Annotated in this window: 38 protein-coding genes and 3 tRNA genes; 24 read left to right on the plus strand and 17 right to left on the minus strand. The window is 72.7% G+C overall.

The window, feature by feature from the left end; translation table 11 throughout:
- The first annotated feature begins 261 nt into the window (after nucleotides 1–261).
- A complete protein-coding gene (locus D3A59_RS02300; protein WP_119153321.1) occupies nucleotides 262–3,825 on the plus strand; it encodes a PAS domain-containing hybrid sensor histidine kinase/response regulator in 3,564 nt (1,187 codons plus the stop codon).
- 13 nt (nucleotides 3,826–3,838) lie between these two features.
- On the opposite strand, the gene D3A59_RS02305 is transcribed toward D3A59_RS02300, so the two are convergent.
- Nucleotides 3,839–4,765, minus strand: a complete 927-nt coding sequence (locus D3A59_RS02305) for a GGDEF domain-containing protein (RefSeq protein WP_119153322.1) — start codon at nucleotides 4,763–4,765, stop codon at nucleotides 3,839–3,841.
- Between the two features lie 184 nt (nucleotides 4,766–4,949).
- Nucleotides 4,950–7,967 (minus strand): bifunctional diguanylate cyclase/phosphodiesterase, encoded by a 3,018-nt coding sequence (locus D3A59_RS02310; protein WP_119153323.1) that lies wholly within the window; start codon nucleotides 7,965–7,967, stop codon nucleotides 4,950–4,952.
- Between the two features lie 374 nt (nucleotides 7,968–8,341).
- On the opposite strand from D3A59_RS02310, the gene D3A59_RS02315 reads away from it, so the two are divergent.
- The 6 genes from D3A59_RS02315 (at nucleotide 8,342) to D3A59_RS02340 (ending at nucleotide 14,049) form a co-directional block, all read left to right on the plus strand.
- The gene (locus D3A59_RS02315) at nucleotides 8,342–9,223 is read left to right on the plus strand and encodes an IclR family transcriptional regulator (RefSeq protein ID WP_119153324.1); all 882 of its coding nucleotides are present in this window, start codon (nucleotides 8,342–8,344) and stop codon (nucleotides 9,221–9,223) included.
- Nucleotides 9,220–9,996, plus strand: coding sequence for an ABC transporter ATP-binding protein (locus D3A59_RS02320; RefSeq protein ID WP_119153325.1), 777 nt, complete (start codon nucleotides 9,220–9,222; stop codon nucleotides 9,994–9,996). Before D3A59_RS02315 ends, D3A59_RS02320 begins: the two co-directional genes overlap by 4 nt.
- Nucleotide 9,997: 1 nt before the next feature.
- Nucleotides 9,998–10,702: an ABC transporter ATP-binding protein gene (locus tag D3A59_RS02325; protein WP_119153326.1), complete on the plus strand. Its 705-nt coding sequence runs from the start codon at nucleotides 9,998–10,000 to the stop codon at nucleotides 10,700–10,702.
- A gap of 58 nt (nucleotides 10,703–10,760) precedes the next feature.
- On the plus strand, nucleotides 10,761–11,981 hold the full coding sequence (locus D3A59_RS02330; protein ID WP_119153327.1) for an ABC transporter substrate-binding protein: 1,221 nt from the start codon (nucleotides 10,761–10,763) through the stop codon (nucleotides 11,979–11,981).
- A 117-nt stretch (nucleotides 11,982–12,098) separates the two neighbouring features.
- Nucleotides 12,099–12,986 carry a branched-chain amino acid ABC transporter permease gene (locus tag D3A59_RS02335; RefSeq protein ID WP_119153328.1) on the plus strand — a complete coding sequence of 296 codons (888 nt, stop codon included), beginning with the start codon at nucleotides 12,099–12,101 and terminating at the stop codon, nucleotides 12,984–12,986.
- A 1-nt stretch (nucleotide 12,987) separates the two neighbouring features.
- On the plus strand, nucleotides 12,988–14,049 hold the full coding sequence (locus D3A59_RS02340) for a branched-chain amino acid ABC transporter permease (protein WP_119153329.1): 1,062 nt from the start codon (nucleotides 12,988–12,990) through the stop codon (nucleotides 14,047–14,049).
- Here D3A59_RS02340 and pobA read toward each other — a convergent pair.
- Entirely contained in the window at nucleotides 14,022–15,200 is a 1,179-nt protein-coding gene (gene pobA, locus D3A59_RS02345; protein ID WP_119153330.1) for a 4-hydroxybenzoate 3-monooxygenase, read from the minus strand. The genes D3A59_RS02340 and pobA overlap by 28 nt on opposite strands.
- A 157-nt stretch (nucleotides 15,201–15,357) precedes the next feature.
- Between pobA and D3A59_RS02350 the strand changes: the two genes are divergently transcribed.
- On the plus strand, nucleotides 15,358–16,323 hold the full coding sequence (locus D3A59_RS02350; RefSeq protein ID WP_170162279.1) for a helix-turn-helix domain-containing protein: 966 nt from the start codon (nucleotides 15,358–15,360) through the stop codon (nucleotides 16,321–16,323).
- A 52-nt stretch (nucleotides 16,324–16,375) separates the two neighbouring features.
- A complete protein-coding gene (locus D3A59_RS02355; RefSeq protein ID WP_119153332.1) occupies nucleotides 16,376–17,095 on the plus strand; it encodes a DUF1045 domain-containing protein in 720 nt (239 codons plus the stop codon).
- A gap of 533 nt (nucleotides 17,096–17,628) precedes the next feature.
- Here the strand turns inward: D3A59_RS02355 and D3A59_RS02360 are convergent.
- From D3A59_RS02360 to bcsP, 8 genes are all read right to left on the minus strand, one after another.
- Entirely contained in the window at nucleotides 17,629–21,201 is a 3,573-nt protein-coding gene (locus D3A59_RS02360; protein WP_119153333.1) for an indolepyruvate ferredoxin oxidoreductase family protein, read from the minus strand.
- 255 nt (nucleotides 21,202–21,456) lie between these two features.
- On the minus strand, nucleotides 21,457–21,912 hold the full coding sequence (bcsD, locus tag D3A59_RS02365; RefSeq protein WP_119153334.1) for a cellulose biosynthesis protein BcsD: 456 nt from the start codon (nucleotides 21,910–21,912) through the stop codon (nucleotides 21,457–21,459).
- A gap of 53 nt (nucleotides 21,913–21,965) precedes the next feature.
- Nucleotides 21,966–26,078: a cellulose biosynthesis protein BcsC gene (locus tag D3A59_RS26615; RefSeq protein ID WP_119153335.1), complete on the minus strand. Its 4,113-nt coding sequence runs from the start codon at nucleotides 26,076–26,078 to the stop codon at nucleotides 21,966–21,968.
- A 45-nt stretch (nucleotides 26,079–26,123) separates the two neighbouring features.
- Nucleotides 26,124–27,287: a cellulose synthase complex periplasmic endoglucanase BcsZ gene (bcsZ, locus tag D3A59_RS02375; protein WP_119153336.1), complete on the minus strand. Its 1,164-nt coding sequence runs from the start codon at nucleotides 27,285–27,287 to the stop codon at nucleotides 26,124–26,126.
- A gap of 20 nt (nucleotides 27,288–27,307) precedes the next feature.
- Nucleotides 27,308–29,602 (minus strand): cellulose biosynthesis cyclic di-GMP-binding regulatory protein BcsB, encoded by a 2,295-nt coding sequence (gene bcsB, locus D3A59_RS02380; RefSeq protein ID WP_119153337.1) that lies wholly within the window; start codon nucleotides 29,600–29,602, stop codon nucleotides 27,308–27,310.
- A gap of 5 nt (nucleotides 29,603–29,607) precedes the next feature.
- On the minus strand, nucleotides 29,608–31,722 hold the full coding sequence (bcsA, locus tag D3A59_RS02385) for a UDP-forming cellulose synthase catalytic subunit (RefSeq protein WP_240635901.1): 2,115 nt from the start codon (nucleotides 31,720–31,722) through the stop codon (nucleotides 29,608–29,610).
- A 70-nt stretch (nucleotides 31,723–31,792) separates the two neighbouring features.
- On the minus strand, nucleotides 31,793–32,638 hold the full coding sequence (gene bcsQ, locus D3A59_RS02390) for a cellulose biosynthesis protein BcsQ (RefSeq protein WP_119153339.1): 846 nt from the start codon (nucleotides 32,636–32,638) through the stop codon (nucleotides 31,793–31,795).
- Nucleotides 32,635–33,123: a cellulose biosynthesis protein BcsP gene (gene bcsP / locus D3A59_RS02395; RefSeq protein WP_119153340.1), complete on the minus strand. Its 489-nt coding sequence runs from the start codon at nucleotides 33,121–33,123 to the stop codon at nucleotides 32,635–32,637. The genes bcsQ and bcsP overlap by 4 nt, the downstream gene beginning before the upstream one ends.
- Before the next feature lie 457 nt (nucleotides 33,124–33,580).
- Here bcsP and D3A59_RS02400 point away from each other — a divergent pair, with 457 nt between their 5' ends.
- Nucleotides 33,581–34,117: an Lrp/AsnC family transcriptional regulator gene (locus D3A59_RS02400; RefSeq protein ID WP_119153341.1), complete on the plus strand. Its 537-nt coding sequence runs from the start codon at nucleotides 33,581–33,583 to the stop codon at nucleotides 34,115–34,117.
- 7 nt (nucleotides 34,118–34,124) lie between these two features.
- Here the strand turns inward: D3A59_RS02400 and D3A59_RS02405 are convergent, their stop codons facing one another.
- On the minus strand, nucleotides 34,125–35,000 hold the full coding sequence (locus D3A59_RS02405) for a DUF6515 family protein (protein ID WP_119153342.1): 876 nt from the start codon (nucleotides 34,998–35,000) through the stop codon (nucleotides 34,125–34,127).
- A gap of 128 nt (nucleotides 35,001–35,128) precedes the next feature.
- On the opposite strand from D3A59_RS02405, the gene D3A59_RS02410 reads away from it, so the two are divergent.
- Nucleotides 35,129–35,755: a hypothetical protein gene (locus tag D3A59_RS02410; RefSeq protein ID WP_157991366.1), complete on the plus strand. Its 627-nt coding sequence runs from the start codon at nucleotides 35,129–35,131 to the stop codon at nucleotides 35,753–35,755.
- 57 nt (nucleotides 35,756–35,812) lie between these two features.
- On the opposite strand, the gene D3A59_RS02415 is transcribed toward D3A59_RS02410, so the two are convergent.
- Complete coding sequence (locus D3A59_RS02415; protein WP_240635902.1) at nucleotides 35,813–37,078, minus strand: DUF445 domain-containing protein; 1,266 nt, start codon at nucleotides 37,076–37,078, stop codon at nucleotides 35,813–35,815.
- A 218-nt stretch (nucleotides 37,079–37,296) separates the two neighbouring features.
- Here D3A59_RS02415 and D3A59_RS02420 point away from each other — a divergent pair, with 218 nt between their 5' ends.
- Nucleotides 37,297–38,481: an acetyl-CoA C-acyltransferase family protein gene (locus D3A59_RS02420; RefSeq protein ID WP_119153344.1), complete on the plus strand. Its 1,185-nt coding sequence runs from the start codon at nucleotides 37,297–37,299 to the stop codon at nucleotides 38,479–38,481.
- An 89-nt stretch (nucleotides 38,482–38,570) separates the two neighbouring features.
- Here D3A59_RS02420 and mltA read toward each other — a convergent pair whose 3' ends face one another.
- Nucleotides 38,571–39,650 carry a murein transglycosylase A gene (gene mltA / locus D3A59_RS02425; RefSeq protein WP_240635903.1) on the minus strand — a complete coding sequence of 360 codons (1,080 nt, stop codon included), beginning with the start codon at nucleotides 39,648–39,650 and terminating at the stop codon, nucleotides 38,571–38,573.
- 37 nt (nucleotides 39,651–39,687) lie between these two features.
- Between mltA and D3A59_RS26150 the strand changes: the two genes are divergently transcribed.
- A complete protein-coding gene (locus D3A59_RS26150) occupies nucleotides 39,688–39,918 on the plus strand; it encodes a hypothetical protein (RefSeq protein WP_240635905.1) in 231 nt (76 codons plus the stop codon).
- Nucleotides 39,919–39,932: 14 nt separating this feature from the next.
- On the opposite strand, the gene D3A59_RS02430 is transcribed toward D3A59_RS26150, so the two are convergent.
- Together D3A59_RS02430 and apaG are read right to left on the minus strand one after the other, a co-directional pair.
- A complete protein-coding gene (locus D3A59_RS02430) occupies nucleotides 39,933–42,017 on the minus strand; it encodes a site-specific recombinase (protein ID WP_119153346.1) in 2,085 nt (694 codons plus the stop codon).
- Nucleotides 42,018–42,021: 4 nt separating this feature from the next.
- Nucleotides 42,022–42,396 (minus strand): Co2+/Mg2+ efflux protein ApaG, encoded by a 375-nt coding sequence (gene apaG / locus D3A59_RS02435; RefSeq protein ID WP_119153347.1) that lies wholly within the window; start codon nucleotides 42,394–42,396, stop codon nucleotides 42,022–42,024.
- 57 nt (nucleotides 42,397–42,453) lie between these two features.
- On the opposite strand from apaG, the gene rpe reads away from it, so the two are divergent.
- Both rpe and gph read left to right on the plus strand, forming a co-directional pair.
- Nucleotides 42,454–43,134 carry a ribulose-phosphate 3-epimerase gene (gene rpe / locus D3A59_RS02440; RefSeq protein ID WP_119153348.1) on the plus strand — a complete coding sequence of 227 codons (681 nt, stop codon included), beginning with the start codon at nucleotides 42,454–42,456 and terminating at the stop codon, nucleotides 43,132–43,134.
- Nucleotides 43,135–43,139: 5 nt separating this feature from the next.
- Nucleotides 43,140–43,814 (plus strand): phosphoglycolate phosphatase, encoded by a 675-nt coding sequence (gene gph, locus D3A59_RS02445; protein ID WP_119153349.1) that lies wholly within the window; start codon nucleotides 43,140–43,142, stop codon nucleotides 43,812–43,814.
- A 31-nt stretch (nucleotides 43,815–43,845) separates the two neighbouring features.
- Here gph and D3A59_RS02450 read toward each other — a convergent pair whose 3' ends face one another.
- Complete coding sequence (locus D3A59_RS02450) at nucleotides 43,846–44,442, minus strand: chalcone isomerase family protein (protein WP_170162280.1); 597 nt, start codon at nucleotides 44,440–44,442, stop codon at nucleotides 43,846–43,848.
- 388 nt (nucleotides 44,443–44,830) lie between these two features.
- On the opposite strand from D3A59_RS02450, the gene trpE reads away from it, so the two are divergent.
- The 9 genes from trpE to tuf all read left to right on the plus strand — a co-directional run bounded on the left by trpE (nucleotide 44,831) and on the right by tuf (nucleotide 51,295).
- Nucleotides 44,831–46,315: an anthranilate synthase component I gene (gene trpE, locus D3A59_RS02455; protein WP_119153351.1), complete on the plus strand. Its 1,485-nt coding sequence runs from the start codon at nucleotides 44,831–44,833 to the stop codon at nucleotides 46,313–46,315.
- A gap of 11 nt (nucleotides 46,316–46,326) precedes the next feature.
- Nucleotides 46,327–46,893, plus strand: coding sequence for an aminodeoxychorismate/anthranilate synthase component II (locus D3A59_RS02460; protein WP_119153352.1), 567 nt, complete (start codon nucleotides 46,327–46,329; stop codon nucleotides 46,891–46,893).
- A 13-nt stretch (nucleotides 46,894–46,906) separates the two neighbouring features.
- Nucleotides 46,907–47,941: an anthranilate phosphoribosyltransferase gene (gene trpD, locus D3A59_RS02465; RefSeq protein WP_119153353.1), complete on the plus strand. Its 1,035-nt coding sequence runs from the start codon at nucleotides 46,907–46,909 to the stop codon at nucleotides 47,939–47,941.
- 3 nt (nucleotides 47,942–47,944) lie between these two features.
- The gene (gene trpC, locus D3A59_RS02470) at nucleotides 47,945–48,733 is read left to right on the plus strand and encodes an indole-3-glycerol phosphate synthase TrpC (RefSeq protein ID WP_119153354.1); all 789 of its coding nucleotides are present in this window, start codon (nucleotides 47,945–47,947) and stop codon (nucleotides 48,731–48,733) included.
- A 119-nt stretch (nucleotides 48,734–48,852) separates the two neighbouring features.
- Nucleotides 48,853–49,554, plus strand: coding sequence for a uracil-DNA glycosylase (locus D3A59_RS02475; protein WP_240635904.1), 702 nt, complete (start codon nucleotides 48,853–48,855; stop codon nucleotides 49,552–49,554).
- A 96-nt stretch (nucleotides 49,555–49,650) separates the two neighbouring features.
- Nucleotides 49,651–49,736, plus strand: a tRNA-Tyr gene (locus D3A59_RS02480).
- Nucleotides 49,737–49,831: 95 nt separating this feature from the next.
- Nucleotides 49,832–49,905, plus strand: a tRNA-Gly gene (locus D3A59_RS02485).
- 73 nt (nucleotides 49,906–49,978) lie between these two features.
- Nucleotides 49,979–50,053 (plus strand) — tRNA-Thr (locus D3A59_RS02490).
- A gap of 51 nt (nucleotides 50,054–50,104) precedes the next feature.
- Nucleotides 50,105–51,295, plus strand: a complete 1,191-nt coding sequence (gene tuf, locus D3A59_RS02495; RefSeq protein WP_119153355.1) for an elongation factor Tu — start codon at nucleotides 50,105–50,107, stop codon at nucleotides 51,293–51,295.

Below are 51,295 nucleotides of genomic sequence, written 5' to 3' on the forward strand. Positions count from 1 at the left end.
GGCCGGGACGCCGTAGCGCGGTGCGGGGGCGGGCGGCCGCGGGGGTTCCGTTAAAAGCATTTGAAGCGATGGGGGCATCCGGGGCCCGCGAATCGATGGGGATGCGGCGATGCTAGAAGGGACTTCAGCCAAGGAAGTTCACATCGCTTGTCCGGATCATTCGAAGAACATGAACGCTGCAGAGGGCGCCGCGATGGGGCGTGACGGGCGGGGGTGCTCGGGCGCAGGGGCCGGGCAGGCGGGTTGCCCGGGAGGCAGGCCATGAAGTCGCCTGCGCCGCCCTCCGCACGACCGGTCCCCGAGGCCGGGCGGCGCGGTGTGCTGGGCGTCGTGCTGGTGTATGCGGCCTTCGCGTCGCTGTGGGTCCTGCTGTCGGACCGGGCCGTGGAATGGGCCTTCGGCGATTCCGGGCAGCTGAGGCTGGCGCACCTGCTCAAGGGCTGGCTGTTCGTCGGCGTCACCTCGCTGCTGCTCTACGGCCTGATGCGGGGCCGGCTTTCGCGCCCGGCAGGAACGGCCGCGGCGCTGCCCGCGGGGCCGCAGCGCAGCCTGGCGCCGACGCTGCTCGTCATCGGCGCCGCGGCGGCGGCCCTGACCGCCGCCGGGCTCGCCTACAGCGTGCACCGGCATCGCGAGGCCGAGACGGCGCAGCTGGAGAGCCTGGCCGGCCTGCATGCGCAGCGCCTCGGCCAGTGGTACGGCGAGCGGCTGGCCAATGTCGGCTTCCTGCAGCGCAGCCTCGCGCTCGGCGAGCTCTACCGGCGCTGGCAGGGCGAGGGCGATGCGGCCAGCGGCGAGCGGCTGCGCCAGCGGCTCGCGGATTTCGGCCAGGCCGTGGGCTTCGCGAACGTGCTGCTGCTCGACGCGCGGGGCACGCCGCTGTGGAGCTCCTCGGGCGGGCCGCCGCCGCCCGAACCCGGCCTCGCGGGCGCCGCGCGGCAGAGCGTGGCGCAGCGGCAGGTGCACTCGATCGGCTTCTACCGGGGGCCCGGGGGCGAGGGTCGGCTCGATTTCGTCGTCCCGCTGGCCGCCCCGGACAGCGGCCCGGTCGCGGTCGTGGTGCTGCGCGTGCGCTCGTCCGACCGCTTCTTCAGCGCGATGATCGACGGCGTGCAAGGCGGTCGCGCGCTGCTGCGCCACCAGGGGCTGGAGTTCGTGCTGCAGGAGGGCGCCGAGGACCGGCCGGCCCGCGGCCGCGTGCTCGCGGTCGAGCACCTGGTGCCCGGCACGGACTGGGTGCTGCGCTCCGAGACCGATGGTTCGCAGGTGCACCAGGGCGTGCTCACCGATGCGCCATGGATCCTGCTGGCCGGGCTGCTGGCCTTCGCGGCGGCGGCCAGCGCGGCCGCCGAGGCGCGCCGGCGCCGGCAGCTCGCCGCCTCGCTGAGCGAGCGCGAGGCGCAGGCCGAGCGGCTGCGCGCGCTGCAGCTGCTGCAGGCGATCGCCGACAGCTCCGAGGACGCGATCTTCGCGAAGGACCGGGAGGGCCGCTACCTGCTCTTCAACCCGGCGGCCGAGCGCTTCGCCGGCCGGCCGCGCGACGAGGTGCTCGGGCGCGACGACCACGCGCTGTTCCCGCAGGAGCAGGCGCAGCGGCTGATCGCGTTCGAGCAGCAGGTGATGGACGACGCCGCCGAGCGCACCGTCGAGGAGCGGGTGACGACGCCGGGGGGCGAGCGCGTCTTCCTCTCGACCAAGGGGCCGCTGCGCGACGCCGAGGGCCGCGTCATCGGCGTCTACGGCATCGCGCGCGACATCACCGAGCGCCAGCGCACCGAGGACCAGCTGCGCAAGCTGCTGCTCGCGGTCGAGCAGAGCCCGGAGATCGTCGTCATCACCGACCGCGAGGCGCGCATCGAGTACGTCAACCAGGCCTTCGAGCGCATCACCGGCTACGCGCGCGGCGAGGTGATGGGGCGCAACCCGAAGCTGCTGGGCTCGGGCCGCACGCCGCACGACACCTACGCGCGCATGTGGCAGGCGCTGCTGAGCGGCGAGTCGTGGAAGGGCGAGTTCGTCAACCGGCGCAAGGACGGCAGCGACTACGTGCAGTTCGCGATCGTCTCGCCGGTGCGCCAGCCCGACGGCGCCATCACCCACTACCTCGCGGTGATGGAGGACGTGACCGAGAAGAAGCGCATCGGCCGCGAGCTCGACCGCCACCGCCACCACCTGGAGGAGCTGGTCGCGAGCCGCACCGCGCAGCTGGCCGAGGCGCGCGAGCGCGCCGAGGCGGCCAACCGCGCCAAGAGCGCCTTCCTCGCGAACATGAGCCACGAGATCCGCACGCCGCTCAACGCGATCCTGGGCCTCACGCACCTGCTGCGCCGCGACGGCGTGCTGCCGAGGCAGGCCGAGCGGCTCTCCCGCATCGAGGATGCGGGCCGCCACCTGCTGTCGATCATCAACGACGTCCTGGACCTGTCGAAGATCGAGGCCGGGCGGCTGGAGCTGGAGCACACCGACTTCGCGCTCGACGCCGTGCTCGACCACGTCGCCTCGCTGATCGGGCCCGAGGCCGAGGCGCGCGGCCTGCGCATCGAGGTGGACTCCGCGGGCGTGCCGACCTGGCTGCGCGGCGACCCGACGCGGCTGCAGCAGGCGCTGCTGAACTACGCCGGCAACGCGATCAAGTTCACCGAGCAGGGCGGCATCACGCTGCGCGTGCGGCTGCTCGGGGAGGCGGGCGACGCGCTGCGGCTGCGCTTCGAGGTGCAGGACAGCGGCATCGGCATCGCGCCCGAGAAGCAGGCGCAGCTCTTCGAGGCCTTCGAGCAGGCCGACCCCTCCACCACGCGCCGCTACGGCGGCACCGGGCTCGGCCTCGCGATCACGCGGCGCCTGGCACGGCTGATGGGCGGCGAGGCGGGCCTCGACAGCGAGCCCGGGCGCGGCAGCACCTTCTGGTTCACCGCGCGGCTCGAGCGCGGCCGCGAGACGGTGCCGCAGGCGGTGACGCCCTCCGGCGTGCGCGCCGAGCAGGCGCTGCAGCAGCGTCCGGGCGGCGCGCGCGTGCTGCTCGCCGAGGACAACGCGATCAACCGCGAGGTGCTGCTCGACCTGCTGCGCGGCGTCGGCATCGAGGGCGTGGCCGCGGGCAGCGGCCGCGAGGTGCTCGAGCGGCTGCGCGCCGGGCGCTTCGACCTGGTGCTGATGGACATCCAGATGCCCGAGATGGACGGGCTCACGGCGACGCGGGAGTTGCGCCGCATGCCGCAGTTCGCGCGGCTGCCCGTCATCGCGCTGACGGCCAACGTCTTCACCGAGGAGCGCCGTGCCTGCGCCGAGGCCGGCATGGACGACTTCGTCGGCAAGCCGGTCGACCCGGACGTGCTGTTCTCGGCGCTGCTGCGCTGGCTGCCCGAGCCGCCGGCCCCCGTGCAGCAGGCGGCCGAGCCGCCGGCCGAGGCCCCGGAGGAGTCGGAGCCCGCGGCCGGGTTGCCGCCGATCCCGGGGCTGGACGCCCGGCGCGGACTCGCGATCTGCAGCGGCAAGGTCGGCCGCTACCACGACCTGCTGCGCCTGTTCGTCGAGCTGCACGGCCAGGACGGGGCGCAGCTCGCGCAGCACGCCGCCGCCGGGCGCTGGGACGAGGTGGGCCGGCTCGCGCACAAGCTGCGCGGCGGCGCGAGCTACATGGGCGCGGGCGCGGTGCAGGACGCGGCGCAGGCGCTGGAGGCCGCGATCCGCGACGAGGCCGATGCCGGCTCGCGCGAGCGGCAGTTGCGCCGCCTCGTCGACGCGCTGGAATCCCTCGTCGGCGCCCTGCGCCAGGCGCTGCCGCCGGCGCAGCCCGCTGCCGGAGCGGGCGCGGGCGCCACCTGAGGCCGCGCGCCCTTCAGCCGCCCGGCGCGCACACGCTGCGGTCGCGGCCGAGCCGCTTGGCCTCGTAGAGCGCGCCGTCGGCGCGCCGGATCGCCGCCTCGAGCGGCTCGCGCCCGAGCGCCTGCGCGAGCCCGGCCGAGAAGGTGTAGGGCAGCGCATGGGTTCCCGGCAGGGCGGCCCGCAGCCGCTCGACGATGGCCTGCGCCGCCTCGAGCGGCGCACCCGGCAGCAGCAGCAGGAACTCCTCGCCGCCGAGCCGCCCCAGCGCGTCGACGGGGCGCAGCAGCGCGCGGCAGTGCGCGCCGAAGTGGCGCAGCACCTCGTCGCCCCGGTCGTGCCCCTGCGTGTCGTTGATGCGCTTGAAGTGGTCGAGGTCGATCAGCGCCAGGCTGAAGGGCCGGCCGGATTCGGCGCAGCCGCGCAGCGCCGCCTCGCCGAGCTCGAGGATGCGGCGCCGCGACCACAGCCCGGTCAGCGCGTCGGTGCGCGCCACCGTCAGCATGTCCTCGTGCGCCTGCTGCAGCGACAGCTCGCGCGTCTTCAGCGCGGTGATGTCGCTCGCCACCGACAGCAGCCAGCCGTCGGGCCGCAGCGTCTCGGTCATCCACAGCCACTGCCCGCCGACGATGTCGACCGCGAAGGCGCGAAAGGGCGTGCTGCGGCGGCGCGGCAGGATGTCGGCGAGGAACTGCTCGACGTCGCCGCAGTCGATCTGCACGCCAAAGCCGTGCCGGAAGCCGTGGCGCAGGAGATCGGGGAAATCCACCGGCATCGCCAAGCCGCGCAGGAACACGCGCTCGAAGCTCGCGCTGGCCCAGCGCAGCCGGTCCTGCGCGTCGTAGAGCCCCGCCACCAGCTCCGAGCACTCCAGCGTCGCGGCGACGGCCCGGCGCGCTTCCTCGTCGAGGAAGCGGTCCGCCGGCACCGGGTCGCCCTTCATGGGGCGCGAGTGTAGGGCCGGGGCCGGGCCGCGGCGACGCGCGGACCGGCCCCCGCGTCGACTGCGACACGCTTCGGGGCGACAGCATGCCCGCGGGGCGCCGCGCCGTCGGGCTGCGAGGCACCGGTCTCGCAGCCGGCCCGCGGCAGGGCGGTTCCGATCCGCGAGAGGCGAGGGACGCGGCTCAGTGCCGCCAGGGCGGCGCCGGCGAGCGCCAGGCGCGCGCACTGGCGCTGTCCGAGCGCAGCGCCTGCGTGATGTGCTCGCTGCCGGCCGGGCGCGCGAACAGGTAGCCCTGCATCGCGTGGCAGCCGAGCTCCATCAGCACGTCGGCCTGCGCCTGCTGCTCGACGCCCTCGGCGATCACGTGCAGGTTCAGGCTGCGCGCGAGCGCGATGATCGCGTCGACGATCTTGCGGTCCTCGGGCGCGGCGGCGATCTCGCGCACGAAGGACTGGTCGACCTTCAGCGTGTCGACGGGGAAGCGGCGCAGGTAGGCGAGGCTCGAGTAGCCGGTGCCGAAGTCGTCGATGGCCACGCGCACGCCGAGCGCGCGCAGCTCGGCCAGCAGCGGCAGCGTCGCCTGCGGCTCCTGCATCAGCGTCGACTCGGTGATCTCGAGCTCGAGCTGGCGGCCGTCGAGCCCCGCCTGGCGCAGCGCCTCGGCGACCGAGCCGGCGAAGCCCGGCGCGGCGAACTGGATCGGCGAGATGTTGACCGAGACCTTGTCGAGCTCGAAGCCCTCGTCGAGCCAGCGCCGCTGCTGCCGGCAGGCCTCCTCGAGGATCCAGCGGCCGAGCGGCACGATCAGGCCGCTCTCCTCGGCCACCGGGATGAAGACGCCGGGCGGCTGCTCGCCCTGCATGTCGCGACGCCAGCGCACCAGCGCCTCGACCCCGACGATGCGCCCGCTCGCGCAGTCCACCAGCGGCTGGTAGTGCAGGTGGAACTCGCGCGCGCCGATGCCGCGGCGCATGTCGCCCTCGAGCGACAGGCGCTTGGCCGCCGCCTCGTCCATCGTGCGCGAGAAGAAGTGGTGGCGGTTGCGGCCGTCGCGCTTGGCGCGGTACATCGCGGTGTCGGCGTGCTTGAGCAGCGTCTCGGCGTCCGCGCCGTCCTCGGGGAAGACCGCGATGCCCAGGCTCGCACCGACCGTGACCTCGGTGCGCCCGATCATGCACGGCCGCGCGATCTCGGCGAGCACCGCCTGCGCGACGCGGGCGATGTCGTCCTTCGACGCGAGCATGCTCAGCACGATCACGAACTCGTCGCCGCCCATGCGGCTGACGGTGTCGGACGAGCGCAGCACGCCCTTGAGGCGCTGCGCGACCAGCCGCAGCAGCTCGTCGCCGGCCGCGTGCCCGAGCGAGTCGTTGACGTGCTTGAAGTTGTCGAGGTCGAGGAAGACCACGGCGAAGCTGCCGCCGTCGCGCGCGTGGATCAGGCAGGTCTGGCGCACGCGGTCGTAGAGCAGCACGCGGTTGGGCAGCCCGGTGAGCGCGTCGTGCTGCGCGAGGAAGCTCATGCGCTGCGCGAGCGCGCGCGACTCGCTCACGTCCTGGAACACCATCACCGCGCCGATCACCGTGCCGGCGCGGTCGCGGATCGGCGACACCGAGTCCTGGATCGCGTGCTCGCGCCCGTCGCGCGCCACGAGCAGCGTGTTCTCCGGCACCGCGGTGCGGTGGTGCTCGGCCAGGCAGCGCCGCACCGGGTCGTCGAGCGGCTCGCGCGTGGCCTGGTCGATCAGCCTCACCACCTCGGCGAAGGGACGACCGGCCGCGTCGCCGCGCGTCCAGCCCACCAGCGACTCGGCCACCGGGTTCAGGTAGCGCACCCGCCCGTCGGCGTCGGTCGACACCACGCCGTCGCCGATCGAGTGCAGCGTCACCTCGCTGAGCTCCTGCTCGGCGGCGAGCGCCGCCGACAGCGCGCGCTTCTCGGTCACGTCCTCGACGAAGCCGACCACGCGCAGCGGCTGGCCGCGCTCGTCGCGCTCGAGCACCGCCGACACCAGCACGTCGAGCACCTCGCCGCGGCGCGCCACCATGCGCAGCTCGGCGTCGTGGCACAGGCCGAGCTCGAACAGCGCCGGGACCACCTCGCGGCGCATGCGCGACACCGACTCCGGCGCGAGGAACTCCTCGATGTGGCGGCCCAGCACCTCGTGCTCCTCGGCATAGCCGAGCTTGTGCAGCCAGTGCCGGCTCGCGCCGAGCAGCCGGCCGTCGGGCGCGAGCGAGTGCAGCATCGCCGGCGCGCGCAGGAACTGCTCGCGGTAGCGCTGGCGCTGCGCCTCCACCGAGGCCGCGAGCAGCAGCGGCGGCGCGAGCGTGGCCAGCAGCGCGAGGTAGAGCAGCGCGCGCGACTGCGCCAGCGCCTGCGGCGGCGGCACGAAGGCGCCCGAGGCCATCAGGCCGCCCACGCACGCGGAGGCCAGCAGCGCGGCGATCGCCGTCACCGCGAAGCCGGCGCGTGCCGCGGTCACCACCAGCGGCAGCGCGACGAAGACGAGCGGGAAGGGCAGGTGCAGCGGCGCGAGCACCGCCATCGCCAGGCTCGCGAGCAGCAGCAGCCAGGCCTCGGCGCGCGCGAAGCCCTGCACGCAGCCGCGCCAGCCCCGCTCCAGCAGGAAGAGCCCGAGCGGCAGCACCGTCATCGCGCCGACGAGCCGCGCCTGGAACCAGGAGATCGCCAGGCCCGCGAAGGAGCCGCCCACGCCCTGCGCGCCGAGCAGCGCCGCCGCCAGCAGCGCGGTGACGGAGGCCGGCACCACGCCCCCGAGCACGAACACCCGCATCAGCCGCCCCGGGTCGCGTGTTGCGCCGACCCAGGCGCCGCGACGCTTGAGCAGCCAGGCGGCGAGCGTCATGTCCACCGCGTTGCCGGCGAGGTAGCTCAGCGCGAGCGGCCAGGCGTCGCCGTAGGAGCGGTTCGCCGCCAGGCTCGCCAGCGCCAGCGCCCCGAGCAGCAGCGGCCAGTCGCGCGGGTGGCGGCCGAGCAGGGCGACGACGCCGACCGCGTTCGCGTACCAGAGCGTCGCGACGCTGCCCGGCTGGCGCGACAGCACGATGCCGCCGAGCACCAGGGCGAAATAGACCAGCGCCGCGCTCAGCGCCGCCGGCCAGGGCGAGCCGCGGCCCGCGGGCCCGGAGTGCGGGCGGCCCATGCCGGGCACGATGCCGCTGTCGCGCGGCCTCATGCCGTCGCGGGCCGCCGGGCGCGGCGTGCGGCGGCCCGGCGGCGTTCCATCGGGGAGGGCGGGGGCTGCAAGTTCGTCCTTTCCGGAATGGGCAAACCCTCGCCGGGGCAGGAAAAGTGCCCGGACCGCCGGACGAGGGCCGCAGGGTGCAGCAACTGCTCGCCGGCCGACTCGCGCTTTCCCTCTCAGGACTTTCCCTGGACCCGTGAAACGCTAGGGTTTTGATCGCGCTCGATCTGCCTAGACTGGTTCAGCGGACTGGATGCAGTTCCGTTTTCTGAACCCGGCAGGCGTGCCAGAGCACAAGCCGAGGCGCTCGATCCAGCCTCCCGCACCGCCCGCCGATCCCGCCAGTCTTCGGAGGAGGCAAGCCGATGGACGAGAGCGTGTCGAGGGACGGGCCGGACGGCGCCGTGCCCGCGGGCGGGGACGCCGCGGCAGGCCGGCGCGCGCCGGTGCTGGTGCCGGCGGTGTCGCGGGCGCTGGCGGTGCTCGACCTGCTGGCCGACGGACGCGAGCCGATGAACGTGGCGCGCATCGCGGCGCGGCTCGGCTTGCCGAAGAGCAGCACCCACGGGCTGTGCCACACGCTGGCGGTGCGCGGCTACCTGCGCCGCTGCATCGACGGCAGCTACTTCCTCGGCCCGCGGGTGATGTCGCTCGGCCAGGCCTTCATCGCGCGCACCGACGTGACGCAGGAGTTCGGCGCGGCCCTCGAGCAGGAGCTCGCGGCGCCGCCCGACGAGACGCTGGTGCTGTCGGTGCTCGACGGCACGGACGTGGTCTACCTCGCGGCGCGCCAGGGCCGCCGCCCGCTCGGGCTCGCCTTCAGCGCCGGGATGCGGCTGCCGGCGCACCTCGCGGCCACTGGCCGCGCGATGCTCGCCTACCAGGACGAGGCGCAGCTGCGCCGGCTGCTGCCGCGCGAGGAGCTCGCGCGCCTCACGCAGCACGGCCCCGCCACGCGCGTGCAGCTGCTGCAGGAGCTCGACGCGGTGCGCGCGCGCGGCTACAGCATCGACGACGAGACGGTGCGCGAGGGCGTGTACTGCCTCGGCGCGCCGGTGTTCGACGCCAGCGGCCGCGCGGTGGCCGGCGTCGGCGTGTGCATCCACAAGGCCTCGCTCGCGACGGACGGGCAGGGCGGCGGCGCCGAGCGCCAGCGCGACACCGTGCTGCGCGTCGCGCGCCGGCTCACGCAACGGCTCGGCGGCAGCGAGCCGGGCATCACGACCATCGGAGGGGCAGCGGCATGAAGCCCGACGGCATCATTCTCGAGACGCGGCGGCTGACGAAGGAGTTCAAGGGCTTCGTCGCCGTCAGCGCGGTGGACCTGAAGGTGCGCCGCGGCACCATCCACGCGCTCATCGGCCCCAACGGCGCCGGCAAGACCACCTGCTTCAACCTGCTGACGAAGTTCCTCGCGCCGAGCTCGGGGCAGATCCTCTTCAACGGCACGGACATCACGCACGAGAAGCCGGCGCACATCGCGCGCCGCGGCATCGTGCGCTCGTTCCAGATCTCGGCGGTGTTCCCGCACCTGACGGTGCTGGAGAACGTGCGCGTGGCGCTGCAGCGCCGCCTGGGCACCTCCTTCCACTTCTGGCGCTCCGAGCGCACGCTCTCGCGGCTCGACGCGCGCGCGCTCGAGCTGCTGCGCGAGGTGGGGCTGGAGGCCGACGCGGGCGCGCTCGCGGTGGAGCTGAGCTACGGCCGCAAGCGCGCGCTCGAGATCGCGACGACGCTGGCGATGGAGCCCGAGCTGATGCTGCTCGACGAGCCGACGCAGGGCATGGGCATCGAGGACGTGGACCGCATCCGGCGCCTGATCAAGAAGGTCGCCGCGGACCGCACCGTGCTGATGGTCGAGCACAACATGAGCGTGGTCGCGAGCATCGCCGACACGATCACCGTGCTGCAGCGCGGCGCCACGCTCGCCGAGGGGCCCTACGCCGAGGTGTCGAGGAACCCCGCGGTGATCGAGGCCTACATGGGCAGCGCGCAGACCGAACTCCAGGGAGCCCACTGACATGGCGCAACGCTTTCTCGAGGTGCGCGACCTGCACGCCTGGTACGGCGAGTCGCACGTGCTGCACGGCGTGGACTTCCATGTCGACGAGGGCGAGGTGGTCTCGCTGCTCGGGCGCAACGGCGCCGGGCGCACCAGCACGCTGCGCGCGATCATGGGGCTGACCGGCAGCCGCCGCGGCTCGGTGCGGGTGCGCGGCACCGAGACGATCGAGCTGCCCACGCACCGCATCGCGCGGCTGGGCATCGGCTACTGCCCCGAGGAGCGCGGCATCTTCTCGAGCCTGTCGGCCGAGGAGAACCTGCTGCTGCCGCCGCGGCTGTCGGCCGGCGGCATGGACGTGCAGCAGATCTACGCGATGTTCCCGAACCTGCGCGAGCGCGCCGGCAGCCAGGGCACGCGGCTGTCGGGCGGCGAGCAGCAGATGCTGGCGGTGGCGCGCATCCTGCGCACGGGCGCGCGGCTGCTGCTGCTCGACGAGATCTCCGAGGGGCTCGCGCCGGTGATCGTGCAGAAGCTCGCCGAGACCGTCGCGACGCTGCGCCGCCAGGGCTACACGGTGGTGATGGTGGAGCAGAACTTCCGCTTCGCCGCGCCGCTGGCCGACCGCTTCCTCGTGATGGAGCACGGCCGCATCATCCAGCAGTTCACCCAGGCAGAGCTGCCCGCGCACATCGGGCAGCTGCACGAGTACCTCGGCGTGTGAGCGCCGCGCGCGCCCGCGTCCGCCCCGCCTTCCCGACCCCCACGAAGGAGACAACGAGATGAGGAAGCTGAAGAGAATCGCCGCCGCCTGCGGCATTGCCGCCGGCCTCGCGTTCGGCGCCGCGGCCCCCGCGCACGCCCAGTTCTCCGGCGACGTGATCCGCATCGGCATCATCACCGACCTGTCCGGGCTCTATGCCGACATCGACGGGCAGGGCGGCGTCGAGGCGATCCGCATGGCGGTGGCCGACGCCGGCGGCGCGATCGCCGGCAAGAAGGTCGAGGTGCTGTTCGCCGACCACCAGAACAAGGCCGACGTTGCCGCGTCGAAGGCGCGCGAGTGGTTCGACCAGCAGGGGCTGGACCTGCTGATCGGCGGCACCAACTCCGGCACCAGCCTCGCGATGGCCAAGGTCGCGCAGGAGAAGAAGAAGCCCTTCATCGCGGTGGGCGCCGCCACCGCGCAGCTCACCAACGAGCAGTGCAGCCCCTACACCGTGCACTGGGCCTACGACACGGTGGCGCTGGCCAAGGGCACCGGCGGCGCGGTGGTGAAGAACGGCGGCAAGACCTGGTACTTCCTCACCGCCGACTACGCCTTCGGCGCCTCGCTGCAGAACGACACCACCAAGGTCATCCAGGAGGCCGGCGGCAAGGTGCTCGGCTCGGTCAAGCACCCGCTGTCGGCGAGCGACTTCTCGTCCTTCCTGCTGCAGGCGCAGTCGAGCAAGGCGCAGATCCTGGGCCTGGCCAACGCGGGCGGCGACACGATCAACTCGATCAAGGCCGCCAACGAGTTCGGCATCACGCAGACGATGAAGCTCGCCGGGCTGCTGATGTTCATCAACGACATCCACTCGCTGGGCCTCAAGGCGACGCAGGGCATGTACCTCACCGACAGCTGGTACTGGGACCTCAACGACGAGACCCGCGCCTGGGCCAAGCGCTTCCAGGAGCGCGTCAAGCGCATGCCCTCGTCGCTGCAGGCGGCCGACTACTCCGCCGCGACGCAGTACCTCAACGCCGTGAAGGCCGCCGGCACCGACGACGGCGACAAGGTGCTCGAGCAGCTGCGCAAGGCGAAGATCAATGACGTGTTCGCGAAGGAGGGCTTCATCCGCCAGGACGGGCGCATGGTGCACGACATGTACCTGATGCAGGTGAAGACGCCCGCGGAGTCGAAGGGCCCGTGGGACTACCTGAAGGTGGTCGAGACGATCCGCGGCCCGGCGGCATGGACGACCAAGGAAGAAAGCAAGTGCGCCCTCTGGAAGCAGTGAGGCCGAGCGCGGCGCCGGCGCGCGCCGCGCGCCGCGCCCGGCCCGGGCAGGCGGGCTGAGGCCGGCCCGCCGGCCCGCTTCCTTCCCGGACCGCCCCGTCGTCCCCTCGGAGCCTCCATGAACGAGATCTTCGGCATTCCGCTGCAGGCCTTCCTCGGGCAGTTGCTGCTCGGGCTGGTCAACGGCTCCTTCTACGCGCTGCTGAGCCTGGGGCTGGCGGTCATCTTCGGCCTGCTCGGCATCGTCAACTTCGCGCACGGCGCGCTCTACATGATCGGCGCCTACGTGGCCTGGTACGCGCTGGAGCGCTTCGGCATCAACTACTGGGTCTCGCTCGTGCTCGCGCCGCTGCTGGTCGGCGCGCTCGGCCTCGCGATCGAGCGCACGCTGCTCAAGCGGCTCTACAAGCTCGACCCGCTCTACGGGCTGCTGCTGACCTTCGGCCTCGCGCTGATCTTCGAGGGCCTGTTCCGCCACGAGTTCGGCGTCTCGGGCCAGACCTACCCGGTGCCCGAGGCGCTGCAGGGCGCCACCAACCTCGGCTTCATGATCCTGCCGAACTACCGCGCCTGGGTGGTGCTCGCCTCGCTCGTCGTCTGCCTCGGCACCTGGTTCGTGATCGAGAAGACGCGCCTCGGCGCGACGCTGCGCGCCGGCACCGAGAACCCGGCGCTGGTGCAGGCCTTCGGCATCAACGTGCCGCGCATGGTGATGCTGACCTACGCGGGCGGCGCGGCGCTCGCGGCCTTCGCGGGCGTGCTGGCCGCGCCGGTGATCCAGGTGACGCCGCTGATGGGCAGCAACCTGATCATCGTCGTGTTCGCGGTGGTGGTGATCGGCGGCATGGGCTCGATCCTCGGCTCCATCCTCACCGGCCTCGGGCTCGGGCTGGTCGAGGGCCTGACCAAGGTGTTCTACCCCGAGGCCTCCAGCATCGTCGTGTTCGTGATCATGGCGATCGTGCTGATGATCCGGCCCGCGGGCCTGTTCGGCAAGGAGAAGTGAGATGAGCAGCAGTGCATCCCTGCAGGCCCGGCAGGCCCGCATCGCGTGGCTCGCGGTGCTGGCGCTGCTGGTGGCCGCGCCCTTCATCGGGCTCTACCCGGTGTTCCTGATGAAGGCGCTGTGCTTCGCGATCTTCGCCTGCGCCTTCAACCTGCTGCTGGGCTTCACCGGGCTGCTGTCCTTCGGCCACGCCGCCTACCTCGGCTCGGCCGCCTACGCCACCGGCTGGCTGGTGAGGAGCGCGGGCTGGTCGCCCGAGCTCGCCGTGCTCGCCGGCGTCGCGATCGCCGCGGCGATCGGGCTGGTGGTCGGCGCGATCGCGATCCGCCGCCAGGGCATCTACTTCGCGATGATCACGCTGGCGCTGGCGCAGATGGTGTTCTTCGTCTGCCTGCAGGCGCCCTTCACCGGCGGCGAGGACGGGCTGCAGGGCGTGCCGCGGGGCAGGCTCTTCGGCGTGCTGCCGCTCGCCGACGACCGGGTGATGTACTTCGTCGTGCTCGCGGTCTTCGTCGCGGTCTTCCTCGGCATCATCCGCATCGTGCACTCGCCCTTCGGTCAGGTGCTCAAGGCGATCCGCGAGAACGAGCCGCGCGCGGTCTCGCTCGGCTACGACGTGGACCGGTACAAGCTGCTCGCCTTCGTGCTGTCCACGGCGCTCGCGGGGCTGGCCGGCTCGCTCAAGACGCTGGTGCTCGGCTTCGCGACGCTGTCGGACGTGCACTGGTCGCTGTCGGGCGAGGTGGTGCTGATGACGCTGCTGGGCGGCATGGGCACCTTCGCCGGCCCGGTGATCGGCGCCTTCACGATCGTCGGGCTGCAGAACTTCCTCGCCGACCGCGTCGGCTCCTGGGTGACGGTGATCATCGGCGCGATCTTCGTCGTCTGCGTGGTGGCCTTCCGCCGCGGCTTCGTCGGCGAGCTGCTCGCGTGGCAGCAGCGGCGGCGCCAGCGCGCCACTGTGCCGCCACCGCCCGAGCCGGCAGCGCCGGCCGCGGGGCGCGAGGCGCCGCCGCCGGTGGCCTCCTCCGGGCTTCAGTCCTCGAAGGGCAGCCCGACGTAGTTCTCGGCGAGTGACGTGGACGCGGCGGCCGAGCTCACGAGGTAGTCGAGCTCGGCCTGCTGGATCTTGAAGCCGAAGCCCGCGTCGTCCGGGAACTTGTGCAGCAGGCTCGTCATGAACCAGCTGAAGCGCTCGGCCTTCCAGACGCGGCGCAGCGCCTTGCGCGAGTAGTCGTCGATGCCGGCCTCGGTCTTGTCCCTGTAGTACTCGACGAAGGCGCGCGACAGGTAGCGCACGTCCGACGCCGCGAGGTTCAGGCCCTTGGCGCCGGTGGGCGGCACGATGTGCGCCGCGTCGCCGGCGAGGAACATGCGGCCGAAGCGCATCGGCTCGGCGACGAAGCTGCGCAGCGGCGCGATGCTCTTCTCGATCGAGGGGCCGGTCACGAGACTTTCCGCGGCCTCGGGGTCCAGGCGTCGGCGCAGCTCGTCCCAGAAGGCCTCGTCGCTCCAGCTCTCCACCTTGTCGGTCAGCGGCACCTGCACGTAGTGGCGGCTGCGGGTGTGGCTGCGCATGCTGCACAGCGCGAAGCCGCGCTCGTGGTTCGAGTAGATCAGCTCGTCGGACACCGGCGGCGTGTCGGCGAGGATGCCGAGCCAGCCGAAGGGGTAGACGCGCTCGAAGGTCTGGATGCGGTCGGCCGGCACGCTCGCGCGGCACACGCCGTGGAAGCCGTCGCAGCCGGCGATGAAGTCGCACTGCAGCTCGTGCGTGGCGCCGTCCTTCTGCCAGCTCACGCGCGGCGAGGTCCCGTCGAAGTCGTGCACCTGCACGTTGGCCGCCTCGTAGACGGTGGGCAGGCCTGCGGCGGCGCGCGCGTCCATCAGGTCGCGCGTGACCTCGGTCTGGCCGTAGACCATCACCGACTTGCCGCCGGTGAGCTGCCTCAGGTCGATGCGGTGGCGCTGGCCGCCGAAGCACAGCTCGATGCCGTGGTGCACGATGCCCTCGCGGTGCATGCGCTCGCCCACGCCCGCCTCGTCGAGCAGGTCCTGGCAGATCTGCTCGATGATGCCGGCGCGGATGCGGCCGAGCACGTACTCGCCGCTGCGCTGCTCGACGATGACGTTGTCGATGCCGGCCTTGTGCAGCAGCTGGCCGAGCAGCAGGCCCGCCGGGCCGGCGCCGATGATCGCGACTTGGGTGCGCATGGAGGTCTCCTGGATGCGTGACAAGCGCGGCAAGTGCCGCGCCCGATGCCGGGTATGGAACGGTTCGCAGCGTATCGGCACCCCCCGTGTCGGAGAATGGACGGATCGCACCAGTGCTTGGACAATCCGAACATTCGATCGGCCCCTCGGGAAAACCATGTCCTTGCCGCACGCCAAAGGGCTTGCCCCGTCCGTGCCCACCTACGCGCTTTACGGCGAGCTGGGCACGGGCCCGCTGCCCGACCATCTCCACTGCGAATCGATCCCGCAGCGCAGCGCGCTCTACGACTGGGAGATCCGGCCTCACCGCCATGAGCTGTTCCTGCAGCTGCTGCACGTGCGCAGCGGCGGCGGGCGCGGGCTGCTGGACGGATCGAACATCGACTTGAGCGCGCCCTGCATCGTGTTCGTGCCGCCGGAGCGCCCGCACGGCTTCGACTTCGAGCCCGGGGTGGACGGCTCGGTGGTGACGGTGGGGGCCGCGCACGCGCGCGCGCTCGCCGGCGGGCAGCCGCTGCTGCCGCAGGCGCTCGCCGAGCCGCGCGTGCTGCGCCCGGCGCAGGACGCCGCCGCCTTCGGTGCGCTCGAGCAGGCGCTCGCCGCGCTGCTCGACGAGTTCCACGGCCATGCGCCCTGGCGCGCCGCGGCGCTCGATGCGCGGCTGTCGCTGCTGCTGCTGACGCTCGGCCGCATGGCGGCGCCCTCGGCGCAGGGCGGCGCGGGCAGCGAGGCCTCGCGCGGGCAGCGCCACCTGCAGCGCTTCACCGCGCTCGTGAACCAGCAGTTCCGCGAGCGCGGCAGCGTCGCCGGCTACGCGGCGCAGCTCGGCATCACGCCGACGCAGCTCAACCGGCTGTGCCGCGCCTCGCTCGGCCTGTCGGCGCTCGGCGTGCTCAACCGCCGCACCGTGCGCGAGGCCGAGCGCGACCTCGCCTACAGCTCGCTGAGCATCAAGGAGATCGCGCTGTCGCTCGGCTTCGCCGACACCGCCTACTTCACACGCTTCTTCACCCGCGAGAGCGGGCGCGCGCCGAGCGAGTTCCGCGAGGAGGTGCGGCGCTACCTGGCGCAGCAGCCCGCCGGCCTCGTCCCCGAAACCCCGCAGCAGCCGGCCGCCGCCTGAGGCGGCGCGGCGCCTGCCCCCCTGTCCGCCTGCCGCACCGCACGAGGTCCCGATGTCACCCTCCCCACCGGCCGAGCCGGCCGCGCGCTACGCCTTCTACTTCGCCCCCGAGCCCGGGCACCCGCTGTGGGAGGCCGGCTGCACCTGGCTGCTGCGCGACCCCTCGCGGCCCGAGCGGCGCTTCGCCGAGGACGGCGTGCCGCAGCGCGACTGGATCGAGGCGCCGCGCCGCTACGGCTTCCACGCCACGCTGAAGGCGCCGATGCGGCTGCGCGACCCGGCGGCGCGCGGCGCGCTGGTGCAGGCCGCCGCGCGGCTGGCGCGCGCGCACATGCCCTTTCGCGTGCCGGCGCTGGGCATCGCGCTGCACCGCGGCTTCCTCGCACTGCAGCCGCTGGCGCCGCTGTCGCGCCACCACCCGCTGCACCGGCTCGCCGACGGCGTGGTCACCGGGCTCGACGCCTTCCGCGCGCCGCCGAGCCCCGAGGAGCGGGCACGCCAGCAGGGCAAGGGCCTGGCGCCGCGCCAGCAGGCGCTGTTCGAGCGCTGGGGCTATCCCTGGGTGCTCGACGCCTGGCGCTTCCACATCACGCTGAGCGATGAGCTGCCGCCGCAGCAGCTCGGCGTGCACGCGCGGCTGCGGCAGCTCGCGCGCGCGCATTTCGCCGCGGCGCTGGCCGAGCCGCTCGTCTGCCGTTCGCTGTGCCTGTTCGAGCAGGCCGCACCCGGCGAGCCCTTCGTGCTGAGCGAGCGACTGCCCTTCGGCGGCTGAGCGGCACCCCTCGCCGATCCCCGCGGCGCCGGCGGGAGGCCTGTCAAGGAGCAAGGCTGGGGGTAAGTCTGGAACAACCGGAGGCTTATCCACAGGCCGGACCCTCCGCGGAAAGTTGTTGTATCCCCGGGACGGGGAAACAAACCCCTCCATGCACAGGTTTCGGGGGGGCGGAAACCCTTGGATGGCAACTCGAAAACTGACTTGTCCACAGGAGGCTGGGGACAGCTACTACGACCACTACCTTGAAACTTGGAATCGTGGGTAGAGAAAGGAGGAAAACCCGGCGACGAAAAAATGCCGGCCCGCTCCCGGAAACACGGCTCCGCTTCGGAAGGAAGACGCGTCGGGCAGGCTACCGGCAAGGGCGCGAGCGGCTTCTCGGTGGCGTCGCGCACGAGCGCGCGTCCCTTCCCCTGGGAGGGAAGGGACGGCGCTGAGGAAAGGGGGAGGGAGGGAATGAATCGGGGAGCGGGAGCCCGTCCCCTTGCGTCCCGGAGCGGCAGGCTGCGCCGGGCGGCGCAGCCTCGGCTTCAGGCCGCCGAGCGCTGGGTGCCCTGCTGACGCCAAGCGGCCATCAGGCGGGCCCACTTCTCGCGTGCCGGGCCGAGGTGGCGTGCCCGCACGTGGCCATAGCCGCGGATCTCCTCGGGCAGCCGCGCGATCTCGACCGCCTGCGCGAGGTTCTGCGCGGTCAGGCCCTGCAGCAGCTCCTCGACCGTCTCGCGGTACTCGCGGATCAGCGCCCGCTCGGAGCGCCGCTCCTCGGTGCGGCCGAAGGGGTCGAGCGCGGTGCCGCGCAGGCCCTTGAGCTTCGCGAGCAGCCGGAATCCGGTCAGCATCCACGGCCCGAAGCGCTGCTTGACCGGCTCGCCGCGCGCGTTCTTCCTGCCGAGCGCGGGCGGCGCGAGGTGGAAGGCGAGCTTGTAGTCGCCCTCGAACTGCGCGGCGACCTTGTCATGGAAGCTCCGGTCCGTGTGCAGCCGAGCGACCTCGTACTCGTCCTTGTAGGCCATCAGCTTCGACAGGTACTGCGCGACCGCCTCGGTGAGCCTCGTGGAGCCGAGCGGCGCCTCGGCCGCGCGCACCTTGTCGACGAAGGCGCGGTACTCGGCCGCGTAGGCGGCGTTCTGGTAGCCGGTGAGGAATTCGACGCGGCGCTCGACGAGCTCGTCGAGCGTGGTGGCGGGCTTGCGGTGGAACTGCACCACCTGCGCCGGCGCGACGAGCGCCTGCACGCTCTTGAGGTCGTGCGCGGCGCGGCGGCCCCACTCGAAGGCGGCGCGGTTGTTCTCGACCTGCACGCCGTTGAGCTCGATCGCGCGCATCAGCGCCGCGCGCGTCAGCGGCACCCAGCCGCGCTGCCAGGCGTAGCCGAGCATCATCGGGTTGGCGTAGATCGCGTCGCCGAGCAGCGCGGTCGCGAGCCGGTCGGCGTCGAAGCGGCCGACGTTCCCGCCGCCGACCGACTGCTCGATCACCTGCTCGCACTGCCCGCCCGGGTGCTGCCAGTCGGGGTTGCCGACGAAGGCGGCGGTTGGCGACGCGTGCACGTTGAGCGCGACGTGCGTGCGGCCCTCGCTCATCAGTGCGAGCGTGGCCTTGCCGGCGGCGACGATCGGGTCGCAGCCGATCACGAGGTCGGCCTCGGCCGTTGGCACGCGCGTGGTCAGGATCGCCTCGGGGCGGTTGGCGATCTGGATGTGGCTCCAGGTGCTGCCGCCCTTCTGCGCGAGACCCGCCGCGTCCTGCGTGACGATGCCCTTGCCCTCGAGGTGCGCGGCCATGCCGAGCAGCTGGCCGATGGTGATCACGCCGGTGCCGCCGACGCCGGCGACGACGATGCCCCAGGGCTCCTCGGCGAGCGGCAGCGTCGGCTCGGGCAGCTCGGCCAGCGCGAAGGGGTCGTGGCGCCGGTCCTCCTTCTTCGGCTTCCTCAACGCGCCGCCCTCGACGGTGACGAAGCTCGGGCAGAAGCCCTTCAGGCAGGAGAAGTCCTTGTTGCAGCTGCTCTGGTTGATGCGGCGCTTGCGGCCGAACTCGGTTTCCACCGGCTCGACGCTCAGGCAGTTGCTCTGTACCGAGCAGTCGCCGCAGCCCTCGCAGACCATCTCGTTGATGACCACGCGCTGATCCGGCTCGGCCATCGTGCCGCGCTTGCGGCGCCGGCGCTTCTCGGTGGCGCAGGTCTGGTCGTAGATCAGGATGGTGCAGCCGGGGATCTCGCGCAGCTCCTTCTGGATCGCGTCGAGCTCGTCGCGGTGGTGCACCGTGACGCCGGGCGCGAGCCCCTGCGCGCCCTCGTACTTCTGCGGCTCGTCGCTGACGACGACGATCTTCCTCGCACCCTCGGCCTCGAGCTCGCGCGTCATCTGCGCGACGTCGAGCTGCCCGTCCACCGGCTGGCCGCCCGTCATCGCCACCGCGCCGTTGAAGAGGATCTTGTAGGTGATGTTCACGCCCGCGGCGATGCTCTGGCGCACCGCGAGCAGCCCCGAGTGGTAGTAGGTGCCGTCGCCGAGGTTGGCGAAGATGTGCTGGTCGGTCGTGAACGGCGCCTGCCCGACCCAGGGCACGCCCTCGCCGCCCATCTGCGTGAAGGTGAAGGTCTGGCGGTCCATCCACACCGTCATGTAGTGGCAGCCGATGCCCGCGACCGCGCGCGAGCCCTCGGGCACGCGGGTGCTGGTGTTGTGCGGGCAGCCGCTGCAGAACCAGGGCGCGCGGTCGGTGACGACCGAGGGCGCCTGCTGCGCGCGCTCCTTCGCGTCGATCACCGCGAGCCGCGCGGCGATGCGCGCGCGGTGGTCGGCGTCGAGCCGCGCGAGCATGCCGAGCTTCTCGAGCCGCTGCGCGATGGCGCGCGCGATCAGCGCCGGGTTCAGGTCGGCCTTGGCGCGCAGCAGCCAGTTCTGCGCCGGGTTGGGCATCGACCACTCGCCGCCGCTGTGGTCGCCCTCGGGCTCGCTGAACTTGCCCAGCACGTTCGGGCGCACGTCCTCGCGCCAGTTGTAGAGCTCCTCCTTGAGCTGGTACTCGATGACCTGGCGCTTCTCCTCGACGACGAGGATCTCCTCGAGCCCGGTGGCGAACTCGCGCGTGATGCTGGCCTCGAGCGGCCAGACCACGCCGACCTTGTGCAGCCGGATGCCGAGCGCGCGGCAGAGATCGTCGTCGATGCCGAGGTCGTGCAGCGCCTGGCGCATGTCGTTCCAGGCCTTGCCGCTGGCGATGATGCCGAGCCGCGCGTTGGGCGAGTCGACCACGGTGCGGTTGAGGCGGTTGGCGCGCACGTAGGCGAGCGCCGCATACCACTTGTAGTCCATCAGCCGCGCTTCCTGCTCCAGCGGCGGGTCGGGCCAGCGGATGTGCAGCCCGCCCTCGGGCATCTGGAAGTCCTCGGGCAGCACGATCTCGACGCGGTCGGGGTCGACGCTGATGCTCGACGACGATTCGACGATCTCCTGGATCGTCTTCATGCCGCACCACAGCCCCGAGAAGCGGCTCATCGCGATGCCGTGCAGCCCGAGGTCGAGAATCTCCTGCACGCTCGCCGGGAAGAACACCGGCAGCCCGCAGGCCTTGAAGATGTGGTCGCTCTGGTGCGCGGCGGTGGAGCTCTTGGCGACGTGGTCGTCGCCGGCGATCGCGAGCACGCCGCCGTGGCGCGCGGTGCCGGCCATGTTGGCGTGCTTGAACACGTCCGAGCAGCGGTCCACGCCCGGGCCCTTGCCGTACCAGAGGCCGAACACGCCGTCGAACTTCCTCGACTGCGGGAACAGGTCGAGCTGCTGCGTGCCCCACACGGCGGTGGCGGCGAGCTCCTCGTTGACGCCGGGCTGGAAGACGACGTTCTGCTTCGCGAGGTGCTTCTTCGCCTGCCACAGCGCCTGGTCGTAGCCGCCGAGCGGGCTGCCGCGGTAGCCGCTGACGAAGCCGGCGGTGTTGAGGCCCGCGAGCGCGTCGCGCTGGCGCTGCAGCATCGGCAGGCGCACCAGCGCCTGGATGCCGCTCATGAAGGCGCGGCCGCCGGCCAGGGTGTACTTGTCCTCGAGCGTGACGCTCTCGAGGGCGCGGCGGATCGAGTCGGGGAGGGGGGCGTTCATTGCGGGACTTCCTTCGCAATCGGTGGCGGCGGGCAGCCGCGGCGCTCGTGACGCCGGGCCGCGCCCGCACGACGGGATGGAGTCCAGTGTAGGAATTCGCGCGCGGCATGTCCTTGCTTTCGCTGCCTCGCGCGACGCCATTGCGGGAATAGGCTACCCCTCAGCCCTCCTTCCTGGAAAGGATCTGCTCGATTTGCCGTGTATTGAGGGAATACCCGCAGTTTCTCGGCGCCGCTGCCGCGCGCCGGCCGGGGCTCAGCGCCGCAGCTGGAACTCGAGGCTCAGGCCCTGAGGATCGCTGGCGCCCGGGTGCACCGCCAGCTCGCTGCCGGCACCGAGCTGGCCGAGCCAGGCCTGGTAGGCGCCTTGCAGGAAGGCGGCGCTCCAGGCGAGCGCCGGGGCGCCGAAGGCGGCGGCCAGGGGCGCGCACTGATGGCGGATGACGAGGCAGTCCTCGGTCTCCTCGACGGTGGCCCAACCCCAGTTCAGCCCCACCCACACCTCGCTGAGGGCCAGCTCCAGGTCGTCGAGCGTGTCGCAGCCGCGCAGCGGGTGCTCGCGGGCGAAGCGTTCGCCGACGCACTGCATCAGCGCGCGCAGCTCGACCGGGCCGAGCCGCTCCAGCAGCGTCTGGCCGAGCGTCGCCAGGAAGGAGCGCCACTGCAGGGCGCACTGCTGCTCGCTCAGGTATTCGACGATGGACTCGTTCATTCGGGGGCCTTTCTGTTTTCTTCGGCGGGGGGCTGCTGAGGGGGCGGGCGCCGTCAGGGGCGTGTCGTCAGGCTCGGCAGCGTGGCGGGCGGCGCGGCGGAGTCGCCGGACAGCGCGCCCGAGTAGCGCATGTAGACGCCCGCATTGAGCTGGCGGTAGTTGCGGGCGGAGTCGAAGCCGAGCACACCCCCGAGGTGGAGTTGCTGCGTCAGCTGGTACTCCGCGCGGCCGCTCACCCGGTAGGCGAGGCCGACCTTGGTCTGGCCTTCGTGGACCGCGGCGGGCTGCGTCGTCAGGCCGAGCCGGCCGGCGGTGCCCGCGGCGTTGACCGCGCGCGCCTGCCGCTGCGGGTCGGTGGGGAAGTAGTCGGCCGCGTCCTCGTGGAAGCCCTGCAGGCCGATCGCGCCGGCGATCTGGTAGCTCGTGGCGCCGCTGCGCAGCTTCCACTCCAGCGGTACGCTCAGCGACGCGAAGGACTGCGGGCTGAAGTAGCCGCCGTGGCCGTAGGTGTAGTGGCGCAGGTTGCGCTGGTAGCCGAGCAGCGTCAGGTTGATGCCGGCGAGCAGCGTTTCCGTCTCGCTCCCGAGCAGCCGGTAGTTCATGCCGGCGCCGCCCTCGATGCGGCGGTTGGAGGCCACCTGGCGGCCGTCGAGCGCGTCGAAGAGGCCCCAGCCGTAGAGCTGGTAGGGGCCGTCCTCGCGCGCGAGGTCGAGCCGCACGCCGCTGGCCATCACGCCCCCCCAGGACAGCCCGTAGCGGCGGTCCGTCATGCCGGCGATCGCGAGCAGGCTGTCGTCGAGCGGGCGGCGCGACAGGTTCAGCGTGTAGGCCAGGCCGCCGCCGGCCGGGCCCTGCCAGCGCAGCCCCGCGACCAGCTCCGCGTGCGGGAAGCCGAGCGGCGTGGTGCCGATCCTCGCCTGAAAGCCCGCGCGGTCGTAGACGAGGCCGAGGCCGACGCCGCTGGCGCTTTGCGAGCCCGCGCGGCCGCTGCCGCCGAGGCTCGCCTCGGGGCCGCCGCCGAAGCGGCTGGCGGTGTCGTACTGCGCCGAGGGCGTGCCGGCCTCGATCACGGTCGGCACCGCTTCCAGCGTCACGCGGCCGTTGCCGGCGCTGGTGCTCGCCGCGATCGGCAGCTTGAGCTCCGAGACGGCGCCGAGCCCGGGTTCGCCGGCGCGCTGGCGCAGCTCGCTGCCGATGCTGACGCTGGTGGCGCGTTCCTGCGCGAGTTGCGCGAGCTCGTCGCGCAGCGCCGTCCTGTGCGGCGCGGCGGCGGCCAGTGGCGCTCCCGCCGGTGAGGCCGGGTGCGCCGCCCAGGCGGGCGCGACCGCGCTCGCGACGGGTGCCGGGTCGGGAAGGCCGCCGGGTGCGGTGCGGGCGGGGCCGGCCGCCGGAACATCGGGACGGGCCTGCGAGGCGGCGCTCGCACGCTGCGGGGACATCGGCCGTTCGGCGGACGCTCCGCTGCGCGCCGGGAGCGGCGCCGCGGCAGCGGGGGCGGCGGGCGGCACCCCGCGGTAGTCGGCGGGGCTGCCGGTTCCCGGGGCACCGGCGGGCAGCATGGCGGCGGCCGGCAGCGAGGTGCGGGACGTGCCGGTGCGGCCCTGGAAGGGGTTGCTGCCGCGCACGGGGGCCGGTCCCGCAGCGGTGGCGGCAGCGGCGCCTGCGGTCGCCAGGCGCTGCGCCTCCTCGGCGGCGACGGCGGCCCGCAGGTACTGCTCGGCCTCGCGGGCCTGGCCACGGGCGCGGAACAGCCGCGCCGCGCCGGCGAGCAGCTGCGGGTCCTGCGGACGGCTCTCCAGCCCGGTCAGGATCAGGTTCTGCGCGCGCTCGAGCTGGCGCGCGCCGAGCGCGGCACCGGCCGCGGCGAGCAGCAGCTCGTGGTCCTCGGGGGACTGCCGCAGCAGGGCGTCGTACAGCGCCAGCGCCTCGGCATGCTCGCCGGCGCCCGAGTGCAGGCGCGCCAGCGCACCGAGCGCGGCCGGGTCCGGCGGCTGCCCGGCCAGCAGCGGCGCGATCATCTCGTAGGCGCCCTCGAGGTTGCCGGCCTCGCGCAGCAGGTCGGCCTGCTGAACCAGGTAGGCGCTGCGCAGTCGCTCGTACTGCCCGCGCTGTGCCTCGTCGAGCGGCATCCCCTGCAGGCGGCGCATCAGCCCGGCGAGCTCGACATGCTGTCGCGCGGCGAGCAGCAGGCCCGCGTAGCGCAGCTGCAGCCCGGTCTCGGGCGTCGCGGACTGCGACATCAGGCGCCGCATCATGCCGAGCGCGCGCGGGGCGTCACCGAGGTCGGCATGGGCGGTGGCGAGCGCGGTCTGCAGGTCGGCGTCGCCCTGCGCGTGCGGCTCGACCCGGGCGAGCAGCGAGCGCGCCGCCGCGGCCTGACCGCCCTGCGCGAGCGAGCGGACCCGTGCGAGCTGCTGCTGCACCCAGGCGCGGGTGTAGAGCGCCGACATCTCGCGCGTGCGCTGCTCCGGGCGCACGCGTTCGAGCATCTGCACGGCCTGCGCCCAGTCGCCCGTCTCCGCCGACAGCAGCGCGCTGGCGAACAGGGCCTCGGGCTGCGAGGGCTGCGTCAGCAGCAGCCCCTCCACCAGGCTGCGTGCCTCGGGCAGCGCCTTGGCGCGCAGGTAGTTGCGCGTGAGGTCGAGGCGCACCCAGACATGGTCCGGGTCGGCCTGCAGCGCCTCCTCCAGCGCGGCGCGCGCCGTCGCCGCGTCGCCGCGCTGCTCGGCGGCCGTGGCGTCGCGGCGCAGCTGCTCGGCGCGCAGGCGGCCGAGCGGGGCGAGCTGCGCGCGCTGCGGCGGCGGCACGCTCGCGGCGAGCGCGAGCGCCTCGCCGGCGCGCTCCTGGCGCGCCAGCAGCCCGATCAGGCCCTGCAGCGCCGGCGCGTCGCCGGGGTGCAGCGCGAGCACCTTGCGGTACTGCGCCTCGGCTTCCGGCGCGCGGTCGAGCTCGGCCAGCACGTCGGCGAGCGCGCGCTGCGCCGCAGGCTCGGCGGCATCGAGCCGCACCGCCTGCTGCAGCAGCTCGAGCGCGCGGCGGCTGTCGCCGGCGGCGCGTGCCTGCTCGGCCAGCTCGAAGGCCGACCAGTAGCGCGCGCTCGCGAGCGCCTTGCTCCAGCGCTGCGCGCCGCTCTTCGAGGCGCTCTCCAGCAGCTGCCGCGCCTCGGCGTAGCGCGACTGCTTCAGCCGCAGGATGCCCAGGCCCCCGAGCGCGGAGCTGTCGCCGGGCCGCGAGGACAGCAGCTCGCCGAAGCGCTGCTCGGCCTGCTCCAGCGCGCCCTGGTCGAGCAGCGCGAACGCGGCGTCGATCGCCTGGCCGCGCGCCGCCGCGGCCTCGCCCGCGGCGCGCTCGCCCGCGGCCCGGCGCTGCTCGTCCTGCTGGCGCCGGGCGATCTGCTCCAGCCGCGCCGCGATACCGGCGTCGCCCGGATGGGCACGCAGGTAGGCCTGGTAGAGAGGGGCGTCGGCGGCCCGCGTGCCGAGCCACTCCAGCGCGCGGCGCCAGCTGCGCTGGGCCTGCGCGGCCACCTCGGGGCGGCCGGCGAGCCGCGCCAGCGCCTCGATGCCGGCAGGGCGCGTCGCCTCGCGGTAGCTCAGGTGCTCGGCGAGCGCGAGCGCCGCCCGCACGTCGTCGGGCCGCTCGCGCGCGAGGCGCTCGAGGCCGGCGCGCGCCTCCTCCCAGCCCTGCGCGGTGCCGCCGAGCGTCTGGTAGTACTCCAGCGCGAGCCCGGGGTCGGCCGGCGGCCGGGCGCCGATCGCCTCCTTGTAGCGCAATGCCGCCTCCTCGGCCTTGCCGGCGCGGGCCAGGTCGCGCGCCTGCGCGAGCTGCGCCTGCGCGCCCGGGCTGCCGGTGCGGATCTGCGCCTCGAGCCGGGCGATGCGCGGGTCCTGCGGGTGCGCTGCCTTCAGCCGCGCGAGCCGCTCGTTCGCGCCGGCCGCGTTGCCCGCCTGCAGCTCGACCTGCGCCAGGCCGAGGAGCGCGTCGGGATGGTCCGGCACGACGCGCAGCAGCTTCTGCCAGGCCTCGGCGGCGCGGTCGCCGCGGCCGCGCTGCTGCCAGTACTGCGCCTGCTCGATCAGCGGGCGGATCGCCGCGTCCTGGGCCGTGGCGGCGCCGGCGCCGAGTGCGATCGCGATGCCGAGAGCGAGGGCCCGGTTCTTGGACATGATTCTTCGGGGGGGCGGAGGTTGCGGAAGGGAGGGCGGGCAGGCTCAGCGGCGCAGGCCCTGCAGCCGCCCGTCGGCGCCGAAGCGATAGCGGCCCTGGGTCGCGCCGAGCCCGAACAGCGCGAGCATCTGGTCGTAGTAGGGCCAGGGCTGCGCGGGCTGCTCGCGCAACGGGCCCTGCGCCGGGTCGAGCAGCGCCAGGACGCGGGCATGGAGCGCGGTCTCGCCGCAGGCGTGCAGGAAGGGCAGCACCGCGGCATGGAAGCCCGCCGGCGCGCGGCCCGCGACACCGCCGCTGGCGACGTCGACGCGCTCGGGCGGGACGCCGTCGCGGCGCAGCGCCTGCCGCATGCCGTCGAGGCTGCGCAGCAGCGGCCGCGCCAGCGGGTCCGCCGCGGCGGTGAGGCCGGCCCACAGGTAGACGCGGATCGCGTCGTAGCTGCCGAGGTCCGGGTGCAGGGGATCGCGCTGGAAGCCGCTGCCGCGGCGGTAGGCGATCCAGTCCGGCGCGAAGCCGCGCGGCGCCGCGGCCCCGATCAGCCGCGGCGTGTTGCGCGCGATCTCGGCCCAGGGGCCAGACGGGCGGTGCTGCGCGAAGCGGCGCAGCAGCGGCAGCGGCAGGTAGCTGGGGTTGAGCCGCCAGGTGTCGGCGTCGGGCGTGAAGCCGGCCGGGCCGGGCAGCACCATCGCGCCGAAGCCGGGCAGGTTCGCGATCTCGCTGCGCTCGACGTGATCCAGCAGCAGCTCGGCGTCGGCGAGGTGGCGCGCCTCGCCCCAGCGCCGGTGCGCCTCGAGCAGCGCGTAGGCGAACCACATGTCCGCGTCCGCCGCGGCGTTCGCGTCGAGCACACCCCAGCTGCCGTCCGGCCGGCGGCCCCAGCGCCAAGCGGGCAGCTGCCGCGCGAGGCCGCCCGGGCAGAGGTTGGCCAGGCTCCATTGCCACAGCCGCTCGAACAGCGCCCGGTCCCCGGCAAGCAGCGCGAAGAACATCGCGTAGGACTGGCCCTCGGAGGTGGAGTGCTTCTCGGCCGTGTCGTGGTCGACGACACGGCCGTCGTCCTGCACGAAGCGCTGCACGAAGCGCTGCCACATCGGCCAGGGGCGCGGCTCGGCCTGCACGCGCGGCGGCAGCAGCAGCGTCAGCGGCAGCGCGCCCGCGAGCCGCAGCATGCGGCGGCGGGGCGGGGCGGGGCGGGCGGGGGCCTTCATCTCGGTCGGGAGTGCAGGGCTCACTGCGCGCCGGCCAGCCGGCGCCGCGCCTTGCGACGCAGGAACAGGTAGGCGGGCAGGGCCATCAGCAGCGAGCCCAGGGCCAGCAGCCCGAACAGCGCGAGCGGGTGGCGCGACAGGAACCAGTGCACGTCCCCGACGAGGCCGAGCGAGCCGACGTGGTAGCGGGCCTCGTCGTCGAGCGTCTCGACCTGGTGCTCGCGCACCGATACCAGGCTGCCGCGGAAGCGGCCGACGAGCGCCGGCGACAGCATCGCATCGACGAGGGCGTCGAGCGACTGCGGGCGCTCGGCCATCACCGCAACCACGCTGCGGCCGCGCGACAGCGGCGACTCGAAGCCGGCGACGAGCGCCTGCGGGCCGGGGTTGAGCAGCGTCAGCTCGGCGGTGCGCCGTGCGGCGGGCCGCTGCGGATCGCCGCGCACCCAGGACAGCAGCCGCGCCCACGCGTCGGACAGCGTGTAGCGGCTGCCGGCCGGCGAGAGCGAGGCCGGCAGCCGGCCCTCCCACTGCTGCAGCAGCGGCAGCTGCGCCGGTGCGCCGATCAGCAGCAGGTCCTTGCCCTCGAGCGTGGGCGAGCCGGCGGCGGTGTGCACCGCGACGCGCACCGCCGGGTGGCCGGTGGCGCCGCCGAAGCGGCCCATCAGCGCGAGGTAGGTCGAGAGGTCGGCGGGCGAGGGCGCGTCGGGCAGCACGACCGCGGTCTCCGCCAGGTCGGCCAGCCGGGTGAACGGGAAGCCCTGGTTGGCGAAGGCCGCCAGGTCGGGCATCGCGATGAAGTGGTGCAGGCCCGACAGGTCGATGGTCGAGTCCGGGTGGATCGCGCCACGGACGTTCTCGAGCATCACGTCCTTGCAGGCGCCCTCCTTGTGCAGGTCGAACGCGAAGTGGAAGCTCAGCTGGCCCGAGGGCGGCAGCTGGTGCACCGGCAGCATCAGCCGCGCCTCGGCGGCGACCGTGTCGCCGAGGCCCGCCTTCTGCAGCACCGCCCTGCGCAGCGTGCTGAAATCCTCCAGCGCGCCGGGCGCGAGCGGCAGCGCGCGGACGTGATGCTCGTTGAGGCTGATGTTGAGCATCGAGTCGTCCAGCCTCGTGCGCGGCGTGTGGTGGTACTTCAGCTCCATCGACGCGGCGGCGCCGCGCCAGCTCGTGAGCGCCGGCGGGAAGCGCACCGGCAGCTTCACGTAGGCGTCGCGCTGGCCGGCGGCCTGCAGCTCGCGCGGATCGAGCGCCAGCTCGCCGAGCTTGACCGGCCGGTCCGAGGCGATCCAGCGCGGCGCGTCGTAGGGCCGGCGCGGCGCGAGGCCGTCGAGCCTTCCCACCACGGCGGTGGTTCCCGACAGCGCCTGGCGACCCAGCGCGAGCGCGGTCGCCGCGGTCTTGAGCTCCTCCTCGTCGCGGCCCATCACCAGCAGCAGCTTGCCGAGCGGGTCGCCCGGATGGCTCTGCACCGACAGCGTCGGGCCGGCGATGCGCGGCACCTCGACGCCGGGCAGGCGCGCGTTGCCCAGCAGCAGCACGACGGCGTGCCCCTGCGCAGGCAGCGAGCCGACCGAGGTGGGGAAGACCGCGCCGCGGTAGTCGGCGGCGGCGCCGAACCAGGACGCGAGGATGCCGGCCGCCTCGAGCACGGCCGCGGAGTCGGCCACCGGCAGCACGAAGGGCAGGCGCAGCTGCGAGGCGTCGCGCAGGTCGAGGAAGGGCGCGGGCAGCAGCCTCAGCTCGTTGGCCAGCGGCAGCGGCGAGATGCCGAGCTCGAGCACGCTGTCGGTGTTGCCGACGTTGGCCCACAGGCTCGAGTGCATCGGGTCCTCGCACTCCGTCGTGTAGTGGCCGATCAGCTGCAGCGTCAGGCGGTTGTACTCGCCGAGCAGCCGCGGGTCGATCGTCACCACCCGCTGCTGCGGCGTGCCGGCCTGCGCGCGCGGCAGCGGCAGCGTGGCGATCACCTCGTCGTTGACGCGCACGTTGAGGTGCGAGAGCTGCTCGAGCAGCGCCGGCGAATGCGTGAAGGTGAGGCTCAGCCGCGCGCTGGTCACCACCTCGTCGGCGCGGATGTTGAAGGGCACGCTCTGGCTGCCGTCGGCGCCGCGCAGCTCCAGCGGCGCGAGCGCGCCGAGCTGGCGCAGCGTCAGCGTCTTCACCTGCGCGGCGGCCGGTGCCGGGATCGGGCCGGAGGAGCCCGCGGGCTGCGCGAAGCCGGCCGGGCTGAGCCAGGCGGCGGCGGCGGCCAGCGCGACGGCGCACAGGCGGTGGCGCGCCGCCCGGCGGCGCGTCGGGATTGCTGCTGTCATCGGAGTCACTCCTGCTTGGCCGGGCGCAGCCGGTTCCTGTCGCGCGACAGGTGCCGGCGCAGGTCGGCGCCGACGTAATGCACGATCTTCGAGATGCCGCGCATGCCGGCGCCCAGCACATCGCGCAGCGCCCGCGCCGGCACGTCCTGCTGCGCCGTGCCCCACGACGCGACCCAGGCGTCGGCACGCGAGAAGGTGAAGCGCACGTAGTCGAATTCCTGCGCGACGTCGAGCGGCTCCAGCGCCACCGCGACCGACGGGCCCGACCAGTGCGCGATGCGCGCCGGCACCACGCATTCCTGATCGTCCTGGAACAGCGTGAGCTGCACCGGCGTGCCGGGCGGCGCCGGCGGGCCGCCCGGCAGGCGCAGGCCGACGCCGGTGAGCGAGAAGTCGCTCGTCTCGCACACCAGCGTGCGCCCGTCCTCGAAGCGCAGCGCCGCCCGCGTCCTCATCGTCACCCGCGGGTTCTGGCGCAGTTGCCGCACCTCCAGCGCCACCGCGATGCTCGCGCCGATGATGACGAGGTTGTAGACGGTCCAGATCAGGTTGAGCACCACGGTCAGGGCCTCGTGCGTGTTCCAGTGCAGCAGCCGGCCCACCCCCACCGCCAGGCCGGCGCTGTTGAGCGCCAGCAGGATCAGGTAGGGCCGGGCGATCGAGTAGTCGAAGTACTCGCTCTCGATCACGCCGCCCTTGGGCGTGACGTTGAACTTGCCGAGCCTGGGATTGATCACCGCCAGCAGCGTCGGGCGCAGGATGTACCAGGCGAGCACCGACTCGTAGACCTCGTTCCAGAACGAGTGGCGGAAGCGCCCCTGCATGCGCGTGTTGGTCAGGTTCGAATGCAGCAGGTGCGGCAGCGAGTAGGCGGCGATCAGCAGCGCCGAGGCCTGGATCACGTGCGCCTCCAGGAACAGGTAGGCCAGCGGCGCGGTGAGGAACACCAGCCGCGGCAGCCCGTAGAAGAAGTGCATCATCGCGTTCAGGTAGCACAGCCGCTGTCCGAGCGTCAGGCCGGGCCCGAGCAGCGGGTTGTCGACGCGGAAGATCTGCGCCATGCCGCGCGCCCAGCGGATGCGCTGCCCGACGTGGCCCGACAGGCTCTCGGTGGCGAGGCCCGCGGCCTGCGGCAGCGCGAGGTAGGCGGTGCCGTAGCCGCGGCGGTGCAGCTTCAGCGCGGTGTGCGCGTCCTCGGTGACCGTCTCCACCGCCACGCCGCCGACCTCGAGCAGCGGGCCGCGCTTGATGACGGCGCAGGAGCCGCAGAAGAAGGTGGCGTTCCACAGGTCGTTGCCGTCCTGCACCAGCCCGTAGAACAGCTCGCCCTCGTTGGGCACGCGCTTGAAGGTGCTCAGGTTCTTCTCGAAGGGGTCGGGCGAGAAGAAGTGGTGCGGCGTCTGCAGCATCGCGAGCTTCGGGTCGCGCAGGAACCAGCCCATCGCGGTCTGCAGGAAGGAGCGCGTCGGGATGTGGTCGCAGTCGAAGATGGCGATGTAGTCGCCGTGCGTCGACTGCAGCGCCGCGTTGATGTTGCCGGCCTTGGCGTGGCGGTTGTCGCCGCGCGTGAGGTGGCGCACGCCGGCTGCGGCGCAGAACTCGGCGAACTCCGCGCGGCGCCCGTCGTCGAGCACATAGATGTTGAGCTTCTCGCGCGGCCAGTCGATCGCCAGGGCGGCGAACACCGTGGGCCGCACCACGCCCAGCGGCTCGTTGTAGGTGGGGATGAAGATGTCGATGCTCGGCCACCCGGCGGTGTCCGCCGGCAGCGGCAGGGGCTTGCGCTCCAGCGGCCAGGCCGTCTGCACGTAGCCCAGCAGCAGCACCAGGAAGGCGTAGCCCTCGGCCAGCAGCAGCCCGGTGCCGAAGAACAGGTCCGCCCAGTTGTCGAAGGACGTCGTCGACGTGAAGCGCCACCACACGTAGCGGGTCGACGCGGTCAGCGACAGCGCGATCACCCCCATCGTGACCAGGCGCCCCGGCAGCCGCGACAGCGCGAGCGCGAGCAGGAAGCCGAACAGCGAGAACAGCGCCTGCTGCTCGAGTTCGAGCGGCGTGCTCACCACCAGCCAGAAGAGGATGCCGGCGAGCAGCAGGCCGAGCGCCTGCGCGAGCCGCATCGGCGCGGAGGCGGTTCCGGGCGCGGACGGGCCCTGCGGCGCGCGGGACGAGGGGCCCGCCGCCCTACCCTCAGCGGGCGTCGGCATGGGCGGTGGCGGCGCGTGCCATGCGGGACGGCGCGTCGCCCCCCGCATGTCCCGCCGCGGGCGAAGAGGGCTCGTCGAAGAGCAGGCGCAGCGTGCGCTCGGCGAGCGTGCGGAAGTCCTGCGTCGCCAGGCTGTGCGGGGCGTACTCGTCGACCCGCTGCGCGCAGGCCAGGGCCTCGCCGACGGCCGGGTCCTGGTGGATCACCGTCAGCAGCCGCTCGCCGTACTCCGACTGCATCGTCCTGAAGACGTCGCGGCTGAAGGGGCGCGAGGAGTCGAGCTGGTTGACGACGAAGCGGATGCCGCCGAAGCCGGCCCGCGCGCCGCAGTGCGCCTCGGCGAGCCGCGTCATCAGCGGCACGGTGGCGTAGGAGGCGGCGTCCGGCTGCAGCACGACGAGCACGTGGTCGGCCACCGCGAGCGCCTGGCGCAGGTAGGGGGTGGGGCCGGGCGGCGTGTCGATCACGAAGACGTCCTGCTCGCCCGGCTCCAGCCGGGCGAGGTGCTCCGCGAGCCAGTGCGGCTGCTGGTCGAGGTGGTGCTCGAAGCGGCGCAGATCCTCGTCCCGGATCTCGCCGAAGGGCAGGACCTGCATACCGCCCGCCGCCTCGAAGCTGCACCACTGCCAGGGGCTGCCTGCGAGCGTCGCCCGCGCCATGCCGCCGACCTGGGTCGGGGCGATGCCGAAGTGCAGGCGCAGCGCGTTCTGCGGATCGAGATCGATGGCCGTCACGCAGGCGCCGCGGGAAGCGAGCAGCGGTGCGAGGTTGGCCGTGACGCTGGTCTTGCCGACGCCGCCCTTCGCCGATGCAACGACGATGACCTTCATGCCTTCCTCAGGCGCTTGAACGCGGGCAGCGGTCCGGCCGGGGGGGCGGCCGCAGGCGCCGACGGCTCGGGCACGCGGGACAGGCGGCGGAACACGCCCGACAGCGAGGGCGAGCCTGCGGCGGCAGGGCGGGCGGGCAGGGCGTCACGGGAGGCGGCGCCCTCGGGCTTTCCCGGCAAGCCGGCGGGCGGTGCCGTGTCCCGTGCCGGCGCGGCAGTCGCGAGCGGCGGCACCGCGGCAGCGGCGCCGGGCGGCGGCAGGTTCACCCGCGGGAGGCGCGGCAAGGCCGCGCCGTCCTCGGGGGCGGCGGGCGCGTCGCGCGTCACGTCGGGAATGCGGTGTGCCGCCCCCTCCTGCACCGCGCCCAGCAGCGGCCAGCGCTGCGTGGACTGCAGCGCCTCCTCCTCGCGGCCGATTTCCTTGTAGTGCTCCGGTTGACCGCCGAAGCGCTGGAACAGGGTGTGGATGTCTTTCGAGAATGGCATGGTTCGAGGTCCTCTCCAGGCGGCATGTCGATCTGCCGCGATGACACCGGCTCGAAGCTTCCCGGCGACCTCTTGCGGGAAACGCAATGACCCAACCGTCCGTCCTTGCCGGGAAACGAAAACATCTATCACGGAGGGAAGGGGTTCGGTTTCGAAGACGGCATCCTGTTTCAACTCATTTCCAAACACACATATTGTAACTTGACGCCTTCCCGACCCCTCGGGAGATGGGTGAATTCGTGAAAAATTGAATAGGCACGAATAACACGAGGTTGTGAAAGCATGGTATTTAGGCCCGCCCGGCAAGGCTCGCTCAGGGCGGCCCCGAAGGGCGGGAAGCGGCGAGAATCCCTGCCGCGAAGTGCCGCACGCCGCAGGGTCTGCCGTCCCCGCGCCGGCAGGCCGAGAGAGCAACATCGGGAAGCCCTCCCGTCGCGGAGGGAAGGAAGGACTTGTGATGAGCCACCGGGCGCCGTCCCTGCCGACGGCCCGCACCGACGCCGAGCCGCCGCGCGAGGGCCTGGACCGCTACGACGTGGCGATCCTCGCCGAGCTGCAGCGCGACGGGCGGCTGTCGAACGCCGAGCTCGCGCAGCGCATCGGCCTGTCGGCGACGCCGTGCTGGCGCCGTGTGCGCCGGCTCGAGGAGCAGGGCGTGATCCGCGGCTACCGCGCCGAGATCGACCGCCGCAGGATCGGCCTCGGGGTGCTGGCCTTCGTGCGCGTGGACGCCGAGCGCAACAACGCCGAGGCGACGCGCGCGCTCGAGGACGCGATCCGCGCGCTGCCCGAGGTCGTGGCCTGCCACTACATCAGCGGCTCGGGCACCTTCGAGCTGCACGTGATGGCCACCGACCTCGACGCCTACTCGCGCTGGGCGCACGAGGTGCTGTTCAAGCTGCCCAACATCAAGGACCTGCACACCAGCTTCTCGCTCGGCGAGGTCAAGGCGGGCGGGGTGCTGCCGCTGGGACACCTCGGCGCGCGGGGGTGAGGGACGCTCAGTTCTCCCAGCTCACCCGGTAGCCGTGCGTCTCGAGGCAGGCGGTGAGCGCGCGCCGGTAGTCGCCGGCCTGGCGCTCGTCGGCGGCAGGGGCGGTGAGCGGGTCGTGGCCGCTTCGCGTGACGGCCCAGCGGTGGCATTCGTACTCGTCGCGTGCCTGCTGCTCGGGGCTCTGGCCCCGGCGGGGCCGCACCGTCGGCTGCGGGGCCGCGGCGAGCACGGCTTCCTGCGGCGGCGCGACCACCTGGTAGCCGCCGCCGGCGAGCGGCCGGTAGTACACGTCGTTGACGAGGTAGAGCGTCGTCGCGCCGGCGCGCACGATGGTGCGCGTCGCGGGCAGCTCGGCCACGACGAGGCCCGCCGGCGGTCGCACCAGGGCATAGCCGTCGGGGTGCGGCGCGTACCAGAAGCCGTCGGCGAACCAGTAGCGCTGCCCGCTGTGCGCGAGCGCCTGCGGATGCGGAGGCAGCCGGTGCACCGTGGGAGGCGGCGTCCAGGAGGGGGCCCAGTGCGGCAGCGGCGTCGGGCCGGGCAGCGTCTGCCACGGCGGGGGCTCGGGACGGGTGCCGCGCACCTCGGGCGGCTCGGGGCGCTCGCGCGGCACGACCCGGCGCTCGGCCTCGCGCTCCCAGCCGCGCCGCGCGCCGTCCTCGGGCGGACGCTCGCGCGGCACGACCCGCCGCTCGGCCTCGCGTTCCCAGCCGCGCTGCGGCATCTCCTGGGGGGCGCGCTCGCGGGGCTGGACGCGCGGGGGCTGCTCGGCACCGCCGGGCCGCTCGCCGGGCTCGCGGGCCGGCACGCCAGCGGCGGCGAGGATCAGGGCGAGCGCGACCGCCGTGGCGGCGCGGCGCGGGATCGGGGCGGGGTGTCGCATGCGGGTCTCCCGTTCGAAGGCGGTACGCAGGAGCGCTGCAGATCGGCGCTGCGTGCCATCATCCTCGCACCGGGCGGCGGGGCGGTGCGCCGGCGGCGAGGTGTTGCAAAGAGGTTCGGAGGCATCGGATGAAACGATTGGGCCGCAGGCGGATGATGGTCCGGATGGCGCTCGGCTGCACGGCGGCCGTCTTCGGCCCGCGCATCGCGCGGGCCTTCGATGCCGGGCGGCCGCCGATGGTCAACCTGCGCGTCGAGCTGCGCCAGGCCGAGTCGGGGCGCGAGCAGTCGGCCGGCGTCGATCTCCCTGCGCCCGGCTTCGGTGCGCGCGAGCACGGCGGCGAGCGCGAGGCGCGGCAGCAGTTGCTGGTGCTCAACGGCGGGCGCGGCGGGCTGCGGCTCGCGCAGGGCCGCGCGCTGCAGTGGTACCGGGTGCTGCCCGGCCCGCAGGGCTGGGTGCGGGTGCCCGCCACCGTCTGGGTCGAGGCGGGGCAGGGCTTCTCGGTGCAGCCGCGCTGGCCGGGGGGCGAGGCGCCGGTGACGGTGGAGGTCGCGGCCGAGGGCGGCGGCTTCGAGCCCCGCGGCGGCGCGCAGCGCTCGCAGCTGCTCACGACGCTGCAGCTGCCACTCGGCGAATGGGTCACGGTGGCCGAGAGCGTCGACGAGCGGCAGCATCGCGAGCGCGGGCTGCTGTCCGGGCGGCAAGGCGAGAGCGCGCGCAGCCTGCTGGTGCAGATGCGCGTCACCGTGCCCTGAGCCCCGGCGCGCGGCCTGCGCCGCGGTCGCCCGCCCGGCCGCGCACGGAGGTGGCGCTCAGCCGCGCAACCACTGCGTCAGCGTGTGGATCAGCAGCCCGATCAGGCCGCCGACGAGCGTGCCGTTGATGCGCACGAACTGCAGGTCGCGCCCGATGTTGCGCTCGAGCTCGTCGGTGAGCTCGTGCGTGTGCCACGCGTCGACGCGCTCGACGATGTAGCGGCGGATGTCCTCGCGGTAGCGCTCGACCCAGCGCGGCGCGGCCTCGAGCAGCTGCGCGTTGATCCACTGCCGCATCCCCGCGTCGTCGCGCAGCTTCTCGCCGAGCGTGAGGGCCACCCCGGTGACGCGGGCGCGGATCGACGAGTCCTCGCGCCCGAGGTCCTCGTTCAGCCAGCCGAGCAGCTGGCTCCACAGGCCCTGCAGGTAGGCGGCGAGCTCGGGGTGCGCGAGCACCTCGTCGCGGATCGCCTCGCCCTTGAGGCGCAGCGCCGGGTCGTCCTTGAGCCGCGCGATGAAGCCGGCCATGTAGTCGTCGAAGCGCAGCCGCAGCGGATGCTCGGGGTCGTGCCCCATCTCGCTGACGACGCGGCACACGCCGCGGGCGATCTTCTCGGCCGCGAGGTTGCCGGCGACGACGTCGAGGCCGACGTAGCGCAGGTACTTCAGCTCGGCGGCGATCACCTCGGCGATCTTGGCCTGGATGCCCTCGTCCTCGACGAGGTCCGCCACCTGCAGCAGCACCTCGTCGAGCAGCGACTGGTGGCGCCGGTTGGCGGTCAGCACGTCGAGCAGCTGGCCGGCGACGCGCGACACGTCCACGCGCTCGAGCCGCGCGAGCACCGTGTCGCGCAGGAAGTGGCGCACGCGCTCGTCGTCGAAGGCCGACAGCCCGTAGCGCAGCGCCGCGGCGAGGTAGTCGCCGAGCCGCGCCGCATGCGCCGGCTGTGACAGCCAGGCGGCGAGCTTCGCGGCGGGGTCGAGGCCGCGCAGCCGCTCGAGCACCTGCTGGGTGCCGAGGAAGTGCGCGCAGATGAAGTTCGCGAGGTTGCGGCCGATGCGGGCCTTGTTGGTCGGGATGATCGCGGTGTGCGGGATCGGCAGGCCCAGCGGGTGGCGGAACAGCGCCACCACCGCGAACCAGTCGGCCATCGCGCCGATCATCGCGGCCTCCGCGAAGGCGCCGACGTAGCCCCAGGCGGGGTGCCGCTCCTCCAGCGCGGTGGCCACTCCGTACAGCACGGCCGCCAGCACCAGCAGGCCCAGCGCGAGGCGCTTCATGCGCGCCAGGGCCTGCGCCTGGCTCGTCGCTGCGTCGTTCATGCGGCTCCTTCCTTCGCGGGCATGATGCCAAAGGCGGGGCTTTGGCCGCGCGGCGGCCCGCGCCAGGGCCACAATCCCGAGCGCGGGAGTGGGCACAGCGGATCGCGTCAGATTGGCGCAACGTGTGCTGCCCAGAGTCGCCGCACGGGCTCGCGCGCGAGCGCGGGGACGGACTGTCCCGGCAACGGGCACCGAATCGACCAAGAGAGGAGACGAGCATGGCTCAACGTGAAATCGTGGTGGTGGGCGCAGCCCGCACCGCCATCGGCACCTTCGGCGGCAGCCTGAAGGACGTTCCCCCCACCGTGCTGGGCGCCACCGCGGTGCGCGCTGCGCTCGAGCGCAGCGGCGCGCCCGCCGGGCGCGTCGGCCATGTCGTGATGGGGCATGTCGTGGTCACCGAGCCGAAGGACGCCTACCTGAGCCGCGTCGCCGCGCTCGAGGCCGGGTTGCCCAAGGAGGTGCCGGCCTACAACGTCAACCGCCTGTGCGGCTCGGGCCTGCAGGCGATCGTGTCGGCGGCGCAGTCGCTGCTGCTCGGCGACGCCGAGGTCGCGATCGGCGGCGGCGCCGAGTCGATGAGCCGCGGCGCCTACCTGATGCCGGGCGCGCGCTGGGGCACGCGCATGGGCGACGCGCAGATGATCGACTACATGATCGGCATCCTGCACGACCCGCTGCACAAGATCCACATGGGCATCACCGCCGAGAACGTCGCCGAGCGCTACGGCATCACGCGCGAGATGCAGGACGAGTTCGCCGCCGAGAGCCAGCGGCGGGCGGCCGCGGCGATCGCCGCGGGCCGCTTCAGGGAGCAGATCGTCCCGGTCGAGATCGCCTCGCGCAAGGGCACGGTGGTGTTCGACACCGACGAGCACGGCCGCCCCGACACCACTGCCGAGGCGCTGGCGAAGATGAAGCCGGCCTTCCGCAAGGACGGCCTCGTGACCGCCGGCAACGCCTCGGGCATCAACGACGGCGCAGCCGCCGTGGTGCTGGCCGAGGCGCAGGCTGCGGCGCAGATGGGCCTCAAGCCGATGGCGCGGCTCGTGTCCTACGCGCATGCCGGCGTCGAGCCGGAGGTGATGGGGATCGGGCCGGTGCCGGCCACGCGCCTGGCGCTGCAGCGCGCGGGCCTGAAGGCGCAGGACCTCGACGTGATCGAGTCCAACGAGGCCTTCGCGGCGCAGGCCTGCGCGGTGACGCGCGAGCTCGACCTCGACCCGGCCAAGGTCAACCCCAACGGCGGCGCGATCGCGCTCGGCCACCCGGTGGGCGCGACCGGCGCGATCATCACCGTCAAGGCGCTGCACGAGCTGCAGCGCGTGCAGGGCCGCTACGCCCTCGTGACGATGTGCATCGGCGGCGGCCAGGGCATCGCCGCGATCTTCGAGCGCCTCTGACGCGCTCGCCGGCGCCGCGAGGCGCCGGCCTGTTCGCGAACCGACCGGCCGCCGCGTGCGGCCGGTGTCCTTTCAGCCGCGCGCGGCGTTCAGGACTTGGGCCACAGCACCCACATGCGCAGCGGTTGCTTGGTGCGCCCGGCGCGCTCCTCGGCGCCCTCGGCCCAGCCCCAGTAGTAGTCGGCGCGCACCGCGCCGACGATCGCGCTGCCGGTGTCCTGCGCCATCACGAGGCGCTGCAGCGGTCGCGGCGGCGGTGCGCCGGTGCCGGCCCGGGTGGCGGCCGCGCCCACCGGCGGCTCGGTGGCGTCGATCCACACCGGCGTGCCGTAGGGCACCGACTGGCGGTCCACCGCGATCGAGCGGCCCGGCGTCAGCGGCACGCCCTGCGCGCCGAGCGCGCCGACGGCGGGGTCGGCGATCGGCTGCTCGCGGAAGAACACGTAGCGCGGGTTGACGTTCATCATCTCGCCGACGCGCTGAGGGTTGGCGCGCGCCCAGGCCTTGATCGACGGCCAGGAGGCCTGGTCCAGCGTCATCGCGCCCTGGTCGACCAGCCAGCGCCCGACCGAGCGGTAGGGGTGGTCGTTGTGCCCGGCATAGGCGAGCCGCACCATCTGGCGCCGGCCGTCGGGCTCGGCGACGACGAGCCGGCCCGAGCCCTGGATCTGCAGCACCAGCGCGTCGAGCGGATCGGCCACGTAGGCGATCTCGAGGCCGCGCAGCGCCGCCTGCGCCGAGGGCAGCTGCTCGATCTCGGCGCGCGTCCACCACGGGCGGCGCGTCGCGAGGCTGGCCGGCGGCGCATGCAGCGGCACCCGGAAGCCCGCGCGCGGCACCCGGCTCGCCTCGAGGGTCGGCTCGTAGTAGCCGGTCAGCAGCCCGTCGGTGCGGCCGTCCTTCGCCTCGACGCGGAAGGGGCGCAGCCACTGCTGCAGCCAGGCGCGCGCCGTGGCCTCGTCGGGCTGGCGCAGCGCGCGCGCCTCGATGCACAGCGCCGACCAGCCGGGCGCCGGGCGCTCGCAGCTGCGCAGCAGCGCCGGCCAGACATGGGCGACCTGGTCGTCCTTCCAGCCGGGCAGCTCGTCCCAGCGCACCGGCACCCAGCGCGAGCGCGGCTGCTCGATCGCCGCGCCGGTGGCCGGCGGCGCGAGCACCGGGGCAGGCATGCCCGCGGGAGCCTCGGGGGCTCGGCGGGGCACGCCGGTGCAGGCGGCGATCAAGCCGAGAATCGCGGTGGCGGCAGCCAGGCGCATCGCCCGGCGGGCCGGGCCAGACAAGGGGTTCGTCATGGGATTGATTTTGTTGGAAGCGCTCGCGGCGCTGCTGATTCTCGTCTTCATTGTCTGGTGGACGATGTTTTCCGGGCGCGACGAGGGCGAGCCGCCCGATGCGCAGGAGCCGCCGTCCGACCGCGAGCCCCCCGCCGGACGCTGAGGCCCGGCCGATTTTCAGCCCGGCACGGCCGGCACGTCGCGCGGCGGCAGCAGGAAGCTCATCGGCCGGCGCAGCAGCCGCGCGCGGATCGCGGCATAGATCCGTCCCCGGTCGCGCAGCCGGATGTTGCGCGCGCGCAGCGCGAGCCGGAAGGCCAGCATGAAGCTCACCGTGACGTTCAGCGCGCCGGTGGCGACGATGCCGAGTACCGCGAGCCAGAAGGCGGGCGTGCCCATGATCATGGGGCCGAGCGTCGCGAGCGCCGCGCCGAGCTGGCCCGAGGCGAGCGTGACGTGGCGCACGTCGAAGGCCAGGCCGAAGAACAGCGATACCGAGGGCAGCAGCCCGAGCATCAGGCCGAGCGAGATGTTGCCGGCGAGGCCCGGGACGTTGTGCTGCAGCCAGGCCGACCAGCGCCTCGCGCGCGGCTCGCCGAGCGAGGCGATGATGCGCGGGTTCCAGCGCACCGCGCTGCCGATGCGGTGCAGCGCGAACCAGTTCCCGGCCCAGCCGGCCACCAGGCTCGACGAGAAGAGCAGCACGCCGGTGGCCGCCGCGTACAGCGGCGTGACGCCGAGGAGGTTCAGCGACTCGAGCACGTGGCGCGACTTCTCCTCGCCGACCAGCGGCTCGCCGGTGAGCGCCTGCCAGGCGAGCTGCACCACCAGCACGCAGGGCAGCACCACCACGACGTTGCCGAGGATGCCGGCGACCTGGGTGCGCATCAGGTGCGCGACCTCGTCGACGAAGCGCTCCACTGCCGCGTCGTCGGCCAGGTCCGACAAGCGGCCCGCCAGCGCTGGCGCGGTCATCGCCGGCTGCTTGGTGGCGAGCGTGAAGTGCGCGAGCTGGATCGCGACGAAGCTCAGCGCGTAGTTGATCCCCGCGGCCAGCCCGGTCCAGAACGCCGACAGGCCGAGCGAGCCGACCAGGAACTTCAGGAACACGGTGACCGTGGTGATCGCGCCGCCGCCTGCAGCGCGCAGGAACATCGTGCGGTACTGGGTGCGCGTGCGGCTGATGTAGTGCTCGCCGGTCTCGGCGCTGCGCTCGGTCACCTTGCGCGCCAGCAGCGAGTAGTTGCGCGCGAGCAGCGCGCGCACGCTGCGGCGGCGGTGCGCGGTGCGGGCGAGCTGCACCAGCAGGCGCTGCAGCGTCGGCGCGGGCTGCGGGTCGACCAGGCAGTCGAGCAGCAGGCCGACCCGCCGCAGCCGCCCCTGCAGCTGGTCGAGCGCGAACACGATGTCGACCGAGACGCCGTGCTCCTCGAGGTGATCGTGAACCGTCGCGGCGTCGCGCCGGCAGGCCTCGAGCAGCGTGCGGAAGTAGCCGAGCGAGCTGCGGCGCGCGGCCTCGTCGGCCTGCGGGTCACGCAGCAGCTCCTGCAGCGTGTCGGCCGCGCGGGCGAGCTGGCGGAAGGGCGCGAGCGCCTGCGCTTCCGGCGACAGCCGCGAGCGCAGTTGCGCCGAGTAGGCCGCGGCGTTGACCTGGGTGACGCAGAAGGTCAGCGCGTCGAGCAGTGCGTCGTGCCAGGGCTGGCAGCCCGCGAGCCCGAAGCTGCCCGCCGCCTGCTGCGCCTCGGCGAAGAGCCGCGACAGCCGCTCGAGCGTGGCCTCGTCGAGCGCGGCGAGCCACTGCGAGTCCTCGGCATGCGAGAAGATCAGCTGGAACAGCTCGGCGAGGTCGTGCGTCTGCGGCGTGCCGGGCAGCACCGCGCGCTGTAGCCGCTCGCCGAGCTCGCTGAAGAAGGCCAGCCGCGGCGCGAAGCCGAAGTCCGCGAGCAGCAGCGTCGCGTCCATCTCGCACAGCAGGCGGCCGAGCAGCTCGACCACCCGGGCGCGGATCTCGGGCTGCCGATCGAGCAGGTTGAGCAGGTGGCGGATGCGCAGCAGCGGCAGCGGCGTCGCCCCGCGCGACGCGCGCTCGTCGGGCACGGCCTCGCCGCCACGGCGCGGCGCGGCATGGCGCACCCACTCCATCAGCCGCACCAGCCACAGGTTGCGCTCGGCGAGCTCGGCGCCCGGGTCGAGCGCGTTCAGCAGCGAACTCAGGTCCCAGACCGCGGCCGGGGCCGCGTGCCCGGCGGAGGGCCAGCGCATCGGCTCAGTGCAGGCTGCGTTGGGCGGACAGCGAGAAGGCGGGAATCTGCGCGTCGAAGCGCTCGCCGTCCTCGGCGACGCAGAAGTAGCTGCCGCTCATCGTGCCGCGCGGCGTGCGCAGCCGCGTCCAGCTGGTGTATTCGAAGCCCTCGCCCGGCTTGAGCAGCGGCTGGTGGCCGACCACGCCCAGGCCCTTGACCTGCTCGACGCGGCCGGTGGCGTCGGTGATGACCCAGTGGCGGGCGATGAGTTGCGCCGCGACCTGGCCGGTGTTGCGCACCGTGACCGTGTAGGCGAAGGCATAGACGCCCTCGTCCGGGTCGGACTCCTCCGGCAGGTAGCGGGGATCGACCTCGCAGCTGAACTCGTAAATGCTCATGCCGGAAATGCTATCAAGCGACTCCTACAATGCGCGCAACAAGGCTTTGAATACCCGATGAGCGCCCACCGCATTGCCCCGAGCATCCTCTCGGCCGACTTCGCCCGGCTCGGCGAGGAAGTGAAGAACGTCATCGCCGCCGGCGCCGACTGGATCCATTTCGACGTGATGGACAACCATTACGTCCCCAACCTGACCTTCGGCCCGATGATCTGCGAGGCGCTGCGCCCCCACGCGGTCGATGCCCAGGGGCAGCGCGTGCCGATCGACGTGCACCTGATGGTGCAGCCGGTCGACGCGCTCGCGCAGGCCTTCGCGAAGGCCGGCGCCGACCTGATCAGCTTCCACCCAGAGGCCTCGGCGCACGTCGACCGCACGCTGCAGCTGATCCGCGGGGCGGGCTGCAAGGCCGGCCTGACCTTCAACCCGGCGAGCAGCGTGGACGTGCTCGAGTGGGTGATCGACAAGGTCGACCTGGTGCTGATCATGAGCGTGAACCCCGGCTTCGGCGGCCAGAGCTTCATCGACAGCAGCCTGCGCAAGATCGAGAAGGTCAGGAAGCTCATCGACGCGAGCGGCCGTGACATCCGGCTCGAGGTGGACGGCGGCATCAAGGTGGACAATATCCGCCGCGTCGCCGACGCGGGCGCCGACACCTTCGTCGCCGGCAGCGCCATCTTCGGCCAGCCCGACTACAAGGCGGTGATCGACGCGATGCGCGCGCAACTGGCGCGCTGACGGCGATGGCTTTCGCGCTGCCCGAGGGCCTGCAGGCCGTCATCGTCGATCTCGACGGCACGATGGTCGACACGCTCGGCGACTTCGTCGTCGCGCTCGGCCGCATGGCCGGGGAGCTGAAGCTGCCCGAGGTGGATCGAGCCTTCGTCGAGCGCACCGTCGGCAAGGGCTCGGAGCACCTGATCCGCAGCACGCTGGCGCGCAGCCTCGACGCGGCGGGCGTGGCCGACTTCTATCCCGCGGCCTGGGCGTCCTACCAGCGCCACTACCTCGCGATCAACGGCGAGCACTCGGCGGTCTTCCCCGGCGTCGTCGAGGGGCTGGAGCGGCTCGCCGCGGCCGGCCTGCCGCTCGCGTGCCTGACCAACAAGCCGACCGCCTTCGCGCTGCCGCTGCTCGAGAAGAAGGGCCTCGCGCGCTTCTTCCGCCTCGCCTTCGGCGGCGACGCCTTCGAGCGCAAGAAGCCCGATCCGCTGCCGCTCGTGAAGACCTGCGAGGCGCTCGGCAGCGAGCCGCGCCGCACGCTGATGCTCGGCGACTCGCGCAACGACGCCGAGGCGGCGCGCGCCGCCGGCTGCCCGGTGGTGCTGGTCAGCTACGGCTACAACCACGGCGAGCCGGTGCGGCAGGTGCCGGCCGACGGCTTCGTCGACCGGCTCGACGAGCTGCGGCCGGCCTGAGCCGGCTCGCTGCCCGGGCGGCCTGCGCCACTCAGCCGCGACCTGCCTGCCCGAGCAGCGCCTTCTTCAGCTGTGCGTCGGCCGGCTCCTTGCCGAGCCAGATCTTCATCAGCGCGCTGTAGAACTCGGGCTCGCGGATCGGCTCGGCCGCCGGCTTGCCGTTGATCAGGATCACCGTGCCCTGGCCCGGCAGCCAGTCGACCTGGAAGGACTCGCCCGCGGCGAGCCGCTTCTTCGCGGCGAACACCTCGCCGAGCCGCGCGATGCCGGCGATCGACTTCGAGAACTCCTCGCGCGTCGCGTTCTGCTCCATGCCGCGCGTGAACAGCTTGCCGAGCTCGTTGGCGTCGATGTCGCGCAACAGCACGATGCTCAGCCGCCGCGGTGCGGCGGTCGACAGCACCGCCTCGGGCGCCTGCGTCCTCGCGTCGAGGTAGAGCCCCGCGGCGTAAACCTTGAAGATCGCCTTGTAGCGCACGCCGGCGCCGTTGAGCTGCAGCCGGCTGCCGCCGAGCTGCAGCTCGTGCTCGAACTTCGCGCCCTCGAGCTCGGTGGTCTGGGCAGGGACGGCCGGCGCGAGCAGCACCAGGCACGCGGCGAGGAGCGGTGACAACCAGGAATGCGGCATGGGGTCTCCAGGGAGGATGGGGTCGGGAGCGCCCATGCTGCGCGGTTTCGTCCCCGGGCGCATCGGGAAAAGCACGACCGTTCGTAATATTTGAGGGCCTGCCTTGGGGCCGGTGCCGGCCCCGTGTGCGTGTCGCGGGACTCGGCTGCTACACTGCCGCGCATGTTCATCTCGCGCAAACAGATCAAGGGTCTGCACGACCGGGGAGCCTGGCCCTGGCGTCGGTTCCCGCCGCTGGTCTGATTTGCCGCCTGTCGCGCCCTCCTCGGGTCCGCGCCGTCCGGCACCCCCTGTCGGAATCCCCTCGATTCCCTGATCTTCCATCAGCGAAGCGCCTGCCGCCCGTGCCGCTGCATGGGCCCGGCGCCGGGCCTAGGAGACTTCTCGCGTGATCACCGAACTCGAATTCAAGAGCCTGCAGCAGCAGGGCTACAACCGCATCCCCCTCATCGCCGAGGCCTTCGCCGACCTCGAGACGCCGCTCTCCCTCTACCTGAAGCTGGCCTATGCCTCCGGCAGCGGCAAGCACAGCTTCCTGCTGGAGTCGGTGGTCGGCGGCGAGCGCTTCGGGCGCTACTCCTTCATCGGGCTGCCGGCGCGCACCCTGCTGCGCGCCACCAGCCGCACCACCGAGGTCGTCACCGACGGCCAGGTGGTCGAGACGCACGAGGGCAACCCGCTCGACTTCATCGAGCAGTACCGCGCGCGCTTCAAGGTCGCGCTGCGCCCCGGGCTGCCGCGCTTCTGCGGCGGACTCGCCGGCTACTTCGGCTACGACACGGTGCGGCTGATGGAGCCGCGCCTGGCGAAGGTGCAGAAGAGCGGCGGCATCGGCACGCCCGACATCCTGCTGTTGCAGACCGAGGAGGTCGCGGTCATCGACAACCTGTCGGGGCGCTTGTATCTGATCGTCTACGCCGACCCGGGCCAGCCCGAGGCCTATTTCAAGGCCAAGCGGCGCCTGGCGGAGCTGACCGACAAGCTGCGCTTCTCCGTCACCGCGCCGCCGGTCAAGCGAGGGGCCTCCTACGCCGTCGAGCACGAGACCACGCAGGCCGAATTCGAGGCCGCGGTGCTGCGCACCAAGGAGTACATCGCTGCGGGCGACTGCATGCAGGTGGTGATCGGGCAGCGATTGAAGAAGCGCTACACCGAGTCGCCGTTGTCGCTCTACCGCGCTTTACGCTCGCTGAACCCCTCGCCCTACATGTACTTCTACGACATGGGCGACCACCAGGTGGTCGGCGCCTCGCCCGAGATCCTGGTGCGCCAGGAGGCCACGCCCGAGGGCCAGAAGGTGACGATCCGCCCGCTCGCCGGCACCCGGCCGCGTGGCGCGACACCGGAGATCGACAAGGCGGTCGAGCAGGAGCTGCTCGCCGACCCGAAGGAGCGCGCCGAACACGTGATGCTGATCGACCTCGCACGCAACGACATCGGCCGCATCGCGAAGACCGGCAGCGTCAAGGTGACGGAAGCCTTCGACGTGGAGCGCTACTCGCACGTGATGCACATCGTCAGCAACGTCGAGGGCCTGTTGAAAGACGGCCTGACCAGCATGGACGTGCTGAAGGCGACCTTCCCGGCGGGCACGCTCTCCGGCGCCCCCAAGATCCGCGCGATGGAGATCATCGATGAGCTCGAGCCTGTGCAGCGCGGCATCTACGGCGGCGCCTGCGGTTACCTGAGCTTCGCCGGCGACATGGACGTGGCGATCGCGATCCGCACCGGCATCGTCAAGGACCAGACGCTCTACGTGCAGGCCGCGGCGGGCGTGGTGGCCGACTCGGTGCCGACGCTGGAGTGGAAAGAGACCGAGGCCAAGGCCCGGGCGCTGCTGCGCGCCGCGGAACTCGTCGAAGAAGGCTTCTGAAGGGGAACGACATGCTGCTGATGATCGACAACTACGACAGCTTCACCTTCAACCTGGTGCAGTACTTCGGCGAGCTCGGCGAGGAGGTGAAGGTCTTCCGCAACGATGAGATCGGAATCGAAGAGATCGAGGCGCTGCGGCCCGACCGCCTGGTGCTCTCGCCCGGCCCCTGCTCGCCGGCCGAGGCCGGCATCTGCGTGCCGGCGATCCGGCACTTCGCCGGCAAATTGCCCATCCTCGGCGTGTGCCTCGGCCACCAGAGCATCGGCGCCGCGCTCGGCGGGAACATCGTGCGCGCCAAGCAGCAGATGCACGGCAAGACCAGCGTCATCACGACGGACGAGAAGGGGGTCTACAAGGACCTGCCGAAGCAGTTCACCGTGATCCGCTACCACTCGCTGACGATCGAGCGCGAGACGATGCCCGACTGCCTGGAGATCACCTCCACGGCGGACGACGGCGAGATCATGGGCGTGCGCCACAAGGAGCTGGCGATCGAGGGGGTGCAGTTCCACCCCGAGTCGATCCTGACCGAGCACGGCCACGCGATGCTGAAGAACTTCCTGACGAACACCTGAGAGGAGCGCCGACATGCCGATCACCGACACCGAAGCGCTCGTGCGCGTCATCGAGCACCGCGAGATCTTCCACGACGAGATGCTGGCGCTGATGCGCCGCATCATGAGCGGCGAGATGTCGCCGCTCATGATCGCCGCGCTCGTCACCGGTCTGCGGGTGAAGAAGGAAACCATCGGCGAGATCACCGCCGCGGCCCAGGTGATGCGCGAGTTCGCGACGCCCGTGCCGGTCGCCGACCGCGCCGGGCTCGTGGACCTGTGCGGCACCGGCGGCGACGCCGCGCACACCTTCAATATTTCCACCGCGTCGATGTTCGTCGCCGCGGCGGCCGGCGCGCGCATCGCCAAGCACGGCGGGCGCAGCGTCTCGTCGAGCTCGGGCAGCGCCGACGTGCTCGAGGCCCTGGGCGCGCGCATCGACCTCTCGCCCGAGCAGGTCGCGGCCAGCCTTTCTGAAACCGGCATCGGCTTCATGTTCGCGCCGAACCATCACGCGTCGATGAAGCACGCGGCGCCAGTGAGAAAAGAGCTCGGCGTGCGCACGATCTTCAACATCCTCGGGCCGCTCACGAACCCGGCGGGCGCGCCGAACCAGCTGATGGGCGTGTTCCACCCGGACCTGGTCGGCATCCAGGTGCGCGTGCTGCAGCGTCTCGGCGCCGAGCACGTGCTGATCGTGCACGGCATGAACGGCCTGGACGAGATCTCGCTGTCGGGCGAGACGCGCGTCGGCGAGCTGAAGGACGGGCAGGTCAGCGAGTACCTCGTGCACCCGAGCGACTTCGGGCTGCCGGTCTACGACACCCGGGCGCTGCGCGCGAGCAGTAAGGAGGAGTCGGTGGCCTGCATCCGGCGTGCGCTCGCGAACGAGGACGGCCCGCTGCGCGACATCGTGCTGCTCAACGCCGGCGCGGCGCTCTACACCGGCAACGTCGCCGGCTCGATCGCCGAGGGCGTGCGCCTGGCCCGCGAGGCGGTGGCCTCGGGCGCGGCGCAGGCGAAGCTGGAGCAGCTCGTTTCCGTGACCCAGAAGCTGAAGGCGGCCTGAAGAATGAGCGATATCCTGCAACGCATCGTCGCGGTCAAGCACGAGGAGATCGCGGCGGCACGCCAGCACCGGTCTCTCGCCTCGCTGCGCGCGGACGCCGAGGCGCTCGGCGGCATGCGCGACTTCGCCGGCAGCCTGCGAGGCAAGGTCGCGCAGGGCCGCGCGGCGGTGATCGCCGAGGTGAAGAAGGCCAGCCCGAGCAAGGGCGTGCTGCGCGAGAACTTCGCGCCGGCCGAGATCGCCGCGAGCTACGAGCGCCACGGCGCCGCTGCCTTGAGCGTGCTGACTGACGAGCGCTTCTTCCAGGGCGCGGAAGCCTACCTGCGGCAGGCGAGGGCGGCGTGCGCGCTGCCGGTGCTGCGCAAGGACTTCATGGTCGACGAGTACCAGGTGGTCGAGGCGCGCGCGATGGGCGCGGACTGCATCCTGCTGATCGCCGCCTGCCTGGACGACGCGCAGATGGCCGATCTGGAGGCCTGCGCGCATGGGCTCGGCATGGCCGTGCTGGTGGAGGTGCACGACCGGGAGGAGCTGGAGCGTGCGCTGCGGCTGAAGACGCCGCTGGTCGGGATCAACAACCGCAACCTGCGCACCTTCGAGGTGACGCTGGACACCACGCTCGGCATGCTCGCCGACGTGCCCGCGGACCGGCTGCTCGTCACCGAGTCCGGCATCCTCGCGCGCGAGGACGTGCGGCGCATGCGCGACGCGAATGTGCATGCCTTCCTCGTCGGCGAGGCCTTCATGCGCGCGCCTGACCCGGGCGCGGCGCTTGCCGCGCTGTTCGGGTGAACCGCAAGACCGCAAATCCCGCCGCCGCGCCGCAGGCGGAACTGTTCGCCGCGAACGGGGCCCCCGCCCCGGTCGCCGCTGCCCCTGCGGCAGCACCGGCAGCGCCGGGCGACAACCGCCTGCAGGAGCCGCTCGACGCCTGCTTCGCGCGCATCGGGGGCGGCTGGCGCGACGTCACCGAACCCTTCCGCAACTCCATCACCGGCCGTGAGCTGATCGAGTTCGTCGATCGGCGCGTGCAGGAAGGAATCACCGTCTTCCCGGCGCAGGTGTTCCGTGCGCTCGCGCTGACGCCGCTGGAGACGGTGCGCGTCGTGATCCTCGGCCAGGACCCCTACCACGGCGCCGGCCAGGCGCAGGGACTGGCGTTCTCGGTGATGCCGGGGCAGAAGCTGCCGCCGAGCCTGCGCAACATCTACAAGGAGCTCGCCGCCGACACCGGCGCCGCGCTGCCGGACGGTGACCTGAGCGGCTGGGCGCGGCAGGGCGTGCTGCTGCTCAACACCGTGCTGACGGTGGAGGATGGGCAGGCGCACAGCCACGCCGGGCGCGGCTGGGAGGCCTTGACCGACGCGCTGATCGCGGCGGTCTCCGCGAGGGCGGAGCCGGCGGTGTTCCTGCTGTGGGGAGCGCCCGCGCAGCGCAAGCGCGGGCTGGTGGACGAGAGCCGCCACGCGGTGCTCACCGCCAACCACCCCTCGCCGCTGTCGGCCACGCGCGGCCCGCAGCCCTTCATCGGCTGCCGCCACTTCAGCCGCGCCAACGCCGAGCTGCTGCGCCTGCGGCCGGGCAGCGCGCCGATCGACTGGCACGCGCGCTGAGGCAGGGCGGGAGGCTGGCCCGGAGGCCGCCTGAAAGTTTTTTCACGCAGGTGTTGGCAAACGAAAAACACTCCTATAGAATCTGAGATTCGCCTCGGAGGGGTGCCCGAGTGGCTAAAGGGGGCAGACTGTAAATCTGTTGGCTTACGCCTACGCTGGTTCGAATCCAGCCTCCTCCACCAAGGCGGCCAGATGCTGGTTGCAAGGCGGGACGCGAGTCCCGTCTTGTTCCTGGGATCTGATGCTTGGGAAGCGGTTGAAGTTGCCCCACTCCCGGGCGGGAGTAGTTCAATGGTAGAACCTTAGCCTTCCAAGCTAATGACGCGGGTTCGATTCCCGTCTCCCGCTCCAGCGCCTCGGCGCAGGGTGGAAAAAGTCGGCAGTGGTTTGGGTGTTCGGAAAGAGCCCTCAAACCCGTGTCGATGCCCATGTGGCTCAGTGGTAGAGCACTCCCTTGGTAAGGGAGAGGTCACGCGTTCGATCCGCGTCATGGGCACCACCCCTTCTATACCTTCCAACACCGACATTCGACTGTCAGGAGCTCGGAACAATGGCAAAAGGCAAGTTTGAGCGGACCAAGCCGCACGTCAACGTGGGCACCATCGGTCACGTGGACCACGGCAAGACCACGCTGACGGCTGCGATCACGACCGTCCTGTCGAACAAGTTCGGCGGTGAAGCCAAGGCCTACGACCAGATCGACGCGGCGCCGGAAGAGAAGGCGCGCGGCATCACGATCAACACCGCGCACGTCGAGTACGAGACGGAGAACCGTCACTACGCGCACGTCGACTGCCCGGGCCACGCCGACTACGTGAAGAACATGATCACGGGTGCTGCGCAGATGGACGGCGCGATCCTGGTGTGCTCGGCCGCTGACGGCCCGATGCCCCAGACCCGCGAGCACATCCTGCTGGCCCGCCAGGTGGGCGTGCCCTACATCATCGTCTTCCTGAACAAGTGCGACATGGTCGACGACGCCGAGCTGCTCGAGCTCGTCGAGATGGAAGTGCGCGAGCTGCTCTCCAAGTACGACTTCCCCGGCGACGACACGCCGATCGTCAAGGGCTCGGCCAAGCTGGCGCTCGAAGGCGACAAGGGCGAGCTGGGCGAGCAGGCCATCATGCAGCTGGCTGCGGCGCTGGACAGCTACATCCCGACGCCCGAGCGTGCCGTGGACGGCGCGTTCCTGATGCCGGTGGAAGACGTGTTCTCGATCTCGGGTCGCGGCACCGTCGTGACCGGCCGTATCGAGCGCGGCATCATCAAGGTCGGCGAGGAAATCGAGATCGTCGGCATCCGCGCCACGCAGAAGACCACCTGCACGGGCGTGGAGATGTTCCGCAAGCTGCTGGACCAGGGCCAGGCAGGCGACAACGTCGGTATCCTGCTGCGCGGCACCAAGCGCGAGGACGTCGAGCGCGGCCAGGTGCTGTGCAAGCCGGGCTCGATCAAGCCCCACACCCACTTCACCGGCGAAGTCTACGTGCTGAGCAAGGAAGAGGGCGGCCGTCACACCCCGTTCTTCAACAACTACCGTCCGCAGTTCTACTTCCGCACCACCGACGTCACCGGCGCCATCGAGCTGCCCAAGGACAAGGAAATGGTGATGCCGGGTGACAACGTGTCGATCACCGTCAAGCTGATCGCCCCGATCGCCATGGAAGAAGGCCTGCGCTTCGCGATCCGCGAGGGCGGCCGCACCGTCGGCGCCGGCGTCGTCGCGAAGATCATCGAGTAA

Origin of the sequence: Caldimonas tepidiphila (assembly GCF_003569765.1) — a bacterium.
In the GTDB taxonomy this organism is placed as follows: domain Bacteria; phylum Pseudomonadota; class Gammaproteobacteria; order Burkholderiales; family Burkholderiaceae_C; genus Caldimonas; species Caldimonas tepidiphila.

What these genes read in the sequence shown, in the direction of transcription:
- D3A59_RS02300 (WP_119153321.1), top strand. Translation starts at nt 262, where the DNA reads ATGAAGTCGCCTGCGCCGCCCTCCGCACGACCGGTCCCCGAGGCCGGG.
- D3A59_RS02305 (WP_119153322.1), bottom strand. Translation starts at nt 4,765, where the DNA reads ATGAAGGGCGACCCGGTGCCGGCGGACCGCTTCCTCGACGAGGAAGCG.
- D3A59_RS02310 (WP_119153323.1), bottom strand. Translation starts at nt 7,967, where the DNA reads ATGAGGCCGCGCGACAGCGGCATCGTGCCCGGCATGGGCCGCCCGCAC.
- D3A59_RS02315 (WP_119153324.1), top strand. Translation starts at nt 8,342, where the DNA reads ATGGACGAGAGCGTGTCGAGGGACGGGCCGGACGGCGCCGTGCCCGCG.
- D3A59_RS02320 (WP_119153325.1), top strand. Translation starts at nt 9,220, where the DNA reads ATGAAGCCCGACGGCATCATTCTCGAGACGCGGCGGCTGACGAAGGAG.
- D3A59_RS02325 (WP_119153326.1), top strand. Translation starts at nt 9,998, where the DNA reads ATGGCGCAACGCTTTCTCGAGGTGCGCGACCTGCACGCCTGGTACGGC.
- D3A59_RS02330 (WP_119153327.1), top strand. Translation starts at nt 10,761, where the DNA reads ATGAGGAAGCTGAAGAGAATCGCCGCCGCCTGCGGCATTGCCGCCGGC.
- D3A59_RS02335 (WP_119153328.1), top strand. Translation starts at nt 12,099, where the DNA reads ATGAACGAGATCTTCGGCATTCCGCTGCAGGCCTTCCTCGGGCAGTTG.
- D3A59_RS02340 (WP_119153329.1), top strand. Translation starts at nt 12,988, where the DNA reads ATGAGCAGCAGTGCATCCCTGCAGGCCCGGCAGGCCCGCATCGCGTGG.
- pobA (WP_119153330.1), bottom strand. Translation starts at nt 15,200, where the DNA reads ATGCGCACCCAAGTCGCGATCATCGGCGCCGGCCCGGCGGGCCTGCTG.
- D3A59_RS02350 (WP_170162279.1), top strand. Translation starts at nt 15,358, where the DNA reads ATGTCCTTGCCGCACGCCAAAGGGCTTGCCCCGTCCGTGCCCACCTAC.
- D3A59_RS02355 (WP_119153332.1), top strand. Translation starts at nt 16,376, where the DNA reads ATGTCACCCTCCCCACCGGCCGAGCCGGCCGCGCGCTACGCCTTCTAC.
- D3A59_RS02360 (WP_119153333.1), bottom strand. Translation starts at nt 21,201, where the DNA reads ATGAACGCCCCCCTCCCCGACTCGATCCGCCGCGCCCTCGAGAGCGTC.
- bcsD (WP_119153334.1), bottom strand. Translation starts at nt 21,912, where the DNA reads ATGAACGAGTCCATCGTCGAATACCTGAGCGAGCAGCAGTGCGCCCTG.
- D3A59_RS26615 (WP_119153335.1), bottom strand. Translation starts at nt 26,078, where the DNA reads ATGTCCAAGAACCGGGCCCTCGCTCTCGGCATCGCGATCGCACTCGGC.
- bcsZ (WP_119153336.1), bottom strand. Translation starts at nt 27,287, where the DNA reads ATGAAGGCCCCCGCCCGCCCCGCCCCGCCCCGCCGCCGCATGCTGCGG.
- bcsB (WP_119153337.1), bottom strand. Translation starts at nt 29,602, where the DNA reads ATGACAGCAGCAATCCCGACGCGCCGCCGGGCGGCGCGCCACCGCCTG.
- bcsA (WP_240635901.1), bottom strand. Translation starts at nt 31,722, where the DNA reads ATGCGGCTCGCGCAGGCGCTCGGCCTGCTGCTCGCCGGCATCCTCTTC.
- bcsQ (WP_119153339.1), bottom strand. Translation starts at nt 32,638, where the DNA reads ATGAAGGTCATCGTCGTTGCATCGGCGAAGGGCGGCGTCGGCAAGACC.
- bcsP (WP_119153340.1), bottom strand. Translation starts at nt 33,123, where the DNA reads ATGCCATTCTCGAAAGACATCCACACCCTGTTCCAGCGCTTCGGCGGT.
- D3A59_RS02400 (WP_119153341.1), top strand. Translation starts at nt 33,581, where the DNA reads ATGAGCCACCGGGCGCCGTCCCTGCCGACGGCCCGCACCGACGCCGAG.
- D3A59_RS02405 (WP_119153342.1), bottom strand. Translation starts at nt 35,000, where the DNA reads ATGCGACACCCCGCCCCGATCCCGCGCCGCGCCGCCACGGCGGTCGCG.
- D3A59_RS02410 (WP_157991366.1), top strand. Translation starts at nt 35,129, where the DNA reads ATGAAACGATTGGGCCGCAGGCGGATGATGGTCCGGATGGCGCTCGGC.
- D3A59_RS02415 (WP_240635902.1), bottom strand. Translation starts at nt 37,078, where the DNA reads ATGAACGACGCAGCGACGAGCCAGGCGCAGGCCCTGGCGCGCATGAAG.
- D3A59_RS02420 (WP_119153344.1), top strand. Translation starts at nt 37,297, where the DNA reads ATGGCTCAACGTGAAATCGTGGTGGTGGGCGCAGCCCGCACCGCCATC.
- mltA (WP_240635903.1), bottom strand. Translation starts at nt 39,650, where the DNA reads ATGCCTGCCCCGGTGCTCGCGCCGCCGGCCACCGGCGCGGCGATCGAG.
- D3A59_RS02430 (WP_119153346.1), bottom strand. Translation starts at nt 42,017, where the DNA reads ATGCGCTGGCCCTCCGCCGGGCACGCGGCCCCGGCCGCGGTCTGGGAC.
- apaG (WP_119153347.1), bottom strand. Translation starts at nt 42,396, where the DNA reads ATGAGCATTTACGAGTTCAGCTGCGAGGTCGATCCCCGCTACCTGCCG.
- rpe (WP_119153348.1), top strand. Translation starts at nt 42,454, where the DNA reads ATGAGCGCCCACCGCATTGCCCCGAGCATCCTCTCGGCCGACTTCGCC.
- gph (WP_119153349.1), top strand. Translation starts at nt 43,140, where the DNA reads ATGGCTTTCGCGCTGCCCGAGGGCCTGCAGGCCGTCATCGTCGATCTC.
- D3A59_RS02450 (WP_170162280.1), bottom strand. Translation starts at nt 44,442, where the DNA reads ATGCCGCATTCCTGGTTGTCACCGCTCCTCGCCGCGTGCCTGGTGCTG.
- D3A59_RS02460 (WP_119153352.1), top strand. Translation starts at nt 46,327, where the DNA reads ATGCTGCTGATGATCGACAACTACGACAGCTTCACCTTCAACCTGGTG.
- trpD (WP_119153353.1), top strand. Translation starts at nt 46,907, where the DNA reads ATGCCGATCACCGACACCGAAGCGCTCGTGCGCGTCATCGAGCACCGC.
- trpC (WP_119153354.1), top strand. Translation starts at nt 47,945, where the DNA reads ATGAGCGATATCCTGCAACGCATCGTCGCGGTCAAGCACGAGGAGATC.
- tuf (WP_119153355.1), top strand. Translation starts at nt 50,105, where the DNA reads ATGGCAAAAGGCAAGTTTGAGCGGACCAAGCCGCACGTCAACGTGGGC.